Genomic DNA, 45,566 nt, shown 5'->3' on the forward strand with positions numbered 1-45,566 from the left:
ACGCTACGTGAATAAATTAAGGTGGTATGGCTGCGGTGAAACACTTTATGCTCGGCCATGCCCTTTAGTTTTGTCTCATCGAGCAACACTGTGCCGTCCGAGCGGCTACCTTTTTGCAATAAGGGCATTAACCCAATCGGTAAGTCGCCCGCAATGCTATATAAACGCGCATTAAAAGGCCATGTGTTGGTCTCGCTCAGTAAATATTCCACACTGTTTTTCAATAAGCGATCAAACCCTTTATCATGCATATGTTTTGCGATGGCACTGCCTTTGTGTGGTGTGCCAAGGGTAATGACTTTTTCAACATGTTGGCTTTGTGCTGAAGCGTGGGTGAGATAATCTCTGGCGACCAACCCCCCCATAGAATGACACACAAACGCAGTTGGCTTATCCGCGATAAATGCATCTATTTGTCTGAAGATAGATTGTCTGTCGGGGGCCAAGGTGTTGTAGCTTAAATTGAGAATTTCACATCCGGTTTTTTCTAACCGAGTACAAAGCGGCTGCATCACAAACCCTGACATATATAGTCCGTGAAGGACGACAATCCGCTTTATATTCATATGCTTCCTTATTTAAGCTGGGTTGGCACAATTTGCACGCTGTGCTGTGAGTCACTGAGCCATATTTCGCCATCTTGGATAGTCGCTGTCAAATCCATTGAACGTGCGAATAGTTCCACCATTTGTGAAGTGGCTGAATAAGGTAGGCTGTAAACACGCAAATTATCATATTGATTGGTAGCGGACTGATTCTTCTTCCACCAAATCTCTTGGGTGTTTTCACCATACGTGTACAAGACCACTTGCTGCGAACGCACAGCTGCTTTTTTCAGGCGCTTTTCATCTGGCAAACCAACATCAACCCACAGCTCAATGTCATCGGTCAGATTTTTTTGCCACGCGGCAGGCTCATCATCCACACATAGCCCTTTAGTAAAGCTCAGCTCTTCAGTGTATTGCAAGATATAAGCAAGTAGACGCACCATCAATCGCTGTTCGTTCTCAGAAGGGTGCTGCGCCAAAGTGAGTGACTTATCGGTATAGACATGCCTATCCATATCACTGATATTTAGGTGTGCTTTTAGAATTGTAGATTTTAGGGCCATGTTATTATGCTGAGAGTTTTTAAAGGCCCAGTATATCAAGATTTATCTATCTGGTGCGTTTTACGTTAAAATAGTCACAGATTTTAGTTTTGGAGAGATTTTTATGGCCATCCAATGGTTTCCTGGACATATGAATAAGGCGCGCAATGAGATCAAAGAGATCATGCCGCAGATGGATGTCATTATTGAAGTACTTGATGCGCGTATTCCGTATAGCAGTGAAAACCCAATGGTCGCGCAATTACGCGGTGACAAGCCGGTCATCAAAATCTTAAACAAAGCGGATTTAGCAGATCCCGAGATGACCAAAGCTTGGATGGCGTATTTTGAGCAAGAGGATGGGGTAAAAACCTTATCATTTGGTCATGACAAGGCGGCTGAAGTACATCGCATTAATGCGCTGTGTAAAAAGTTAGCGCCGCACAAGGTTGGTCAAGACAAGCAGTTAAAAGCCATGATCATGGGGATTCCTAATGTTGGTAAATCAACGCTTATCAATATACTCGCTGGTCGCATTGTCGCTAAGACAGGCAATGAGCCTGCGGTAACCAAGGCGCAGCAACGCATTCGCTTAGAAGACGGTATCATGCTGTATGACACGCCGGGTATGTTGTGGCCAAAGGTTGAAAATGAAAACTCGGGCTATCGTCTAGCCGCAACGGGTGCTATCCGTGATACAGCCATTAACTATGAAGAAGTGGCAAGTTATACCGCTGAATATTTGTTGAAGGCTTACCCTGAGCTACTGAAAAGCCGTTATAAAATTGATGAGTTGCCAGATTGCGATTGGACATTTATTGAAATGGCCGGGCGAAAACGAGGCTGTATCCGTGGTGGTAATCAGGTTGATACCCATAAAATGTCAGAGATCCTCATCAACGAGCTACGCGATGCGGTGCTTGGCCATGTAACCATGGAAACACCGCAAATGCGTGAAGAGGAAGAGCAAATGGTTGCCGAGATCCGTGCAGCTGCAGAAGCGAAAAAGGCAGCCCGCGAGGAAGAAAAGCGTCAACGTCGCGCTCGCGCACGAAAGAATCGTCGTTAATTCATTAGGCTGCTTTTGCAAGCACTGAACGATTGCGTCCAGTGCTTTTGGCGCTGTATAAAGCAGCGTCTGCGCGCTTCAATAATCCATCCTCAGATTCATCAATATGATATTGTGCAAGGCCAATACTGGCCGTGACTTTGACTTCACACTCACTGGCATTAAGCGCTTGGTGGATCTGCTCTGCCAGTTCATGGCCTTGATTGAGCTCTGTTTTGGGGAGCAAAATAACAAATTCTTCGCCACCCCAGCGACATACTGAACCGTGATTTTTGACGACTGATTTACAAATATGTGCAACATGCTTAAGGACTTTATCACCGACCAGATGTCCGTGTTTGTCATTCACTTGCTTGAAGTGGTCAATGTCTAACATCATCATCACCAGTGGCTTGAATTGGTTGCGTGCTTTTTGTAGCTCAGATTGCAGCCTAGGTTCAAATGCTTGTCGATTGTAGGTGTTTGTTAGCTTATCAAATGTCGCCATCTTTTCGAGTCGCTTTTGGTAGTGGTTAAAGGTGAGCTGAGCGCTAAATAAGATGACGCCAGTGATCACAACACCCATCAACAAATTGATGTAGAGGCTTTCCGATAAGGAGTTATTTTGGTCAAGTGATTGCTCAACAATGAGATACCAACCAAAGTGGGCCAAATAGCGAGAGTTAATAAACAAAGTTTTATCGTCTTGCTCTAAGCGCAATTTATAGGTTTGGTTGTCTAATAATTTCGTACCATGTTGACCAAACTTGTCGCTTAACGAGTAGTCTGCGAAGGTAGCGTCGTTATAAAACAATAAGCGGCCTTTATGATCAATAAAATAGACTTTGCGGTCGTAAGTATGTTGATACTTATCGATGAGACGTTTTAGATGATCTAGCTTGATACCAACCCCAGTGACGCCCTTTACTTGATTGTTAACCATGATTTTGTGATTGACAAAGATGGTTGCTTGGTGGTCATCTCTTGGGTCTAAGTCAACATTGAGCGTATATAAAGCATCGTTGTCTAGGGTATCTTGGTACCAGGTATCCTGCTTGATTAACATCGTGGTACTACCATCATAGCGATAATAGGTTTTGTCATGACTGGTGGCGAGAAAACTGGTGACCGCATCAAAATCACTGCGTGTCTGTCTGAGATATTCAAATAAGAATGCGGTGTCTTTTTCAGACTGGGCCAACCAGGCATGCAAAAAGGTGTTGTTGGCCATTTGCGATGAGATAATAATGGGTGCTTGCAGCTGCTTTTGCAGATCGGTATGAATTAAGTGGCTGGTGAGGGGAAGTGCGTCATTTTCGATACCGCGAAATAACGATTGCTTAGCAATGATCAAACTAAACCAGCTGGTAAAAATGAAGCCTGCTAGGAGCAGCACCGTTAAGATGAAGTTATAGCGGTAGCGTGTTTGGGTCATTGCACTGTTGTTCGAAATAAAAAGGAGTCAGAGTTTATCAAGTAGGTACATAGGTAAACCATTACACTTGATTACAACTGCTTTGCTAGTCGCAATAAAAAAGGCCCTGTAAGGGCCTTTTAGGTTCATATCTACCGTCACCGATATGAGCAATGTAGCAAGTAAAATAGTAAGTTGGTTGTTAGTGAATCGCGTTAAGGGGCGTTAATGTTCATCACTGACAACCAGAAGCTGTTTGCGTGCGCCACACGTGTTTCGGGGTCGAGAAACAAAATCTGAGTACGTCAACAAAGTGTGTTTATCCGTCTTTGTTGAGATTGATTATCAATTAGATCTGGGTGGGTGTCAACACTTATTTGAAAATAATTCTCATTTAGTTTTGTTGGTGGGTTTTGCAGTGATTAACGTGCATTGATGTCGTTGATATAGCGAGTGTATGGCATTCGTTTGTACAGATATATTTTGTGGGAATGCAGCTCCAAAATGAGTGGTGATACATCGGGGCAATAAAAAAGCCCGCTATTGCGGGCCTTTTCTGATCATATCTACCGTCACCGATATGAGCAATGTAGCAAGTAAAATAGTAAGTGGGTTGAGTGTGCTTTATTTAAGGGGCGTTAAGATAAAGCACATGCAACCTTGCATTTTTACGTGTGCAGCACGTGTTTCAGGGTCTTGAAACAATTTAGCGTACTTAACAAGTTGAGCCGTCTACTCGACTTGTTGAGATTGATTATCAATTGTATTTTGATCTATGTCAATACTTTTGTAGAAACAATTCTCATTTACACTTTTTGTGAGTTGTAAACATTAATTTGTTCAGGCTTTTTCGAAGACCATCATCTTAATTGGTGAGGTAAGTGAGTATTTAGCAGGTAGTAAAAATAGAAAAGCCCGCGGGTCAAGCGGGCTTTTGTGTTCATATCTACCGTCACTGATATGAGCAATGTAGCAAGTAAAATAGTCGGTTTTTACAAGTTGTTTTAGGGGCGTAAAACAACGCGTTATTACCTAGCGTGTAACGTTCGCTCAACGTGTTTCAGGGTCGAGAAACAAAATTAGAGTACTTCAACAAAATAAACCGTCACTTACTTTGTTGAGATTGATTATCAATAACATCTGGCTCAGTGTCAATACTTATTTGAAAATAATTCTCATTTAATTTTGCTGTATTCATCGCTGTCGTTGACCAAGGCCTGCTTACCTCCCACTTTTGAGTGTGCTAAGACACTTTATTTCCTGATCTTTTCGGCGTATAACAGTTACATAAAAATAACAAAAGAGGTGGGTTAATGGTCAGTACAGTGGGGTTGATCGGTGCATTGGCAGCATTGATTTGGCTGACTTTAAGAGGGATGAATCTGTTTATTGCTGCGCCGTTATGTGCGCTATTGGTCGCACTTAGTAGTGATATCGCAATATTTAATGGCATCAATGACGGTAACTTTGTTTCAATTTATATGTCCGGATTCAGCGGATTTATTCAAGCTTGGTTTTTTATGTTTTTGCTGGGTTCGTTGTTTGGCAAATTTATGGAAGATACGGGCGCTGCAGATGCCATAGCGCGCTATATTACCGATAAAATAGGAATGAAGCATGCTGTATTCGCCATTGTATTTGCGTGTGCTTTACTTACTTATGGCGGGGTGAGTGTTTTTATTGTGGCGTTTTCTGTTTATCCGATGGCGCTGAGTTTATTTAAGGATGCGGATCTTCCCCGGCGTTTTATCCCTGCTGTTCTGGCTTTTGGCTCTGTGACATTTACCATGACCTCGGCGGGCTCCCCTGAAATACAAAACTGGATCCCGATAAAATATTTAGGGACTAGTCCCTATGCTGCATGGCAAGAAAGCTTGATTGTCGCCATATTTATGGCAGCCTTGGGCTATTTTTTACTCGTTAAAATGATTAAAAAGGCTGTCGATAATGGCGAGTCTTTTGAAGCGAGAGCGGATGACCCCATCGAGGATAAGCGCCATTTACCCCACCCAATCACAGGCCTCTTACCCCTACTTGTGGTACTGAGTTTGTCATTTCTGTTACACCAACAGCTTCAACAAAGTGCTTTAATTGTCGCCTTGCTAGGTGGTGTCGTGTCTATTTTTGTCATTAATTTTAAGTACTTTAAAAGTTTATCTCAGGCAATTAATCTCGGTACAACAGGGGCATTAGTGGCAATCGGTAATACAGCGGCAGTGGTCGGTTTTGGTGCCGTTGCTAAAGGCACGCCTGCGTTTCAAGAGGCTGTGGCCTTAATGACCTCCATTCCGGGCAATGAATTGCTTGGCGCGGCAATCGCGGTGAGCGTCATCGCTGCATTGACGGGATCAGCTTCTGGTGGGCAAGCAATTGCGCTACCTTTGGTCGCACCTCATTATTTAGATTTAGGGGTCGATGAAAATCAGTTACATCGTGTTGTCGCGATTAGCTCGGGTGCACTGGACACCTTGCCACACAATGGTTATGTCGTGACAACGGTTCGGGCGATTTGTGGCGAGAAACACCAAGATGCTTATTGGCCATTGGCAGTATTGACGGTATGCGTACCTTTATTAGGGGTTGCTTTGATCTTGGGGTTATTTATTTGGTTTTAACTGAAGATGTCAATGGATAAGCAGTTGTCATGCAAAATTCATTGCATTGTACTAACTTTGACAGACAAAAAGGCTGTGAAGACACAGTAATTTGGGCACATAAAAGGAGAATAAAATATGCATTGTCATGAAATTGATTACGAAATCATTGGCGAATCTATGCAGATGGTTGAAGTGGAGTTGGACCCCAATGAAACGGTTATTGCTGAAGCCGGCGCGATGAACTACATGCAAGATGGCATTAGTTTTGAGGCAAAAATGGGTGACGGCTCTGATGTAGATCAAGGCTTTATGGGCAAATTATTCAGTGCAGGTAAGCGTTTAATTAGTGGTGAGTCGTTGTTTATGACGCACTTCACCAATGAAGGTATGGGTAAAAAGCGCGTGGCATTTGCAGCGCCTTTTCCGGGTTCTATTTTGGCGTTAGATATGGCGACGTTAGGCCAATCTGTTTACTTACAAAAAGATTCATTTTTATGTGCAGCACTGGGCACCAAAGTGGATATTGCATTTCAGCGCAAACTTGGCGCGGGCTTTTTTGGTGGAGAGGGGTTCATATTAGAGCACTTACAGGGCGATGGAATGGCATTTGCCCATGCAGGCGGCACTGTGGTTGAAAAGCAACTGAATGGTGAAACACTGCGCGTTGATACCGGCTGTGTAGTTGGGTTCAGCGAAGGCATCGAATTTGATATTGAGCGGGTGAAAGGCTTGAAAAGTATGTTTTTTGGCGGTGAAGGACTCTTTTTAGCGACGCTAAAAGGCCACGGTACGGTGTGGATCCAAAGTTTACCATTCTCTAGATTAGCGGATCGTGTGCTTGAGCACGCACCAAAACAGGGCGGAAGCAGACAGGGCGAAGGCTCTGTATTAGGCAGTGTTGGCGATATCATTGATGGTGATTAAGGCTAAAATGGCTTATTTAATGCAGTTCAACAATGCAATATCGCAGCGAATGCGTTTTAATTGCAAATTGGCTGCATTTTAATCGACTTCAAGGATGATGTTCGCCTAAAGAGGTGATATACTCCCGCCGAATAATTTTTCTACTTTAAATAGAGTAAAACAATGGCAGATTTATCGAAATACAGAAACATTGGTATTTTCGCGCACGTTGATGCGGGTAAAACTACGACCACTGAGCGTATTCTTAAGCTTACTGGTAAGATTCACAAAACTGGTGAAGTACACGATGGTGAGTCAACTACTGACTTCATGGAACAGGAAGCAGAGCGTGGTATTACTATCCAGTCAGCAGCTGTTACTTGTGAGTGGAAAGGCCACCGTTTAAACGTTATCGATACTCCTGGACACGTTGACTTCACAGTTGAAGTATACCGTTCACTTAAAGTTCTTGACGGCGGTATCGGTGTATTCTGTGGTTCTGGTGGTGTTGAGCCTCAGTCAGAAACTAACTGGCGTTATGCGAACGAATCAGAAGTTGCACGTTGTATCTTCGTAAACAAACTAGACCGTATGGGTGCTGACTTCTACCGCGTAGTAGGTCAAGTAGAGAAAGTACTTGGCGCAAACCCACTAGTTATGACTCTTCCTATCGGTATCGAAGATCAGTTCACAGGTGTTGTTGACGTTCTAACGAAAAAAGCATACATCTGGGACGAGACTGGCCTTCCAGAAAACTACGAAATCACTGACGTTCCAGCTGACATGGTTGAGAAAGTTGAAGAGTACCATGAGATGCTAGTTGAGTCTGCTGTTGAGCAAGACGACGACCTAATGGAAGCATACATGGAAGGTGAAACTCCTTCACTAGAGCAAATCAAAGCTTGTATCCGTAAAGGTACACGTGACCTTGCTTTCTTCCCAACTTTCTGTGGTTCTGCATTCAAAAACAAAGGTATGCAGCTAGTACTAGACGCAGTTGTTGATTACCTACCGTCTCCAACAGAAGTTGATCCTCAGCCTCTAACTGATCCTGAAACTGGTGAGCCTACTGGTGACGTTGCGACAGTTGACGCAGAAGAGCCACTTAAAGCGCTTGCGTTCAAAATCATGGACGACCGTTTCGGTGCACTTACGTTCATCCGTATCTACGCTGGTCGCATGAAGAAAGGTGACACGATCCTTAACTCTGCAACTGGTAAAACTGAGCGTATCGGCCGTATGGTTGAGATGCAAGCAGACGAGCGTAACGAACTTACTGAAGCACAAGCTGGTGACATCATCGCAGTTGTAGGTATGAAGAACGTTCAAACTGGTCACACGCTATGTGATCCTAAGCACGAATGTACTCTAGAAGCGATGATCTTCCCTGATCCGGTAATCTCTATCGCTGTTGCACCTAAAGATAAAGGTGGTAACGAGAAGATGGGTATCGCTATCGGTAAGATGGTTGCAGAAGATCCGTCATTCCAGGTTGAGACTGACGAAGATTCAGGTGAAACTATCCTTAAAGGCATGGGTGAACTTCACCTAGACATCAAGGTAGACATCCTTAAGCGTACTTACGGCGTTGAGCTAGTTGTTGGTCAGCCTCAGGTTGCTTACCGTGAAACTATCACGCAAGAAGTTGAAGACAGCTACACGCACAAGAAGCAGTCTGGTGGTTCTGGTCAGTTCGGTAAGATCGACTACCGTATCAAGCCAGGTGAAGTTGGTTCTGGTTTCACGTTCTCATCTTCAGTTGTTGGTGGTAACGTACCTAAAGAATTCTGGCCTGCAGTTGAGAAAGGCTTCAAGTCAATGATGGAAGAAGGTGTTCTAGCTGGCTTCCCTGTACTAGACGTTGAAGTTGAGCTATTCGACGGTGGTTTCCACGCAGTTGACTCATCAGCAATCGCTTTCGAAATCGCTGCTAAAGGCGCTTTCCGTCAGTCTATCCCTAAAGCGGGTGCACAACTTCTTGAGCCAATCATGAAAGTTGACGTGTTCACGCCAGATGACAACGTAGGTGACGTAATCGGTGACCTTAACCGTCGTCGTGGTATGATCAAAGACCAAGAAGCTGGCGCAATGGGCGTTCGTATCAAGGGTGAAGTACCTCTATCTGAAATGTTCGGATACATTGGTCACCTACGTACTATCACGTCTGGTCGTGGTCAGTTCTCAATGGAATTCTCTCACTATGCACCATGTCCGCAAAACGTTGCTGACGCGGTAATCGCTGCTGAGAAAGAAAAGAAAGCTGCTAAGTAATTAGCTAACTCCTTTCTTTTAAAAAAACCGCCTTAGGGCGGTTTTTTTATGTGCTCCAATAAATGTGCTCAAATACGGCTACTACAAGAAGTGAAAAGTGCATTTTATGAATCTTTTTATCTTTAAAATGTAAATAATTGTATAAGGCCATTTCCCATCCTTTCGGGTTGTTATTTATCCAGTTGTTACCGCTTTTTTATCTAATTCATTAATATAACACCCTTTTTATTCAGCAAAATTATCTAATGTAATTATGGTTTGAGGTATTCGCCATGCGTATGAAATCTTGATTGTTGAAAAAACCAGAGAGTGAACTTGATTTAGGAACACTGCGAATTTATCATATCTAATTCGTAATCCTAAAGTAGGTAATTTGAGTAAAATTTGGAGGTACTCATGAAGACAATCAACTTACAAATTAACTGGTATTTATATTCAATACAGCTTGTTTTGCTTGTTTTACTCTATGTGGTGTTATTGAACTTAGGGTTTGTGACAGTTGCTAAGGTACTCGTTGTTCTTGGGGCTGCATTCACTATGCTTTCTCTCATTGCGGGCATTTTCGGTAAAAAATACGTGCATATAGATAAAGCGGGTTTTAGCCATCACAATGGGTTGAACACACACTACTTGCATGGTGATGAAATAGCGGCCTTAAAAGCGACTAAAGTACTGAATGTGTATGTTGTCACTGTAGAGTTAAAAACAAATAAGCAGGTATCATTCCCTTACTGGTTAGTAAGCTTTGAAGAAATACAAAAAGCAGCTAAATTATTCACCTGCCCTGTGATTGGCCTGACACACTCTCAAGTAAAAGCATAAAAGCATAAAAGCGCCATATGGCGCTTTTGAGTCAAAAAGGGCATTATTTGCTTTATATTATAGCTATTTCTCATTGAGCCATAATGCGACCTGCTTAGCAAAGTAGGTCAAAATACCATCCGCCCCTGCACGTTTAAATGCCAATAGTGATTCCATGACAATAGGTTTTTCTGCCAGCCAACCGTTGTCGATTGCGGCTTTATGCATGGCATATTCACCACTGACTTGATAAGCAAAAGTTGGAACGCCAAACTCATCTTTTACGCGTCTAACTACATCTAGATACGGCATGCCTGGCTTTACCATGACCATATCCGCCCCTTCTTGCAAATCTAAAGCGACTTCTCGTATTGCTTCGTCTGAATTGGCAGGATCCATTTGGTAAGTCTTTTTATCTGCGCCTTTGAGGTTACCCGCTGAACCAACGGCATCTCTAAAAGGCCCATAATAACTTGACGCATATTTTGCAGAATATGCCATGATGCGAGTATGAATATGCCCAGCAGCTTCTAAGGCTTCGCGAATAGCGCCAATACGTCCATCCATCATATCTGAAGGTGCAACCACATCGGCACCTGCATCGGCATGTGATAACGCTTGCTTTATGAGGATTTCTGTTGTGATCTCATTCATCACATAACCACTTTCATCAATGATCCCATCCTGCCCATGAACAGTGAAAGGGTCTAGCGCAACATCTGTTATTACACCTAAATCTGGACAGGCTGCCTTAAGCGCTCTTACAGTACGTTGTGCAAGCCCTTCAGGGTTATAAGCTTCTTCAGCCATCAATGACTTTTGATCTGCTGGTGTGACAGGGAAGATGGCGATAGCAGGAACCCCTAAAGCAGCAAGTTGCTTTGCTTCTTCTACCAATAAGTCAATTGAAAGCCTTTCAATCCCCGGCATTGAGGGGATGGGTTCACGACAGTTTGTGCCCTCTAAAACAAACACAGGATAAATTAGATCAGCGACAGTCAATGTGTTTTCACACATAAGACGACGGGAAAAGTCGTCACGACGCATACGACGCATGCGTGTATAAGGAAAAAGATCTAGTCCTGATTGAGCCACATTAAGTCTCCTAGGTATGTTGATAAATACAAACTTGATTTCGCCCACTTTGCTTTGCTTCATACAGTGCTTTATCGGCGAAGTCGGTAAATAACGTTGGGTTGTGCGTATCTTTGGCTATAGCGCTATATAGACCAGCACTGGTCGTGAATTGAATATTCTGATCTGCGATATTGACTGTACATGATGCTGTTGCGAGACGAATTTTTTCTGCAAGCTCTAGAGCACCATGAGCATCTGTATTGGGCAGTAAAATAACAAACTCCTCGCCGCCATAACGAAATACTTCATCATGGGGACGTTTTAAATGCTGGCTAATTGTATTAGCAAAGGCACATATGGTTTGGTCACCTGCTAAATGGCCGAAGACATCATTAACGCGCTTGAAATGGTCTATATCTAGCATGATCACGCTGAGTGTGGTTTGCTCCCTACGAGAGCGTCTGACTTCCATCATGAGACGTTTATCAAAATAGCGACGGTTTTTCACTTTGGTAAGTGGGTCTTCCATGTTTAATCGCTCAAGCTCGCGATTTTTTTCTTCTAACTCGCGTAAGGTTACTTGTAATTCAAAGGTGCGCTCATCAATGCTGCTTTCTAAGTCCTGCTGGGCTTGTTCTTGAATGCTTAACTTTTCTTTGAGCAGCGCATCTTCAGCGCGTGTTTTTGCTAATTTTTGTTCTTGTGTCTTGATGTGACATTCACGCTCCGAGATGTACTGCTTGGCAAGCGCATAACTAATATATGCACAGACAAATAAGGAGCAAATATAAGTCACTGGGCGTTCGAGCAACGCGCCTGATAGCAAACCAAGCTCAAAACCAAACTGATAGCACAAAGATATCATTAAACATAGGTGGACCGTAAGTGTGGGGATCTTCTTACGGAGCTTTTGTGGTGATGCTTTGACAGTGATCACAAAAAAGTAAATTACCGCGAGTATGGCAAAAATGTATGCAGTTTTGAGGGCCAGCGTAATAGGTAAAAATGTACAAAGCAGGGTAATACCAAAGCCGCTTAATAGCAGGTACCTTAGGCCACTCTCAATACTTGGAGCGCTACTTATGGGTAAAATTTGACTGCGTATAATTGGGGTCATGGCTAAAGTTGATAGTAATACCAGAATACTTTGACCATACTGTTGCATCCATTGCCAGTCTGCATAGAGATACCTGTATCCAAAACCATATAAGTGAACCAATAGTAACCAGACGCTCGTCATGAGTAGGGTGCCATGGAGGAAATATTTGCGCCGCGTGAAGCTATACATAGTAAAGTTGGTCGCTATCATTGCCAGCAAAAAGCCAGCTAGAATGCCATAGATAAGGTTAAATTTACTTTTGTATTTTAAATATTCCACAGGATGCCAAAGGCTAAGAGGAATATTGAGTGCGCCATGGTGCTTCACTTTTAAATAAAGCGTGGTTTGTCGTTTGCCTGGTAACTCTAATGGGATGAGTTGAGCCTCATGTTTTATGGGGCGCTGCATGAGTGGGCGACTATCACCCAAATCGAGCGTTAATATGGCATGATCTGGTTGCATTATGTAGGCTGTAATACTATCCAGCAGGTTGTTATTCACACTGAGTAAAAGTGGGATCTCAATTAAGTTATTGTTTCGTAATACAACTTTTATCCAAACTTGTTGGTCTACTTCACCTAAATTAAGTGCGCCAGAATCATGGTAATGCCAAGTGGTATTGCTACTGAGCAAATCTTGAAGTGCATCCTGTGGAGCTACTGTATAGCTAAATGGCAGTGAAGCTTGATGTCTAAACTGCGCAGGCAGTTTAAAAACATGGGTATTTGAGTTTGCATCAACGAAGATGCTGGCAACTGCCGGAAAAGAATTTAATATCAGTGCGAACAGTAACCATAATTTCATCAGTAATAACTCGATTGATTCGCCATGAAGAGCGTATTGAAATTATCAGAGCTATGCATTGCAATGGTTTCAAAATCTGTGTTTTTCAATTCGGCTATTTGCGCGACAACCGCTGACAAATAGGCCGGTTCATTGCGTCTAGATTTAGGCTTTGGAGAAAGTGTTCTTGGCAGTAAATAAGGTGCATCCGTTTCAATAAGCAGTCTATCATTTGGAATGTATGAGATTAAGTCGCGCAGTTGCTGGCCGCGTCTTTCATCACATACCCACCCAGTAATGCCAATCATCAAACCGTAATCGAGATAGAATTTAAGTGCTTGTTTATCGCCCGTAAAGCAGTGTAAAACGCCCTTGATTTGGTGCTCAGATAACAAGGATTTCATATGTTCATGTGCGTCGCGCTCATGAATATAAGCTGGCATATCGAGCTGTTGCGCGAGCGCAAACAGCTCATTGCATACATGGGCTTGAATATCTCTTGGCGAAAAGTCACGATTAAAATCTAAGCCGCATTCACCAATAGCGACAACTCGAGGTGACTGGGCCAATTGAGTGATGTGCGCAATGAAATCATCTGGCGCATCCTTTGCATCATGAGGGTGTATACCCGCAGTGCTGACTAGCTGATGAGTATTTGCTAGAGCAAGGCTTTGTTCACTCGAAGCAAGGTCACAGCCAATCAATAACATATTGCTGATATGCTGTGCTCTGGCCCTTGTGACAATATCAGCCCTGTCTTTATCAAATTGTGAGCTGGTTAAGTTGACACCAGCATCAATCATTGTATGCATTTACTTTATTCTTTTTACGCGAATTGTTCGATTTGAGCCCAACTTGCTCATTAAAAATGAGTTAAATGAGCCGCGTTTTATGGTGACTGTATCGTCCTGCTTTGCAAAAAATGCATCACTGCCAATTTGTTTCCATACTTGTGTATTTGAGAGTTCAAAGGTACGAACGCCATGTGCTGACTTGGTCAGCTTTACTATTGTAGCTTCAATATTGTCAACACGTTGCTCGTTTTGAGTGGTTTTATTCTCGATGCCAAAGCGTGCTTGTTTTTGCTCTTTACTCAATATGCTTTTTGCACCTGGTGCGGCTGATATGGTAGCCACTGGCTGCTTAGATTGAAGTTTGGTAGTCGCTTGGTCATAGCATTGCAAGCGCTTAGTGTCGGATGCAATAGATTGACACTGAACCAACTGTTCAAGCGTTTCATTTTGGGCGTGAGCACAGAGTGAGATACCCAATGCAAGTACAGTGAACCACTTATTCATTGTTCATTTCCTGTTGTTCAGACTTTTTGCTGTAGATGCCCGCTAGGATGATGCCGACTTCGAATAATAATAACATGGGCACAGCGAGTAAGGTTTGCGATAGCACATCGGGTGGTGTTAAAAACATGGCCACCACGAACACACCTACTACGATATAAGGACGTTTATCTTTTAAGCTTTGAGTCGTTGTGACGCCACTCCAGCACAGTAGCATAATAGCGACCGGGATCTCAAAAGCGACGCCAAAAGCGAAAAATAATTTGAGGATAAAGGCTAAATAGCTGCTGATATCCGGAGATAAAGTCATCATAGCTGGGCCAACCGCGGTAAAAAACCCCAAAATAATTGGCATAACCACGAAATAGCAAAATGCGATACCGGCATAAAACAACACCACACTAGATAGGAGTATGGGCATGAGCATGCGCTTTTCATGTTGGTACAAGCCGGGTGCTAAAAAGCCCCAAAACTGATGTAATATAAAAGGGATCGCTAAAAACAAAGAGACAAAGAGGGTCAGTTTAAACGGTGCAAAAAAAGGTGCAGTGACATCTGTGGCTATCATGGTGGCATTTTCTGGCAAACTTAAAACTAACGGGTTTGCGACAAATGCATAGATATCGTTGGCAAAGTAGACCAAGGATAGAAAGATCACCAAGACGCTTAAGAGGGCTTTAATGAGGCGATCTCTGAGTTCAATTAGGTGACCTATAAAACCACTGTTGTCCGATTCTGACATGGGTGTTCCTGTTACTTCTGAGGGATTAGTCTTTTTTCGAATGTGTGTCCGTGGCATCCGTTTGATAGCTATGACGAACAGACTCGGCCGCTTTTTTCAACTCATCCACGGACTCTTGCAGCTCGGGGGCTAAGTTATTCATGTTTTGTTGCTCAGCTTTTTTAAGATTAGTGTGCAACTCATGTACTCTGAGCTCTTCATTCACTTCAGCCTTCACCGAATTAGCAACAGACTTCACGGTTCGGATCCAGCGACTAACCGTTCGTATAGCCACCGGTAAACGCTCTGGACCTAATACGATTAAGCCGACAATTAATATGACGACGAGCTCCCACATGCCCATGTAAATTAAACCTTTTCTTTATCAGTTTCAGTGCTGGTAGATTTGCTTTGGGTTTGATTTTGAATGGCGTCTTTTGGCTTGTCTGCCTCTGTTTTTTCATCGTCAGACATGGCTTTTTTAAACCCTTTAACGGCGTTACCTAGGTCTCCACCCATACCACGCAACTTTTTAGTGCCAAAAAGCAATACAATGATTGCAAGAACAATTAATAGTTGCCAAATACTGATACCACCTAATCCCATAACGACTCCGTTTGCGTCTTATTTGTAATTACTGATTTGATTATACGCCGCGCGTATAAAATATCACCCTGTTTTACGCCATGCACAAATAAATAGCAAGCTTGCAAAAAGCGCACTACCTAGGCTTGCACCATTTAATTCAGCGATAAAACATAGACCCGCAATGATCGCAAAAGTGGATGCAGCCATGCCCAACAAAACGCTTTGTATTGTTTGCTTACTTATCGCAGATTGCGGTGCCGGTACTTGATGATGCTGACGCTTCAAGCTTTGATAAACTAAGTCAGGTAATTCGGGCATTTTTTCAGCCCAAAAAGGTAGATTTTGGTATAACTTTTTGGCCACGGCGAGGGGGCCAACTTGCTCTTGCACCCAATGTTCTAAGAAGGGTTTTGCGGTTTGCCAAAGGTCGAGTTGCGGATAGAGTTGACGACCCAATCCTTCAACGTATAGCAGGGTTTTTTGTAACAGCACCAACTGAGGTTGCACTTCCATATTGAAACGCCTTGCTGTATTAAACAGATTGACCAAAACGTGTCCAAATGAAATTTCTGCCAGTGGCTTATTAAAAATCGGCTCGCACACAGTGCGAATTGCAAACTCAAACTCTTCCACACAGGTGTCTGCTGGCACCCAACCAGAGTCAACATGAAGCTGGGCCACTTGGCGATAATCACGATTGAAAAAAGCAATAAAGTTTTCAGCTAAATATCTTTTATCTTCGCGATTTAAAGTACCAACGATACCGCAGTCAATGCCGATATATTGTGGGTTTTCAGGGTGTTCATAGGAGACAAAAATATTGCCAGGGTGCATGTCAGCATGGAAAAAGCTGTCTCTGAATACTTGCGTGAAGAAGACTTCCACGCCTCGCTCTGCAAGTAGTTTCATATCAGTGCCTTGCGCTTCTAATGTCTCAGTATCAGATACCGGGATACCGTAGATGCGCTCCATCACTAACACGTTTTGTCTTGAGTAATCGCTATAGACTTCTGGAATATATAAGGCTTCAGATCCTTCAAAGTTGCGTCTTAACTGGATAGCGTTGGCGCCTTCTCGCATTAAATCGAGCTCATCAAGCAAGGTTTTGCGATATTCGCGTACGACCTCAACAGGCCTTAAACGACGGCTTTCGCTCACCAAGCCTGCAAGTACTTTGGCAAATTGCTCCATTAAGGACAGATCTGCGAGGATTTGCTTTTCTATGTCCGGACGAATCACTTTCACAACTACGTCTTTTAAGCCCTGTTCAGTTTGCAGCTGCGCTGTATGAACTTGAGCGATGGAGGCGGAAGCCAGAGGTTGTTGCTCAAAATGCTCGAATAAGTCGCTAATATGTTCAAGCTCTAGTGCGAGCTCGATAAGCCGCTGTGCTTTTTCGCCGTCAAATGACGCGACATTGTCTTGTAGCTGTGCCAGCTCTTGTGCCATATCATGAGGTAATAGGTCACGTCGAGTAGATAACATTTGGCCGAATTTAACCCACACTGGTCCTAAAGCTTGTAATGCCAGACGTAAACGCGCGCCTTCAGACTTATCTTGGTGTTTATTAGGCAGCCAAAATAAGCTCTTGCGAAGGTACTTAGCGTACCAAGGTTGCAAATGCTGAGGCAGCAGTTCATCTAGGCCATAGTTTAGAAATGTTTTACCAATATGATATAGGCGAGCGATGGACAATTCCTGCTCCTTAAAGTCAGTCTGTTAGTGCATTAATGCGTTGTTCTAGCGCAGCCAATTGCGATGAAAGGGCTCTGGTTTGTGTTTTAAACTGCTGTAGCTCCAGAGGGTGAATGGTGACGTTGAGCTCATCTTGACACAGTTGAGTCATGACTTGCTGATATGACTTTTTATGCTGTTGGGCTTTGTTGTTACACGCTTTTACGCTACTCACTAAGTGTTCAGCGCCAGCATCACCAAGGTAGCGGGATAAGTGCTCAGCCCAATCGATATCTAAATTGCCAAATGCTTTGCTGTAAAGCTGTGCAAGGTGAAGGTCGCCCTCCAAATCCAATTTGCCACTGCGGATCAATCTCGTCAATTGACTCGGGTCTTTCAATTCACCTAAGCAATCGACAGAAGTGGCGATGTGGCAATCAGCATCATCATGATAGTTGCCATATACGAAGCAGTATTCACCATTATAGTGAAGTGCGCAGGATAAGTTTAAATCAGTCAATGTGAGCGCCAGTACTTTATGTGCAGCGCCTTGCAGATCTGCAGCAAGGTTTGGCTCAAGAGTTAAGAGACGATTTACAGCTTGCTCGGCGACGGCCGTTAAAACAGATACCCACATAAACTTACCCTTTACTTGTGTTAGTACTTGAACCCTCTATGCAGCGCAACAATGCCGCCAGTGAAGTTTTGATAGCTTGTTTGCTCAAACCCTGCGTTTTCCATCATGCCCTTTAAAGTTTCTTGGTCTGGGTGCATGCGGATTGATTCTGCTAAGTAGCGGTAAGATTCACTGTCATTCGCTACAAACTTGCCGACGTTTGGCAAAATATTAAATGAGTAGAAGTCATAAAGTTTAGATAACGCTTCGTTATCCGTTTTAGAGAATTCTAACACCAACAATCGACCACCTGGTTTTAGAACTCGGTACATTGAACGCAATGCTTCGTCTTTGTCTGTGACGTTACGTAATCCAAATGCGATAGTAATAACATCTAAGCTGTTATCTGGAAATGGCAACGCTTGGGCGTTCATTTGCACGTATTCAATGTTATTAACCAAACCGAGGTCACGTAGCTTATCGCGGCCAACTTTCAGCATTGAATCATTGATATCGCCAAGGATCACTTGACCGGTATCGCCAACAAGTTGGCTGAACTTTGCTGTCAGATCACCTGTACCACCTGCCAAATCCAATACGCGATGACCTTTTCGAACCCCAGCACACGCTACGGTTTGACGTTTCCAAAGACGATGTATGCCAAAGGATAAAAAGTCATTCATGATGTCGTATTTGGCTGCGACAGAGTGAAAAACATCTGCAACCAGAGACTCTTTTTGAGTGGACTCTACGGTTTTATAACCAAAGTGGGTGGTATCGCGATTTTCTTCTTTCATGTTGGCCTTGGTGACACAGTTTAGATGGGTATAGTGTACTTGATTGCGACACTTAGGTGCAATTTATAGTGCGCGTTAATCGTAAAATTTTATCGCACAAAAGCGCTTATAGGGCGCCAGAAATATAACAGTCGCGTCCTAACGCATGTGCCTTTTGCGCGGCAAACGAAGCTTGGCTGGCTAATTCGTTAAAATCTCGTTCTGATTGTCTTTTGGCAATACCGATAGCCAGTTGGATGTCTGGAAATTGTACATTGCCTTTATTGCTAATGAATTTGAGTTTTTCAACGCCCTTACGGATTTTTTCAGCGATAACTTTGGCTGTTTCAGGTTCAATATCAGCCAGTAAAATGGTGAATTCCTGCTTGCCCGTACGACCCGGTACACCGCTTTCTAATACATATTTTTTGATCTTATGCGCAACCCGTTGCAAAACGGTCTCGCCAATCATGTCACCGAATCGTTCACTAAAATCACTGAGGTTATCTACTTGAATGGAAATTGCACACAACATCTTTTCCTGATCTAACCAAAGCTGAGTTTTTTGATTTAGGTAGTGTCTTTTGTAAAGACCTGTGTGGGGATCAATCAAACGTTGCTTTCGTATTTTATTGAGCACCATATACTGCTGACTTTGGCTGGCTCTGGCTTTTTGTAAGCTTTGCTTAAAGCGCTGTTGTTGCTCTATATAGCGCTCTGTTTGCTGAGTTAGTTCACCAAGCGCCTTTTTGCTTTTGGCAATATCTTGCGAGTCTAACTCACTGTGGCATTTACGAATACTCTGCGTGAATTTTGTGATGCTATGGTGCGAGCGTGAGGAGGACGCAGATAATTCATCGATGACATTGTCGACTTCTTTTAATACCGCTAGCTCTTCTTGATGTTCTGTGTAGATAAACTCAAAGTACAGTTGCTCAATGTAGACGGTGTCAATGGCAACATTACTACGAAGATCTCTTTCTAAACGTGTCGTTAATGCGTCGTTAGTCCGACTGATGAAAGTATAAGCGACTTGATAATTTAATGGTGTAGGGGGCAGTGCGTGCAGTTCCAGAAAATGACAAACCTTGGTCATTTTTTCTTGGGCTATTGCCATTGGATCATGGAACGTCATCTACTTCTTTACCACACATTAAAGTTAATCTTGAAGCCTTAACGTCCTTTGGCACAAGTCATGATTTCATCCTATTTGAAGCCCCGCTACATTAATCGTAATCGTGACTTTTTGAAAGTAAAATTTGCCCTTTTAATGGTAAAAAGTTACCCAATTTATTCTATTAGGCGAATTTATCGACAACTTTGTCCTTTGAATATGTGGTGTCGTATCGATGATCGCATTTGCATGATGTTTGGTCGATTATACTTGCATATAGACAAGTGCCTTCGTTAAGGTGCATACCCCAGCGAAAGTTAAGGAACCTCAGTGTTGAACGCCGTTTTTAAACCTATTAGTGCCATTGCTTTGGTACTCAGTTTGTCTGCGTGCCAGATGACCCAGAATAATCCCGATCAGGCCTTTGTGGCGTTGTCTAAAAAAGTGATGACCTTTCGTGCCGATATTAGCACCAATCATACCAAGTCACTAGACGCGCTATTTTTGTTGCCTGATATGTCTCCAGCGCACTTAGCACGCGAAAATCAGCGCCGTTTAGCACTACTGGATAAGTTTGATGCGATAGACACAACACAATTAAGCGCAGAGAATCAAATTAACTTCGCAATTTTGCGTGCTCAAGTACAGAATAAAGTCGATAAATATCATTTCAAACATCATTATGTACCACTGTTGTCGGAATCTGGATTCCATACAGACATGTCATTTAAAATCCGTGAGCATGACTTTTCTACACAGCAGGGTTATCAACAATTGATAGCTCAGATTAAGCAGCTACCACGATATTTTTCGCAGCAGATGGACTGGATGCGAAAGGGCATGGCAATTGGGTTGACCCAACCGCAAGTTGTACTGCAGGGGTTCGAATCATCGATAGAGGCGTATATCGCCATTGATGATGTTGAGCGTTCGCCATTTTATGCACCGTTTAAGACGAATCAGGCGGGCATATCAGATGATGCTTTTAGCAAGCTTCAGCAACAAGCTAAGCAAGCGATAGCCAATTATGCTCACCCAGCTTATCAAAGTTACTTAGATTTTTTCGTCAATGAATACCGACCAGCGGCAAAAAAAGACATTGCTTGGTCAAGTACACCCAATGGTGAAGCATTTTATATCAATCGTGCCAAGCATTTCACGACAACCGATATGACGCCTAAGCAAATCCATGAATTAGGTTTGCAGGAGGTGGCGCGTATTCGTAGTGAGATGAACACCATCATCGAACAGGTAGGCTTTGAAGGTACTTTTGCTGAGTTCGTCGAATTTTTGCGTACCGATCCGCAGTTTTATGCAAAGACACCTGAAGAGTTGCTCAAAGAGGCATCATTTATCGCCAAGAAGATGGACGCTAAGCTACCACAGTTCTTTTATGTGTCTACTTTACCTAGAGTCCCTTATGGCGTAGCCCCAGTGCCTGATAGTATCGCACCTAAGTACACCACTGGAAGATACTTACCGCCATCCAAAGAGACAGATCCTGGCTATTATTGGGTAAATACTTATGCGCTTGATAAAAGGCCTCTCTATGTTTTAGAGGCATTGACCTTGCACGAAGGGGTGCCGGGTCATCATTTACAAATTGCCATAAATGACGAGTTCACACATTTACCTGAGTATCGCAATGAATATATCTCAGCATTTGGCGAAGGGTGGGGGTTATATGCTGAATATTTAGGTCTGGAAGCTGGTTTTTACCAAGACCCATATAGTAATTTCGGTCGACTTACTTATGAAATGTGGCGTGCAGCGCGTTTAGTTGTGGACACAGGTATGCATATGTTTGGTTGGAGTCGCGATCAGGCGATGCAATTTATGCAAGATAATACAGCATTGTCTCTACACAACGTTAAAACAGAAACTGATCGATACATTTCTTGGCCTGGTCAAGCGCTGTCATACAAGATTGGTGAGCTGACAATCCGACGCTTGCGTGTAGAAGCTGAGCAGGCGCTGGGTGAGCAGTTTAATATTCGTGAATTTCACCACCAGATACTGAAAAATGGATCTGTTCCGCTATTTGTACTTGAAGCGCAAATCGCGCAATATATCGAACAAGCGCAAAAGCAAAAGTAAAATAACAGAGGCCGCTATAAAGCGGCCTTTTTAATTAGTGCACAAAGCTGATAATCAGCTGATAAAAGTCATCGGTTGAGTGGCAACTTTTGGCATTTAAAATCAGTTGCTCGCCAAGAAGCAACGTTTGCTTCTGTACAGCTAAGCGCTTTGCATCATCTTCAATCTCATCAATATCTGCCACATGTGCCAATCCGATGGTGCGACGGATCAGTTCAGTACCGCAATATCCCATTGTATCTTGCAGCACCGCTTGTAAAAATTGTTCGGCATAGCCGGGTGCTTGAAGCGCTAAATCGCGGGTCTGTGTGCTGGCCAGTGTTAACCACTGCTGCTCGAAAGCTTGTAGGCAGGTGGAAATCGTGTGTAATAAATAAGAATGTAAATCACGTCGTTTGGGGATTTCTGAAACACGGCCATTTTGAGCACAATAGTTGAGTAGTAAATTACCGATAAAAGAGCCTAAATCGAAGCCAATTGGACCGAAAAAGCCAAATTCAGGGTCGATAAATTTAGTCTCTGTTGGTGACACAAATAGGCTGCCAGTATGGACGTCGCCGTGCAGTAGGGTTTGTGGTGATGAAAAGAACTTACTTTTCAATTGCGCAACGTGAATTAACAAGGCGGTATTGTCTCTCAGCAGAGATACTTGCTCTTCTAATGCCGCTGGGTAGTGATTACGTTCATGTGCTCGATAAGGGTCATCGAAAAATAAGTCTTCAGTGATGGAGCACAGTTCAGGGTTGGTGAACTCTTGTACCAATGCCTTTTTTTCTGCAGCAGATAAATAAAAGTCTGAGTAGAAAAAGCTGGTTTTTGCCAAGTAAGTTGCGACGTGCGTACCCAGGTATTTGAACGTGTTCCCTTGATTCAGCTCACCTCGTAAAATCGCCATATCACCCAAGTCTTCCAATATGGTGACAGCGAGCTCACTATTATGATGTAAAACTTGCGCGGTGTGCTCAGGGCAAACATCACCATGCTTTTTCAATACGCTGGCTTCAATTCTGGCTCTGTCCAATGTCAGTGGCCAACTTTCACCGACACAGCGAGCATACGGCAGTGCTTGCTTCAAAATAACACTGCGCTTTTCTGTATCTTTAACTCGGAAGACTAAATTGAGATTACCATCCCCAAACTCATAGCAAGATAATTCTGCATTAGCTGGAAAAAATTGCCCCAGTTCTTGGACGTAACTTAAGGCCGTGTCGTTATTAAAGGCAACGTATTTGCTCACTGTTATTCACCAAAAATTAAAGTAACTTTTAGCATTCTATATTTTTAAATGTTTAGATGTCTATACATCTTTAGTTCTTTATGTAGAATGAGCAGTAATTACAACTGTACACCCTTTAATCAACATGAAAGATTTGATCGCTCAAAGTTTGAAATACCAAGATGGAAAAGTGCAGGTACTTGACCAATATTTGTTGCCGCATCAAGAAGTTTGGCATGTCTGTAACACTGTCAGTGAAATGCAGGCTCTCATTAATAACTTACAAGTGCGGGGCGCGCCTTTAATTGGCTTAGCTGCGACTTTGTTGGTTGCTTATCTCGCCGAGCAGGGCAGTTCCCGAGAAGACTTATGTCATGCGATAGACGTCTTAGAAGCCACGCGTCCAACGGCGGTAAATTTAAAACACTGTATGGACAGGCTCCGCGCGGTGCTACATAGCGAACAAAAGATTACCGAAGTGATCACAGTTGCTGAGCAACTATTCGAAGAAGACATCGCTTTGTGCGCTCGAATTGCAGAGCATGGGGTGGACCTAGTGGATGCTGGCGATAATATCCTGACCCATTGTAATACGGGGGCGCTAGCCACAGCAGGTATTGGCACGGCGCTTGGTGTGATTTACCAAGCGATGCAGCGTCATGGTGATATCCATGTCTGGGTAGATGAAACGCGTCCTTTATTGCAAGGTGGGCGTTTAACTGCGTATGAACTGGCACGATGGCAGATCCCCTACACTTTGCTATGCGATAGTATGGCCGCATCATTAATGGCTGCGGGCAAGGTCGACAAGATATTTGTTGGTGCCGATAGAGTCGCGGCAAACGGTGATTTTGCGAATAAAGTGGGCACGTATAATTTGGCTGTGTTAGCACATTTCCATAATGTGCCTTTTTATGTTGTGGCACCTAAAACCACCTTTGATCCGGCCTGTGCTAGCGGCCAAGATATTGAAATAGAACAACGCAGTGCGGGTGAGGTGACGGGAGTGAGTGGCAGTTTTGGTGAATGCCAGTGGGCACCTTCTGAGGCTGAAGTGTATAACCCTGCTTTTGATGTAACGCCAGCAAAGTTAGTTACTGGGTGGGTGTTTGATAGTGGTGTTTACACCACACCGGAATTTACTAATTTGTAATGATGGCAGCAGGCATGGGCAGTCGCCTGCTGTATAATTTGCGAATAAGGGGTTAGTCTAAAAGTGGGAATTGCTTGGCAATACTTGAGCCTGTCTCTTGGGCAACCCAGCCTTCTGTATTATTGAATAAGCGAATAGCTGTAAACTCAGGGTCGCTGCCCATATCAAACCAATGTGGTGTGTGATCTGGTACAGATATTAAATCACCTTGCTGGCAGAATACTTGATAGATCTTATCTGCGATATGCAGGCAGAATAGTCCATACCCTGCCACAAAAAAGCGCACTTCATCTTCACTGTGGGTATGTTCAAAAAGAAATTTTTCGCGCATCGCTGGCGCATTTGGATTGCCTTTTTGTAGCGCAACGACGTCGACGGTTTGGTAGCCCCCTTGTGCTTTTAAGCGCTCGATATCTTGGCTATATGCGTTAATGATATCCGCTTCAGTGGCTTCTTTTGCTAAGATTTGTGTTGCTTGCCATTGCTCAAAGCGCACCCCAACCTCAGCCAGTTTTTCAGCAATGATACTTGCCTCTTCGCTTTGGAACGTGGCTTTTTGTGGCTGCGCTTCTTGATAGATATGTAAGTAACTCATGACGGTGTCTCGTTTTAAATATGCTCAAAACTGGTGATAAAAGCATGGTGAGTGCTTTTGGGTTGATCATCGCGCCACAGTTGTAAAGTCTGTAGGCCGGCTGCTTTGGCCGCATCAAGTTCCGCGACGACATCACTTAAAAATAGGATGTCAGCTGCTTCAAAAGGCAGGCTTTGCACTATGTTGCGATAAGACTCAGATTGCTGCTTTGCACCCACTCGGGTATCAAAATAGTCGCTAAATAAGGCACGTATATCGCCAAAATCTGAATGAGCAAAAAGCAGTTGCTGGGCTTTCACTGAACCGGAAGAATACACATACAGTGCCGTGCCTGCTTGATGCTGTGCAGTTAAATAGGCATGGGCATCTGGGTAGATATGGCCTGTGAAGTCGCCTTGTTGATAGCCATTTTGCCAGATCAAACCTTGTAACTGTTTAAGTGGCGTTATTTTTTTATCTGCTTCAATCCAGCCAAGTAAGGTGTCGATTACGGTATCTAAACTTGCTTCTGGCTGAGCTATTTCTGCTCTGACGGCATCAAGTTGAACTCGCACTTGAGGGTCATCTTGTGACGCTTTAACAAAGTCAGCTAAGTGCTTTGCGGCATAGGGAAAAAGAATGTCTTTGACGAATGAAATACGGGTAATCGTGCCTTCAATATCAGTGAGAATGGCTTTTGTCACTTTACTGCTCCTTCTAATTTTATTCGCTCTAATTCACAGGCGAACAAGAACTCTAGCCCCTCGATATGACGGCGAGTTTCAAAAATGCTGTTGCCCAATGCATATAAACCATGACCACGGATCAAAACCCCATGTGTGACTGGGTATGTTTCATGGTACTTGGCAACCCGTGCCGCCAATGCGGGAATATCCTGATCGTTATCAAAGATGGCAATTGATAGCGTATCTAGGTGACTTTTAATCCCAGACAGTGATTTTTGCATCTCATAGCCTGTCACTGAAAACTGGTTACTGCGTATAAAGCGTGACAGGACAGTCGCCGCCACTGAGTGCGTGTGTAAGATGCATCCTGCTTGCGGTTGTAACTCATATAACTTGAGGTGCAAGGCAGTTTCAGCTGAGGGTTTACCGTCACCTGAGACGATTTGGCCATGCTGGTCTAATTCTAAAAACTGCTCTGGCGTGAGGTGGCCTTTATCAAAGCCGCTGGCGGTGACGACAAAGCCATCATCGGTTTTCATAGAAAAGTTCCCGCCAGTCGCGGGCACCCAGCCTTGTTGGCTAACCCAACGGCCAGCATCTATGAGCGCTTGTTTTGCTGCCTTTGTTTGCATATTCGATCATCCTAAGAGATTTGGACGGCTATACTTCTATCTTTGGCAATGATAGCATCGCTTTATCGCCTACGCCATAACCAAAAGAGTTACAAAATGGAAAGTAAATTACCAGACGTCGGTACCAGTATTTTCTCTACCATGACAGGGCTTGCTAATGAGCACGGTGCACTGAACCTCTCTCAAGGTTTTCCTGAGTTTGATACCCCAAGCCAGCTCAAACATGCGCTATCAGCACATACGTTAGCTGGATATAACCAATATGCCCCCTCTCCTGGGTTGCCAGTTTTACAGCAGGAGATTGCGGCACTTGTTGCGCGTCGATACCAGCAAGACATTGATGCTGCGGCACAAGTGACGGTCACTGCAGGTGCGACAGAGGCATTGTTTGTGGCAATTCAGGCGCTAGTACGTAAAGGTGACGAAGTGATTGTATTTGACCCGGCGTATGATTCATATCGCCCTGCGGTTGAATTGGCCGGTGGTCGCACGGTACATATTCCTTTGTGCGCACCAGGTTATGCCATTGACTGGACACAAGTCAGTGCTGCTGTGACACAAAAAACACGTGCGATTATTATAAATAGCCCCCACAATCCAAGTGCAAAAACATTGAAACAAGCTGATCTCGATGCATTGAAAGTGCTGCTCAACAAGCATGATATTTATCTGATCAGTGATGAAGTGTATGAGCATATTACCTTTGATGGCGCCCCACATTTGAGTGTGCTACGTGACTCTGAGCTTGCAGCACGGGCCTTTGTGGTATCCAGTTTTGGTAAAACATTTCACTGTACTGGTTGGAAGATGGGGTACTGTATTGCACCTGCAAATTTGACGGTTGAGTTTAGAAAAATCCATCAGTTTGTGAACTTCTCAAGCTTTACGCCTGCACAATTGGCTTTGGCTGATATGCTGCGAGATGCACCTGACCATGTGGATGAATTAGGACTGTTTTATCAACAAAAACGTGATGTACTGGTTGAGGCACTGGCGACAAGCCGTTTTAAGATCCTGCCAAGTGAAGGCACGTATTTCTTGTTACTTGATTATAGTGATATATCAGACGTAGATGATGTGACTTTTTGCCAGCAATTGGTTGAGCAAATGGGTGTCGCAGCGATCCCGTTAAGTGTATTTTATGACAAGCCTAATGGCGATAAAATTATTCGCCTGTGCTTTGCTAAAGAAACCGAGACCTTAATCGCTGCAGCGGAGAAATTATGTCAACTTTAACCGTAAATATAGTGCAATATGATATTGCTTGGTTAGCGCCTGAGCAGAATATCGCAACGATTGAAAAGCTGGTTGCGAATGTGCCTCCTGGTGATTTGCTATTGCTACCTGAGACCTTTGCCACTGGATTTGCGTTGCAACAGACAACGGATGAACAAGCAGCGCAGGCGAGGGCATTCATACAACAGCTGGCTAAACGTTTACAGTGCGTTGTCGCGGGGTCTGTATTGGTGCCTCATAAAGGTAAAAAAGCCAATCGCTTTTACTGGACTTGGCCTGATGGTACTGAGTGTAGTTATGATAAGCGCCACCTGTTTTGCTTGGGCAATGAAGGGGACCATGTAGTACAAGGTAGTGAGCGAAAAATCTTTGAAATAAAAGGCTTTAAGCTCTTGCCTCAAGTGTGTTATGACTTACGCTTTCCGGTCTTCCAGCGCAGTAAAAATGACTATGATGTGATGGTGAATGTCGCAAACTGGCCATCGGCAAGACGCCATGCTTGGGATACATTATTATGTGCTCGAGCGATTGAAAATCAGTGCTTTGTTTTAGCTGCTAATCGCATTGGTGAAGATGGCAAAGGCGTCGCTCATAACGGCGGCACGGTGGCACTAGATTATTTAGGCCAGCCTATGGCACACGTCGCTGATGATGAAGCGGGTGTTGTGACGGTGACGCTCGATAAAGCCAAATTAGCTGAGTTTAAACGCCAATTTCCAGCACACTTAGATGCGGATGCATTTGACCTCCCCTTATAAATTGGAGCAGCCTACGCTGCTCCTTATCACTAGACGTTATATTGATGCACCAACAGGGCTTGCTGAGGTGTGGCGACTTCAGTAGATTGCCCATGCTCATCGTCTGGCAGTGTAAAGTACCCCAGTAAGTTTTTCATTTCCATTGCTTGGGCAGCCATGCGTTTTGCAGCCGCCATGGTCTCTTCGGTGATGGCAGAGTTTTCTTGAATGAGATCTGTGAGTCTTTGCACTACCACATCGACCTCTGCAATGGCTTGCTTTTGCGTCAAGGTAGAGCGATTGATACTCACAATGTTTTGATTCACATCAGCAACGGCTTGCACAATATGCTCGAGTTTTTCACCTGAGCTATTGGCGAGCGTGGTGCCTTGCTGCACTTTATCGTTACTGTTGGCAATGATCTCTTTGATTTGCTTTGCCGATGACGCACTGCGCCCAGCCAGTTCGCGTACTTCATTAGCGACGACTGCAAAGCCTCGTCCATGCTCTCCTGCGCGGGCAGCTTCTACGGCAGCATTCAAAGCCAACAAGTTGGTTTGAAATGCCAACTCATCGATCACCGAGACAATTTCATTGATGTCTTTGCTGGCTGCATTGACTTCACCTATGGCGTGCACGGTGTCTTGTGATAGCGTACCACCTTCTTTGGCGATACATTCTGCATTGTGTGATTTCTCGACCGCGGTTTCTGATTGCAAAGCGACTTGAGTTAGTTCTTCCAGAATGTGCCCAGTACTCGCGTTGGCTTCTTCTAAATTCGCAGCTTGTTCTTCAGTACGTCGGCTGATCTCCGCATTGCTTGCGGCTATTTCTTCGGTGCTGTGAGCAACCAAGCTTGCTGCGCTTTGAATGCTTTCAATGACATGTGTGAGCTTGTGTGTAGTGGTATGAACGTCTTGCTGCAAGGTGGCAAATACGCCTTGATAATGCCCTTGGACTGAGGTGCATAAATCCCCTCTTGCGATAGCACTTAAGCTGTCTGTCACAGCATGAATGGCGGTAGAGATCGTATCTATGGAGCTGTTAACATCCTCTTTTAGTTGTAGTAACTGGCCTTGCAATGAGGACTCGATTTTATGGGAAAAATCGCCTTCACTCATCGCCGCCATGACACTGGCAAGCTCTTCGACAACTTGGCTTAAATTGTTGACGGTATGATTAATGTCGTTTTGCAATGTTGCAAGCTGTCCTTTCAAAGGCGTTTGTATCGTGCGGTCAAAACGGCCATGACTGATGGCCATCATGACAGATGAAATCTCACTGATGGCTTGATCTAAGCTCGCGATTGACAGGTTTACATTGGCTTTTAATTGCCCCAATTGGCCATGGGCTGATGCTTCTATTGGGTGTTTGAAGTCGCCTTCACTGACCGCGGCCATGGTATTGCCAATGTCTTTGAGGATCGCTTCAAGATTATCCATACTTAAGTTGGTGTCATGTTTCAATTGCGCGAGCTGGCCAGACAGCGGGTGTGTGATCCGTTTCGAAAAGTCTCCATTACTGATGGCGCTCATGGTTAAGCTGAGTTCATCAATGGCACCACTCAGTGCCTGTATAGAGTTGTTCACACTGTCTTTTAAGCGGGCTAAACTGCCGCGCGCTTCGACAGTGACTTGCTGCTTAAATTCCCCTTTTTCAACACAACTCATGACATTGACAATATCGTTCATGGTGTCGTCAATAGAGATCACAGAACGGTTTATATTGGTTTTTAACATATCTAAGTCGCCACTGAGCGGAGCAGTGATCTGTTGATTAAATCGCCCTTTGGCCATGGCTTGCATGACCAAGTTGATCTCTGCTAATGCGGTTTGCAAACTGGATGAGCACTCATTGGTGGCTTCTTTTAACTCTTTGAGTTCACCATTGCATGGCACGCTTATCCGATCATTGAATGTGCCTTTGGCCATTTGATTGAGGACACGGTTCGCTTCGGAAATGGAAAGCTGCAAGGCGTCGAGCAGAGAATTAAAGGCTTGTGCGCTTTGACCAATCTCATCTCGGGAGCTGACGTCAGCACGTAGCGAAAAATCCCCTCGCGTTTGCACTTCGCGCATGGTGTTGACTAAATTATGCACGGGTCGAGCAAGACTTCTGGCAAACCAAACTGCAGTTAACAAAATTACGCCGATACTTACGAGCATGACAATTGCCATGGTTTGGCGCAGCGCGCCGACAGGAGCAAATGCCTCTGCTTCGTCAATTTCTGCTAACAGGGCCCATCTCACATCAAAGACTTGCAAGTCGCTGTATGCTGAGAGTACAGGGTTACCATTGTAGTCGGTGACGACTTTTTGTCCTTGCTGCCCTTGCATCGCTAATTGATAGGACTCTGTTGCGATGGTGCCTTTATCTGGGTTTGCAAAGGAAGCCACTACAGAGTGGTTAATGGGATCTAAGTAAGAGTCAGAGCGCATTAACCCATCGGGACCAACAAGGTAGGTTTCACCACTTTCTCCCAGTCCATGGCGTTCACTCATGATGTCATTCAGTGCGTCAATAGAGAGCTGAAAAATTAAGGTGGCCTGAGAAATACCATCAAAATCCAGTGGCATAGCTACAAAGCTTGCGGGCGCATTATATGAGGGCAAGTATGGCTCATAGTCTGCAAATAGCATTTGGTCTTGTTCGATTAAGGCGCGATTAAATACGTCGGCGATACTGCTATTGGCATACGGACCTGTGCTCAAAGAAGTGGCGAAGTCGACTTCTTTAAATACTGAGTACACAATATTACCGCTGTAATTATCGACGATAAAAATATCATAAAGCTGGTAAACGTCAGTGATCTCGCGGAAAAATTCATGGTGGCGCTGGTGTGCAAGATCATAAGCATCTAAATGCCCTGTGGCGTTGAGTGCATCTTTCTCACCGATTGGGTGGGGATTATCTGCTAAATAGCGTGCTTGCAATGTCATGCCCTGACCAGAGAGTGAGTCTAGCAATGAATTGAGCGCTACCTTACTATTTGTTTGTTGTTCAAAGCGAGGCAAAAAGGCGTCTTGATAAAACTGCTGTAGGTTACTAGGGATGGATTGGGTCGCTTGCGTTTCGTCAAATCCATCGAGTAAGTCTTGTGTTGCCTGTATCAGGTAGGGGTTGATGGCTAAGGCGCGAAGCTTGTCTTCAACTGTTTTAAAATGCCTCTCTATCGCGCGTTTTTTCACTTTACCCACGGCACCCAGTTGGGCATAAACCTGTTCACTGATGGTATTGGAAGCTTGAATAAGTGAAAAAGCAATAATGACAGTAGCGGGGATGAGGGCGACAAGTAAAAAAGCGGCCATGAGCTTTTTTGCGAGATCGAGCGATTTTAAAAATTGGTGTATGCGAGACATTAAGCGGCCCTCCGATCCTTGTATTTCTGACATCAGTTTGATGCCTGTTTGCTACATTGCACTGTGAACAGATTATTGGCCAAGCAGGTATAACCCTATAAAAATTATGGCTAATAATTGTACAGGTTTAAGCTTAGTGTAGAACAGTTCTCAGTAAGATCTAGGCGCTAGGTGTTTCTTTAACTTGCACAAAAATATGAATACAAGACAGTATCGCTTGATGGTGCTGCGATTGCGCTATTGCATGAATAAGAAAGGTGAAATAAAAAAACAGTGTGAACTTTTGATGATGCTTTCAAAGATAAAAAAGAAGCAGCGTGCGCTGCTTCTTCAATCTTACGAAAAGTAGTTATCAATGTTTCCAATGATACTTATGTGCTTTTTCTTCCATATACGCTTCCGTATCTGGGTGCATAGGTGTCTTGTTACCATTCTCAAAGAAGAATGGCTGACGATTACGCTGGTAATTACCGACTTCATTCATGGTTGCAGCATCATAGATGCGTCCATTTAAAATGGTGTAAGTCACTTTTTCAGACTCACGGATGTCGTTCAGTACATCACCGTCGATGATAACCAGATCTGCAAGCTTACCTTTTTCAATAGTACCAATGTCATGGTCCATTGCTAGGTATCTTGCGCCATCAATCGTACCACTGCGCAGGGCTTCCCAAGGCGTAAATCCGCCTTGTGCCATTGACCATAACTCCCAGTGTGCACCCAAACCTTCACGTTGACCATGCGCACCTATATGTACGGTTACGCCTTTATCACGCAGTTGCTTCGCTGATTTTGCGGCATTGATATGGTTATAGTGGTGCTCAGGGGCTTTTTCACGGCGGATAGACATTGGTTTAACAACATACTCCGGCACAAAGCTCATCAGGCGCTCATTTTCCCATACATTGGTTGTGTTGTAGAAGTAGTCTTCACCTTTAATACCACCATATGCCACGTTGAAAGTCGGTGTAAAACCAGCTTCAGTTTGGCTCCACATTTGTGTGACATCTGAATAGATATTTGGAATTGGCAACGCGTGTTCAAGGCCTGTGTGACCATCGATGATCATGTTCATGTTTTGCTGGAATTTTGAGCCACCTTCAGGCACGACCATGATTTCCATTTGCTTCGCGGCTTCTAACACTTGCTGGCGAGTATCACGGCGAGGGTGGTTATAACTTTTCACCGAGATTGCACCAGCGTCTTTTAAACGCTTAACGTGGAACTGGGCATCTTCTAAGTTATTGATTGGGGTTTTGTAACCTGGTGCTTCACCTGCATATAAGATACGTCCCACAGAATAAATACGTGGTGCGACTGTCAAACCTGCACGTTGTAGCTCTGCCATCGAGAATACCTCGTTAGAGTTATTTGATGGATCATGAATGGTCGTGACACCAAAGCTAACGTTGGAGAACTGGTTCCAGTTTTGCTCAGGTTGTAAGTTATGGCTGCCGTAGCTGCCGTGTGCGTGGGCATCGACTAAACCAGGGATCACGGTTTTGCCTTTGATATCCATTACTTTCGCTGCACTTGGGATAGTCACATCGCTGCGAGCGCCGACGGCGATAATGCGGTTATCTTCAATCAGTACCACACCGTCTTCGATGATTTCCTGTTGATTTTCTGCATCACGCATTGTCACAACTTTACCACCAACCAGTGCTAACAAGCCTTTTGGCTTGTCTGAAGGCTGTTCAAAGCTCAGGTCAATGCCTTCAGCTGTTAGTTCATCAAGGTTGTCAGATGCATTGTCAACAAATGAGAAAGTATCTGTGAGTTTGCGCTGATATAGGTTTGGACCAAATGCCCAAGTTAATGCGCTACTGTCTGCTTTCCAGTTTAAGAAATCGCCTGAGTATTTAGACACTTGTTTCACTGGGAAGGCTTTACCCCCTTTATTGATTGACAGTGTTTTACCTGTGCTAGTAAATGGGGCGACAAAGGTGTTGAAGTGCTCGATAAATGCAACATAGTTGCCATCTGGCGAGACTTTATAATCAAAGATGAACTCGCCTTTGAAGTGACTGCGCTCTTCATGACCGTTTAAATCAACACTCTTAAGCTCTCTGCTGGTGCTACTGCTAGCAACTGAGAAGTAAATACGCTCAGGATTCGCACCAAAGTGTGGGTTGTCACCGCTTTTCACGATGCGTTTTGCTTCACCGCCTTTGGCGTCCACGATGTAAATTCCTGGGTGCATTGACCAGTCGCCGCTGAGTAGGTAACCCCCCGTGACTTTTTTGAACAGGACTTTTTTACCGTCTGGCGAGAAGCTAGGTGAAGTGTAGTGACCTGGGTCTTGCGTGATGACGCGACCTTTTCCGCCTTTTGCAGAAACGATACGAATACTGCCTAGTTCTTGGTCATCGTACGTGGTGTATACAATGTATTTGCCGTCACGAGAGTAGCTTGGGTAAAACTCAAAGTGATCGTTTTGTTTGGTAACTCGACGAACTTTACCTGATTCAATGTCTTTGATGTATAAATGGCCTAACGCTTGGAATAGCGCTGTTTCACCATCTGGTGAAATCTGTGACCAACGTGCCAGTTTGACTTTAAAGCTATCAGGGGCAACATCTACAGCAAATTTTAGGGCTGGTGTGATGTCTTTTTCCGCCACGACGCGTGTTGGAATAACTTGTGCCTGCTTTGTTGCAATGTCCACTTTATGGAAGACACCACCAGACCAAAATACCAAGGCTTTGCCATCAGGTGTGTAAGCAAATGCAGGCGTATTACCTTGTGCACCGTTGGCTTCTTGTAAGTCGCGATCAAGACCGGTGAAAACTTGCGTTTCAATGCCTGACTTTAAATCTTTGACATACAAAGCGCTGATCATTTTCTCGCCATTGTCTTCACGTTTTACGAACGCAATTGATTTACCGTCTGGACTTGGCGTTGGGCGAATTGCACCACCGGCACCACGGATCACCGTTTCTTCTTCACCGGTTGCTAAATCCCATGAACGGATCTCAAATACAGATGTCAGCGCATTTTTATTGTATTGCCATTGCACACCTGCTGTGGCATCGACAGAATAGTAGATCTTTTTACCGTCGGTAGAGAAAGCTGGCTCAGCAATATTTTTCTGTGACTTTGCGCCATGCAGTCTTTCACGTACTAATACGCCTTTACCACCTGAAATGTGGTACATACGAATCGAACCACCTGGAATAGTACGCCCCGTTACCTGGCCTTGTTTGACGGCAATATATTGACCATCAGGAGACCAAGCTGGATTGTGTAAAAGGTTGTGTGACTCATCAGAGACCTGACGCATGTTGTCGCCATTAATGTCCATCACCCACAGGTTTTCAGCACCAGCACGATCAGAAATAAATGCGATATGTTTGCCATCTGGTGAAAACTTCGGTTGGAAGTTCCATGCACGGTCCGCAGTGACTGCAGTTGCTTTACCGCCAGAGATAGGCATGACATAAATATCACCTAACATGTCGAAGATAACGTGCTTGCCATCTGGGCTGACATCCACATTACTCCAGGTGGTTTCATTGGTATCAATGGTGATTGTTTGCTTTTCGCCAGGAGGTGCAAGCACATCCCACTTTGCTGTAGTGTCTTGTGCACCAGCGGAGGCGAGTGCTGGTGTACTTAAGCCGATCAATGCGGCACCGATAGCAATGGCAATCGGTGATTTAAATAGTGCCATGGTGTATTCCTATTTTTTAAGCCAAGTCTCAGTCTGTCGCTGAGTGTTGGTTTCTTGTCTTGCTGTGAGCTAATTTTATTTACCCGCGTAGAATGGCGAATTTTTTGACTAAAGTCGACAAGGTGGCGATAAAAGTGCGCTCAAATGCGGCAGTTTTGCAGTATTTTTATACAACCTTTGGCTGTTTGCATTGAAAAGTATGCTTTGCAGGGGGGCATAGCAGGTGCAGCATTTATGATTGAATGCTGCACCGATAGGTGCTAATTGAGTGTTTGCTGGCGGACAAATTGCAAATAGGCTTCGAGGCTCTTTTGCCACAAGGCCATCGCTTGCGTCAAATCATCATCGCAAGATTTACCATCTAGTAAGCGACGTTCGATTTTTTTCAGTGCTAATCCGTAGCGATTAAAGCCGAGCTGCAGTGCCGTACTGGCTTGGCGGTGCAGTGATTTAATACATTGCTCTTCATCTTCACTGAGAAGCTGCTGAATATGGATTAACTTATTTCGTGCAGAGAGAACAAACTCGTTATAAATAGATGAGACTTCATCTTCGCTGAAACCGCTCTTTAGGGAGTTAACCGCAGTGTCGTCGTATAGCGTGTCACTGAGCTCAACACGCATATCTGGCTTTTGCGCTTTTTGTGAATCACTGATGGCTTGGCGAAGCTTTTCTTGCTTGATGGGCTTGCCCACCACATCTTTGATACCAAGAGAAAGATATTCTTTGATTTCTTCTGGGCTTAAACTGGCGGTGAATGCCAAAAACGGTGTGCGTTTGTTTTTGTGCTCGATAGTTTGCAAATGCCTCAGCACTTCTTGCCCTGTAAAATCAGGTAAGTTCATGTCTAATAGGACCACATCGAAGACATGTTCTTTGAGGTGCTCAATGGCACTGGAGCCATCATACGCGAGCTTGATCTTATGCTCGTCCGCAGCCATAAACTCGATGGCAATTTTACGGTTAAGATCTAAGTCTTCCACCAGTAAAACAGAAAGCCCTGTTGGGTATTCTGGGTTGTGATGGCGCTGTTCGACTAAACTCAATTCGCCGACGGGCAGGCTCACATCAAAGCTAAATGAGCTGCCTTTACCAAGCTCACTGATTATTTCAAGCTGACTGCCTAGTTTACTCAGCAAGCGCGCAGTGATGGCAAGGCCAAGGCCTGTTCCGCCTTTGGTTTTGCCCGCATTACTCTGCACATAAGGCTCGGTCAGCTTGTCGATATCTTCCTCTTCGATGCCCGGGCCTGAGTCGACGACGCTGAAGCGCACAATATGAGACATATTGGCTTCTTCGAGTAATTCTACGCGCAGCTTTACCTCGCCTTTGTCGGTGAATTTGATGGCGTTACCCACTAAATTGAGCAAAATCTGCCGCAGTTTTTGTTGGTCGCAGTAGTAGCAAACTTGGTCTGGCAAATCATAGAGCAACGTAAAAGTGAGTTTCTTTTGCTCGGCCAATGGACTCATTAGTAAGCAGAGGTTATCTAACCAACTCTTCAATTCAACATCTTCGGAAGAGAGCACTTCGTCACTTTGATCTAAACTGGCGTAATCGAGTACTTTATCTATCAATAAGTTGAGTGATTCAGCCGAATTGATGATGGCCTCGCAATAGGCTTTGCTATGTTGATCATGGCTGCGGTTAAGGACCAGTTGCGCACTGCCTAGAATGCCGTTCAATGGGGTGCGGATCTCGTGGCTGATGGTGGATAAAAATAAGCCGCGAATTTCGAGGTCTTTTTGTGCTTTTTCCGTTAATTTATTGAGGTTAAGTTCCCGTCGCTCGTTGCACAGCAGTGCCATACCGGTTGCATAAAATATGGGGGCGAGTACGCCATTGAAAAATATCGCAATTGAAAACCAAGGATCGACAAACAAAGACACTTGGTCAATGTCGCCCATAAACAGCGAGCGGCCAATAAAGGCGGTGAATATAAAGCTCAAAACAATTAAATAAACGATGCTGCCATTAGGATATTGCTTACGGGCATAACGGATAAAGTAATAGCTCAGCAATATGGCTTCGACGATATGCTGCAAGTCAGAGATTAGAATGCGCTTTCGCAAATTGTCGTCGACCATGGCGTAATAGATCAGCGCAGACAACAAAGCTAGCGTTGCAAATAAATAAGTTCGAAACTCAATACCCCGCTGGCCTAAAAACTGACTAATTGCCCAACAATGTATGATGGATGCCAAAAATAATAAGGTATTGGCAATCCCAATTGTCTGCCACTGAGACAAAAAGCTGTGCAGTGCAAACATGGAGATCGCGGCAAATAAAATGAGCGGGTAAAAAATGTATAACAGTACACCTGGCGTATTTTTGTTGGCACGCCAAGTTAAATAATTGATCAGCGTCATCATCGCCGTCATGGCTGCACTGGCTACATACAGGGTTTTATGGTCCAACATAGGGCTTTGTTAACAATTAATAGACGTACCTAGGATAGAGCGAAGACTAAGTGCAGTAAAGCAATGAGCCGAGAAAATAATGAGATGGTAAGTGAATTGATTAAATGCTAGGAAGAAAACAAAAAAGCATGCTAAATGCATGCTTTTTTACAGAATTTGCAAGTGTACTCGAGTGAGTATTAGCGTATTTCGTCTGGGATGTTTTGCTGTGCCCAAGACAATAGCTCGATACGGTTACGGCATTTGGTTTTACGAAATGCACTGTACAAGTGTGTTTTAACCGTGTGCGGGCTGATATTTAAATCTTCTGCAATTTCTTTGTTCTTAGCGCCTTTACTCATTAGAGAGATAATTGCTTTTTCTCGTTTAGTGAGTTTAACAGGCTCAATGTCACCTTCAGTCAGCTTGTGCAGGGCGTCTTTGTTGAATTGCAGCATACGATTCAACGCGTTACACATGATTTCACGACGATACCATAACTGATCTTCCATTAGTAAGCGGATCCCCTTCATCAGAACGTCAGCATTGTCTGTGGTGTAAAACACCCCGCGAATGCCGCTTAGCAGTGCACGATTAGCCAACTCTGGGTTTTCATCTAAGTTGAACAGCACGATGTCGCAACTTACTTTGAGGTTAACTAACTGCTCTTTCAGTTTGCCCCATGCATCATTGACTGCTGTTTCAATAAAAAGCAACCGAGTATCTTCAGGTACTTCGGAAATATCAGTTCCTGTGACGACGTCTAACCCTTGCGTTTTTAACAGGGGTTGTAAAACGTTTATTCCTATCGTGTTGATAGGCTCTTTATCTAGCAATAAAAATGCAGTACTGCTCATTTGAAAAACACTCTCATTCTGTCTGATTACGCAATGCTAACACGTGAATCAGACCTTTTGTATTAGAAATTTCATCAATAAAAAGAACATTACAATATAAAGTTTGGCACAATAGCCTATTTTGTAAACGCACTTATTTTGTGAAAGCTTCAACTTGTTGATTATATTGATAATTTATTTTAGTAGAGTAATAGCTTAGTTAATTACATTTTTTAACAAAGAATAATTTAAGATACTACTTTTTTCCTACTTTGGTACGGAGGCCAGCCCATTTCAAGTCCAGCTAATACATGTAGATGAATGTGGTATACAGTTTGTCCACCATCATTGTTGCAGTTCATTACAACGCGATAACCGTCTTCAGCAAATCCGTGCTCTTTCGCAAGCTTAGACGCTACCAAGTGTAAATGCCCAACTAAGTGTGCATTTTCTTCATTTACGTCGTTAATTGTTGCGATTGGCTGCTTTGGTATCACCAATACATGAAAAGGTGCTTGAGGATTAATATCCTTAAACGCAAGTGCCTTTTCGTCTTCGTACACAATATCTGCAGGTATTTCACGATTAATAATTTTTGTAAAAATCGTTTCTTGGGCCATTACTTTTATCCTTATATACGTTAGTTTAGCTGTTCAGCATAGCGTGGACTCAACAAGATACAAGGGAAATTACAACTGACGCTTGTTCATAATTGTAACTAAATTTGGCACAAATACCTTTCACTACCAAGGTAGCAATCAAATAAAGAGGAAATATGAAGAAAATTAGTATATTTGGAATATTTATAGCACTTTATAGTGGTTTTTCTGTTGCGGGGGAAGTTAATTTCCCAGACGAATTGCTGCCATTGCAAGTCAATGAACGTGAAATAGAGCACTCATTTTTTAACAAAGTCCGAACTTTAAACTTGCCAGCAGGTGTACATCGCATCAAAGTGAAGTATTCAGACTTATTTGAACTCGATTATGATGAGCATGAGGTCGTGGACTCAAAGCCATTTTGGGTGGAAGTAAGCATCACAGATGATGATTATCAGGTACGTTTCCAGCCAATCGATACAGTTGAGCAAGCGCGAGTTTTTGCCAAGTCACCAAAAATTTGGCTGCAGCCAGAAAAAGGTAGTAAAGTCGTAGCGAAGCAAGTGAAAGCACAGACTGTCGTAGCGCCCGTACCTGTCGTCCGCGAGTCAGCGCCTACCTCGGTAAAAACAGCCCCTAAAATACAAGAGAACGTGGATCAAGTCGCGCCCAGTGCTGGCAAGCCCGATGCCGTATCTATGTTGGAATTTTGGTGGCAACAAGCAACGCCTGAGCAACGTGCTGCGTTTTTAACCACCATTGATGCACAGCGCTAACGAACAAGCGTAAAAAAGCATGCGGAGATAAAGCATTGCCTTATCTCCGCCGTAACTTATTCAAATATAGCGTCAACAGTACCTTGCGCTAATGGGTGGTATCCCGGACGTGCTTTTTGATAAACACGATAGGCCCAATCACGTTTGTCAGTACTTGCCAGTGCTTTGTATAAAGGAACGATAAGTTTGCGTCGGCCAATGCCACTCAGGTGCGCATCCAGTGCAGGGTAAATAGCCTGATAGCCGTTGCCAACTGCCAACATGTACCATGCGAATGCTAATTCAGCATTCGTTGAATTGGTCAGATTAAATGCGCCGTCTAGTGCTGCCATCTTGTCCAAAGCCAGATCTCTTGGCAGGTTATTTAAAAAGTGTAGCCACTCATGCACTGTCCAGTTGCTGGTAGGTACTGTATTTAGAGACTTGCTACCACTGAGCCAAGCTTGCATATGGTTATCAACCTGATTGAAAGCATCAGAGGTTGGATTAGGCGCATCGGCTGGTAAGCCTGGTTGGTATATCCATTCTTTGGCTTTTTCTAATGAAACGATACCCGGATGCTTTTGCAATAAGTGCTTATCAAGGTATTTAACAAACTCTGCAGTGGTCAGCGACTTAAATGCATAGGCATCGAAATACCCTTTGACGAATACATCAAATTTTTCACGACCAAATTTCTCTTCTAAATAAATAAGGAATAATTGGCCCTTGATATAAGGTACTTTACTGAAGGCATCATCTGGATCGCGACCATTGAGCTTTAAGTTTAACCGTGTATCCGGGGCAGGAATGTTTTTGAGCTGGGCACGCAGGCCTGCAGCATCTAGCGCTTGCTCCATCACTGCGCGGTCACGACCAAACACCTCTTCCATGATGCGGTTTTCAACATAGGACGTAAAACCTTCATTGAGCCATAGATCTTCCCAAGTCGCGTTTGTCACTAGGTTCCCGGACCAAGAGTGCGCCAGTTCATGAGCAATCAAGTTAACAAGGCTTTTATCACCAGCAACGACGGTCGGCGTAATAAATGACAAGCGTGGGTTTTCCATACCACCAAAAGGAAAGCTCGGTGGCAACATTAGCAAATCGTAGCGGCCCCATGCATATTCACCGTACATGGCATTGGTTTTGTCTATCATGGCTTGTGTGTCATTAAACTCCGCCACAGAAGCATCGAGAATTTGCGGCTCTGCAAAAATAGCAGTTTGATGAGACATTTCTTTATATTCAAGGTTACCAGCACCGATGGCGATTAAATATGGTGGGATAGCCTGTGGCATATCGAACCAGTAGTCACCATCTTTGACAAACGCTTCGGAGTTGTCTGCGCTCATGACTGCGCGGACATCTTTGGGTGTTTGAATACGCGCTGTATAGGTGGTGCGCATCGCTGGGGTATCCTGTACTGGGATCCAGCTTCTGGCATGGATGGCTTGAGATTGACTGTACATGAAAGGGTGAGTTTTACTTGCAGTTTGCACTGGCGTTAACCACTGCAAGCCAGACGCTTGTGGCAAGCTGTTATAGTAAATTCTTGCTTTGCTTGCTTGGTGCTTGAATTGGATGGTGAGCTTGGCGCCTTTTACTCCACTGCGCGGTGCGAGCGTGAATTGTGCGGGTAGCCATTTTCCCTGTGGTGATTGATAGAGGATTTTATCTATTTCAAGATCGCGGGTATCCAGTACCAGTGTGCGAGCATGGCTGTTTTGCCATGCTAGAGTGTGCTCAACAAACCCTTCGAGTTGCTTGTCTTCAAAGTCGATATCAAGGTCTAGGTGTAAGTGTGTACTTACTACATCTTTTAAGTTTGCAAAAGTATGCTCATCGACGGCATCTGCCGCCAAAACAGTATGAGAGAGGCCTGCCAATGTGAGGCCGAATGTTAAGGCTGAGAGTTTCATTTTTATCCTTGCTCATGATTGAGTGTCCGCCTTGTTATACCACTTCACAGCGTAAATGGCACTTGGATGCGTTAGCGGCATCAATCAGGTAAACTAGGAAGAATAGTTGGTAGTTTATAGGTGCTTTCTGTGCACGCTTTGCAGTCCTTACATACGTTTGCTTTGCCTTCTCATTGCCAAAACTTGGTGGTGGTTGAGGCGCCAGAGCAGTTAAAAGAAATAGATTTTGAACCTCCTTTCTTTATTTTGGGAGAGGGGAGTAACTGCGTCTTCTTAGAAGATTTTCAAGGCAGCGTACTACAGATAGCAAATCGTGGTATCGAGATCACAGAAACCGAGCTGCATTATCATGTGCGTGTTGCCGCAGGTGAAAACTGGCATCAATTGGTGATCAAATTACTGAATATGGGCATAGGCGGGCTTGAAAATCTGGCATTAATACCCGGCACCGTCGGGGCTGCACCGGTGCAAAACATCGGCGCTTATGGTGTGGAGTTGGCTGATGTCTTTGACTCACTAATAGGCTTTGATATTGCGAAAGAGGATTTTGTGCAGCTTAATAAAGTTCAGTGCCAGTTTGGTTATCGTGACTCGGTCTTTAAAGGGCCATTGCAAGGCCAATTTGTGATCACAGAAGTCACGCTTAAACTCCCCAAGCAGTGGCAACCGATATTGGCATATGGACCACTGAAAGAATTGCAGGGGCAGTCTGTTAGCCCACAATTAGTGGCTGATCGAGTGATGCAAATAAGACGCAGTAAATTGCCTGATCCAACAGTGTGCGCCAATGCGGGTAGCTTTTTTAAAAACCCAGTTGTTGAAGCGCAATGGGTCGATACATTGCAAGAGCAGTATCCTGATATACCAATGTATCCGGTTTCAAAGAGTAAAGTGAAACTGGCCGCTGGGTGGTTGATTGAGCAAGCCGGTCTAAAAGGCCATCGTATTGGTGGTATCCGCGTGTATGACAAGCAAGCACTGGTACTGGTTAATGACCAACAGGGTGATGGCACTGATTTACTCGCCATGATTGAGCATATTCAGCAGTCGGTATGGGATAAGTTTACTGTTGCGTTAATGCCTGAAGTGCGTCTGATCGCAGCGCAAGGAGAATACTCTGCTGGGGGCATGCATGGTTAAAGCTCCTGTTGGAAATAAATTAGCAATATTAAGTGCGCTAAGCCGCGACCATTTTATTTCTGGTCAGGCATTGGGAGAGGAGTTGGGGATAAGCCGTGCTGCTGTTTCAAAGCATATAAAATCATTGCAAGATATGGGCATTGATATCTTTAAAGTCACTGGCAAAGGGTATCGCTTAAATCACAGCTTACCATTATTAGATCAACATAAAATCTTACCGGTTTGGCAGGCGCTGACCGATAAACCTTGTCATATAGAAGTGCAGCCTATCATTGACTCGACTAACAGTGAGCTGATGCGTCGCATTCAGTCTAAAGACGCGGCGTTAACATCAGGACAGGTGCTGGTGGCAGAAATGCAACAAGCTGGTCGAGGTCGACGCGGCAGGCAATGGCAATCTCCGTTTGGTGCCAATTTATATTACAGTTATTACTGGCATTTTGAGGACGGTATGCAGGCGGCTATGGGGGTGTCTGTGGCAGTCGGATTAGCTGTACATGATGCACTGAGTGCATTGTATGATTTGGATGTACAGCTTAAATGGCCGAATGATATTTATATTAATGAGCATAAGTTGGCTGGTGTGCTAGTCGAGCTAGATGGGCAAATGGAAGGGCCATGTCATCTGGTGATTGGTATTGGTTTAAACGTGGCCATGCCAACCAGCGCTGCTCAGCATATTGACCAAGCTTGGACTGATTTAAGTCAGCATGTATCCGAGATAGATAAAAATCAGCTGGCAGTAGTATTGACCCTATGTTTGCAAAAGCGCCTGCATATGTATCAAAAAAGTGGTTTAAGTGACATGGTCGCACAGTGGAATGCGTTGAATGCGTTTCGTGACCAAGTAGTCAGTTTGAGCACAGGGCAAAGGCAGTGGCGGGGGATCTGTGAGGGGATTGATCATCAAGGTGGGTTAATCTTGCGCCAAGATGGTGAACGTAAAACTTATTATGGTGGTGAAATTTCACTGCGTAAGGAGCCGTGATGCGTTTGCTCATCGATGTTGGTAATACCGCCGTGAAAGTCGCCACTGAGTTGCAAGGTGAGATTGTGCTCATTAATGAAGCGCAAGTGCCTTGGCACAAAATCGAAGAAGCCTTGATAGCGCAAGTCGGCAGTAACGAGGACTTAACGCCGATATTGCAACAAGCTCAGTCTCATCAAGTGCCTTATCTATTTGCTTCAGTCTCACCGACTTTAGGCGCACTAAAATGTGCGTATGCAGAGTTTCAAAACTTAGGCATAGACCGCTGGCTTACCGTGGTTGCCAGCTTTCATTTATTTCCCAACCAAGCTTGTGTGATTGTTGATTCAGGAACAGCGACTAAAGTCGATGTGCTGGATGCGTCGGGTCAGCACCAAGGGGGATGGATTTTGCCTGGATTAGATATGATGATCGACAGCTTGGTGGCCAATACACAAAAAGTATTCAGTGACACGCATACATTGTTCGATACAAAGCTGGGGACCAATACACCTAATGCGGTAAAAAATGCAGCGCTGAGTGCGACTGTTGCACTGGCCGAGCGTGCAGTGACGCAAATGGGTGAAAAAGTACAGCTCATTTATGCGGGTGGATATGGCGAACTTATTCAGCAACACCTTGATCCTAAAGGTATCTATTTTGACGATTTGGTCATGCAAGGACTGATTTATTGGCGTAAATATCAACAAAACGATTAAATAGTAGAGTTTTTGTTGTAAATATGAGCATTTAAACAAGAAATTGCGATTTTTTTTGATTTAACTGTTGCATAGTGTCAGCGGTTGCTCTAATATCTCGCCCCGTACTAAAGCAGTGCCGACTTAGCTCAGTTGGTAGAGCAACTGACTTGTAATCAGTAGGTCATCCGTTCGACTCGGATAGTCGGCACCATCTTTAAAAGATTTAGAACACGCTTTAGAAAAGAATTTTTATGTGGAGGGGTTCCCGAGCGGCCAAAGGGATCAGACTGTAAATCTGACGGCTCAGCCTTCGCTGGTTCGAATCCAGCTCCCTCCACCACTTTATTCTTGACGGTTCTGAGGTAGTTAAGAACAGGTTCCTAAAGCGGGCATCGTATAATGGCTATTACCTCAGCCTTCCAAGCTGATGATGCGGGTTCGATTCCCGCTGCCCGCTCCAGATTTCTGGTGTGCTGATATAGCTCAGTTGGTAGAGCGCACCCTTGGTAAGGGTGAGGTCGGCAGTTCAAATCTGCCTATCAGCACCAGTCTCCGGATCTTCCCAAATACTTCCTTTGATTTGTCACAAAAACATTTATAATTGTAAAGACTAAACATAGTCCCCGCGCGCGCGCGTGAATTATTTTTATATGTAATCTAGATACACAAAAACTTATAGGTTCCGTCATGGCAAAAGAAAAGTTTGAACGCGTAAAACCGCACGTAAACGTTGGTACAATTGGCCACGTTGACCACGGTAAAACAACTCTAACAGCAGCTATCACTAACGTACTTGCAAAAGTATACGGTGGTGAAGCACGTGACTTCGCTCAAATCGATAATGCTCCAGAAGAGCGTGAGCGTGGTATCACAATCGCAACTTCGCACGTAGAGTACGATACTCCAACTCGTCACTACGCACACGTTGACTGTCCTGGACACGCTGACTACGTTAAAAACATGATCACTGGTGCTGCTCAGATGGACGGCGCGATCCTAGTAGTTGCTGCAACTGAC

General features: G+C 44.2%; 38 protein-coding genes and 4 tRNA genes (1 of these 42 only partly in view). 18 read left to right on the forward strand and 24 right to left on the reverse strand.

Annotation, left to right across the window (positions count from 1 at the left end; all coding sequences use genetic code 11):
• Both L1077_RS19530 and L1077_RS19535 read right to left on the reverse strand, forming a co-directional pair.
• Positions 1-566 carry the 5' portion of a lipase family alpha/beta hydrolase gene (locus L1077_RS19530; protein ID WP_237138598.1) on the reverse strand. It extends 40 nt beyond the left edge of the window, so only the first 566 of its 606 coding nucleotides appear in the window; it begins with the start codon at positions 564-566; its stop codon lies off the left edge, out of view.
• Positions 567-574: 8 nt separating this feature from the next.
• Entirely contained in the window at positions 575-1,111 is a 537-nt protein-coding gene (locus L1077_RS19535; RefSeq protein WP_237138599.1) for a YaeQ family protein, read from the reverse strand.
• Positions 1,112-1,214: 103 nt separating this feature from the next.
• Here L1077_RS19535 and ylqF point away from each other — a divergent pair, with 103 nt between their 5' ends.
• A complete protein-coding gene (gene ylqF / locus L1077_RS19540; protein ID WP_046354279.1) occupies positions 1,215-2,159 on the forward strand; it encodes a ribosome biogenesis GTPase YlqF in 945 nt (314 codons plus the stop codon).
• 4 nt (positions 2,160-2,163) lie between these two features.
• Here the strand turns inward: ylqF and L1077_RS19545 are convergent, their stop codons facing one another.
• Positions 2,164-3,573 carry a sensor domain-containing diguanylate cyclase gene (locus L1077_RS19545; protein WP_237138600.1) on the reverse strand — a complete coding sequence of 470 codons (1,410 nt, stop codon included), beginning with the start codon at positions 3,571-3,573 and terminating at the stop codon, positions 2,164-2,166.
• 1,292 nt (positions 3,574-4,865) lie between these two features.
• Between L1077_RS19545 and L1077_RS19550 the strand changes: the two genes are divergently transcribed.
• The 4 genes from L1077_RS19550 to L1077_RS19565 all read left to right on the forward strand — a co-directional run bounded on the left by L1077_RS19550 (position 4,866) and on the right by L1077_RS19565 (position 10,145).
• On the forward strand, positions 4,866-6,167 hold the full coding sequence (locus L1077_RS19550) for a GntP family permease (RefSeq protein WP_237138601.1): 1,302 nt from the start codon (positions 4,866-4,868) through the stop codon (positions 6,165-6,167).
• A 117-nt stretch (positions 6,168-6,284) separates the two neighbouring features.
• A complete protein-coding gene (locus tag L1077_RS19555) occupies positions 6,285-7,073 on the forward strand; it encodes a TIGR00266 family protein (protein WP_063366227.1) in 789 nt (262 codons plus the stop codon).
• A gap of 162 nt (positions 7,074-7,235) precedes the next feature.
• Complete coding sequence (fusA, locus tag L1077_RS19560) at positions 7,236-9,323, forward strand: elongation factor G (protein ID WP_046354275.1); 2,088 nt, start codon at positions 7,236-7,238, stop codon at positions 9,321-9,323.
• A 396-nt stretch (positions 9,324-9,719) separates the two neighbouring features.
• Positions 9,720-10,145: a hypothetical protein gene (locus L1077_RS19565; protein WP_237138602.1), complete on the forward strand. Its 426-nt coding sequence runs from the start codon at positions 9,720-9,722 to the stop codon at positions 10,143-10,145.
• Positions 10,146-10,208: 63 nt separating this feature from the next.
• On the opposite strand, the gene hemB is transcribed toward L1077_RS19565, so the two are convergent.
• The 11 genes from hemB to L1077_RS19620 form a co-directional block, all read right to left on the reverse strand.
• Positions 10,209-11,219 (reverse strand): porphobilinogen synthase, encoded by a 1,011-nt coding sequence (gene hemB, locus L1077_RS19570; RefSeq protein ID WP_237138603.1) that lies wholly within the window; start codon positions 11,217-11,219, stop codon positions 10,209-10,211.
• A gap of 10 nt (positions 11,220-11,229) precedes the next feature.
• Positions 11,230-13,104, reverse strand: coding sequence for a diguanylate cyclase (locus L1077_RS19575; RefSeq protein WP_237138604.1), 1,875 nt, complete (start codon positions 13,102-13,104; stop codon positions 11,230-11,232).
• Positions 13,104-13,895, reverse strand: a complete 792-nt coding sequence (locus tag L1077_RS19580; protein WP_237138605.1) for a TatD family hydrolase — start codon at positions 13,893-13,895, stop codon at positions 13,104-13,106. Before L1077_RS19580 ends, L1077_RS19575 begins: the two co-directional genes overlap by 1 nt.
• Positions 13,896-14,381, reverse strand: a complete 486-nt coding sequence (locus L1077_RS19585; RefSeq protein WP_237138606.1) for a type VI secretion system-associated protein TagO — start codon at positions 14,379-14,381, stop codon at positions 13,896-13,898.
• A complete protein-coding gene (tatC, locus tag L1077_RS19590; RefSeq protein WP_237138607.1) occupies positions 14,374-15,120 on the reverse strand; it encodes a twin-arginine translocase subunit TatC in 747 nt (248 codons plus the stop codon). Before tatC ends, L1077_RS19585 begins: the two co-directional genes overlap by 8 nt.
• A 25-nt stretch (positions 15,121-15,145) precedes the next feature.
• Positions 15,146-15,463 (reverse strand): Sec-independent protein translocase protein TatB, encoded by a 318-nt coding sequence (tatB, locus tag L1077_RS19595; RefSeq protein WP_237138608.1) that lies wholly within the window; start codon positions 15,461-15,463, stop codon positions 15,146-15,148.
• 5 nt (positions 15,464-15,468) lie between these two features.
• Positions 15,469-15,705, reverse strand: coding sequence for a Sec-independent protein translocase subunit TatA (gene tatA / locus L1077_RS19600; RefSeq protein WP_237138609.1), 237 nt, complete (start codon positions 15,703-15,705; stop codon positions 15,469-15,471).
• Positions 15,706-15,768: 63 nt separating this feature from the next.
• Positions 15,769-17,382, reverse strand: a complete 1,614-nt coding sequence (gene ubiB, locus L1077_RS19605; protein ID WP_237138610.1) for a ubiquinone biosynthesis regulatory protein kinase UbiB — start codon at positions 17,380-17,382, stop codon at positions 15,769-15,771.
• A 16-nt stretch (positions 17,383-17,398) separates the two neighbouring features.
• Complete coding sequence (locus L1077_RS19610) at positions 17,399-17,998, reverse strand: ubiquinone biosynthesis accessory factor UbiJ (RefSeq protein WP_237138611.1); 600 nt, start codon at positions 17,996-17,998, stop codon at positions 17,399-17,401.
• Between the two features lie 20 nt (positions 17,999-18,018).
• Complete coding sequence (ubiE, locus tag L1077_RS19615; protein WP_237138612.1) at positions 18,019-18,774, reverse strand: bifunctional demethylmenaquinone methyltransferase/2-methoxy-6-polyprenyl-1,4-benzoquinol methylase UbiE; 756 nt, start codon at positions 18,772-18,774, stop codon at positions 18,019-18,021.
• Between the two features lie 106 nt (positions 18,775-18,880).
• Complete coding sequence (locus L1077_RS19620) at positions 18,881-19,888, reverse strand: GGDEF domain-containing protein (RefSeq protein WP_237138613.1); 1,008 nt, start codon at positions 19,886-19,888, stop codon at positions 18,881-18,883.
• A 309-nt stretch (positions 19,889-20,197) separates the two neighbouring features.
• On the opposite strand from L1077_RS19620, the gene L1077_RS19625 reads away from it, so the two are divergent.
• A complete protein-coding gene (locus L1077_RS19625; protein WP_440589553.1) occupies positions 20,198-21,964 on the forward strand; it encodes a DUF885 domain-containing protein in 1,767 nt (588 codons plus the stop codon).
• A gap of 34 nt (positions 21,965-21,998) precedes the next feature.
• On the opposite strand, the gene mtnK is transcribed toward L1077_RS19625, so the two are convergent.
• A complete protein-coding gene (mtnK, locus tag L1077_RS19630) occupies positions 21,999-23,201 on the reverse strand; it encodes an S-methyl-5-thioribose kinase (protein ID WP_237138614.1) in 1,203 nt (400 codons plus the stop codon).
• 124 nt (positions 23,202-23,325) lie between these two features.
• Here mtnK and mtnA point away from each other — a divergent pair, with 124 nt between their 5' ends.
• Complete coding sequence (gene mtnA / locus L1077_RS19635) at positions 23,326-24,333, forward strand: S-methyl-5-thioribose-1-phosphate isomerase (RefSeq protein WP_237138615.1); 1,008 nt, start codon at positions 23,326-23,328, stop codon at positions 24,331-24,333.
• 52 nt (positions 24,334-24,385) lie between these two features.
• Here mtnA and L1077_RS19640 read toward each other — a convergent pair whose 3' ends face one another.
• The 3 genes from L1077_RS19640 to L1077_RS19650 are packed head-to-tail and all read right to left on the reverse strand — an operon-like array spanning position 24,386 to position 26,225.
• Positions 24,386-24,928, reverse strand: coding sequence for a 1,2-dihydroxy-3-keto-5-methylthiopentene dioxygenase (locus L1077_RS19640; protein ID WP_237138616.1), 543 nt, complete (start codon positions 24,926-24,928; stop codon positions 24,386-24,388).
• Between the two features lie 14 nt (positions 24,929-24,942).
• Positions 24,943-25,611 (reverse strand): acireductone synthase, encoded by a 669-nt coding sequence (mtnC, locus tag L1077_RS19645; protein WP_237138617.1) that lies wholly within the window; start codon positions 25,609-25,611, stop codon positions 24,943-24,945.
• Positions 25,608-26,225 (reverse strand): methylthioribulose 1-phosphate dehydratase, encoded by a 618-nt coding sequence (locus L1077_RS19650; protein WP_237138618.1) that lies wholly within the window; start codon positions 26,223-26,225, stop codon positions 25,608-25,610. Before L1077_RS19650 ends, mtnC begins: the two co-directional genes overlap by 4 nt.
• A 96-nt stretch (positions 26,226-26,321) precedes the next feature.
• Between L1077_RS19650 and L1077_RS19655 the strand changes: the two genes are divergently transcribed.
• A complete protein-coding gene (locus tag L1077_RS19655) occupies positions 26,322-27,461 on the forward strand; it encodes a methionine aminotransferase (RefSeq protein WP_237138619.1) in 1,140 nt (379 codons plus the stop codon).
• Entirely contained in the window at positions 27,449-28,219 is a 771-nt protein-coding gene (locus tag L1077_RS19660; protein ID WP_237138620.1) for a nitrilase-related carbon-nitrogen hydrolase, read from the forward strand. Before L1077_RS19655 ends, L1077_RS19660 begins: the two co-directional genes overlap by 13 nt.
• 29 nt (positions 28,220-28,248) lie before the next feature.
• On the opposite strand, the gene L1077_RS19665 is transcribed toward L1077_RS19660, so the two are convergent.
• The 5 genes from L1077_RS19665 to L1077_RS19685 all read right to left on the reverse strand — a co-directional run bounded on the left by L1077_RS19665 (position 28,249) and on the right by L1077_RS19685 (position 39,085).
• Positions 28,249-31,557, reverse strand: a complete 3,309-nt coding sequence (locus tag L1077_RS19665; protein WP_237138621.1) for a methyl-accepting chemotaxis protein — start codon at positions 31,555-31,557, stop codon at positions 28,249-28,251.
• 352 nt (positions 31,558-31,909) lie between these two features.
• Entirely contained in the window at positions 31,910-35,230 is a 3,321-nt protein-coding gene (locus tag L1077_RS19670) for an amidohydrolase family protein (protein ID WP_237138622.1), read from the reverse strand.
• 260 nt (positions 35,231-35,490) lie between these two features.
• Positions 35,491-37,650, reverse strand: coding sequence for an ATP-binding protein (locus L1077_RS19675; RefSeq protein WP_237138623.1), 2,160 nt, complete (start codon positions 37,648-37,650; stop codon positions 35,491-35,493).
• A 179-nt stretch (positions 37,651-37,829) separates the two neighbouring features.
• Positions 37,830-38,486, reverse strand: a complete 657-nt coding sequence (locus L1077_RS19680; RefSeq protein ID WP_023400213.1) for a helix-turn-helix transcriptional regulator — start codon at positions 38,484-38,486, stop codon at positions 37,830-37,832.
• Between the two features lie 227 nt (positions 38,487-38,713).
• A complete protein-coding gene (locus tag L1077_RS19685; RefSeq protein ID WP_046354251.1) occupies positions 38,714-39,085 on the reverse strand; it encodes a histidine triad nucleotide-binding protein in 372 nt (123 codons plus the stop codon).
• A 155-nt stretch (positions 39,086-39,240) separates the two neighbouring features.
• On the opposite strand from L1077_RS19685, the gene L1077_RS19690 reads away from it, so the two are divergent.
• On the forward strand, positions 39,241-39,840 hold the full coding sequence (locus L1077_RS19690) for a DUF2057 domain-containing protein (protein WP_237138624.1): 600 nt from the start codon (positions 39,241-39,243) through the stop codon (positions 39,838-39,840).
• Between the two features lie 56 nt (positions 39,841-39,896).
• Here the strand turns inward: L1077_RS19690 and L1077_RS19695 are convergent, their stop codons facing one another.
• Positions 39,897-41,741, reverse strand: coding sequence for a M1 family metallopeptidase (locus tag L1077_RS19695; RefSeq protein ID WP_237138625.1), 1,845 nt, complete (start codon positions 41,739-41,741; stop codon positions 39,897-39,899).
• Positions 41,742-41,870: 129 nt separating this feature from the next.
• Between L1077_RS19695 and murB the strand changes: the two genes are divergently transcribed.
• From murB to L1077_RS19735, 8 genes are all read left to right on the forward strand, one after another.
• Positions 41,871-42,881, forward strand: coding sequence for a UDP-N-acetylmuramate dehydrogenase (gene murB / locus L1077_RS19700; RefSeq protein WP_237138626.1), 1,011 nt, complete (start codon positions 41,871-41,873; stop codon positions 42,879-42,881).
• Complete coding sequence (birA, locus tag L1077_RS19705) at positions 42,874-43,869, forward strand: bifunctional biotin--[acetyl-CoA-carboxylase] ligase/biotin operon repressor BirA (RefSeq protein WP_237138627.1); 996 nt, start codon at positions 42,874-42,876, stop codon at positions 43,867-43,869. The genes murB and birA overlap by 8 nt, the downstream gene beginning before the upstream one ends.
• A complete protein-coding gene (locus L1077_RS19710) occupies positions 43,869-44,567 on the forward strand; it encodes a type III pantothenate kinase (RefSeq protein ID WP_237138628.1) in 699 nt (232 codons plus the stop codon). Before birA ends, L1077_RS19710 begins: the two co-directional genes overlap by 1 nt.
• Positions 44,568-44,684: 117 nt before the next feature.
• Positions 44,685-44,760 (forward strand) — tRNA-Thr (locus tag L1077_RS19715).
• Positions 44,761-44,804: 44 nt separating this feature from the next.
• Positions 44,805-44,889 (forward strand) — tRNA-Tyr (locus tag L1077_RS19720).
• A 45-nt stretch (positions 44,890-44,934) separates the two neighbouring features.
• A tRNA-Gly gene (locus L1077_RS19725) sits at positions 44,935-45,009 on the forward strand.
• Positions 45,010-45,021: 12 nt separating this feature from the next.
• Positions 45,022-45,097, forward strand: a tRNA-Thr gene (locus L1077_RS19730).
• Between the two features lie 139 nt (positions 45,098-45,236).
• A partial coding sequence (locus tag L1077_RS19735; RefSeq protein WP_237138629.1) for a GTP-binding protein occupies positions 45,237-45,566 on the forward strand: 330 nt, incomplete at its 3' end.

This window comes from Pseudoalteromonas luteoviolacea (assembly GCF_021654285.1).
In the GTDB taxonomy this organism is placed as follows: Bacteria; Pseudomonadota; Gammaproteobacteria; order Enterobacterales; family Alteromonadaceae; genus Pseudoalteromonas; species Pseudoalteromonas luteoviolacea_J.

Coding starts and splice junctions, on each gene's coding strand:
- L1077_RS19545 (WP_237138600.1), bottom strand. CDS start 3,573: ATGACCCAAACACGCTACCGCTATAACTTCATCTTAACGGTGCTGCTC.
- L1077_RS19685 (WP_046354251.1), bottom strand. CDS start 39,085: ATGGCCCAAGAAACGATTTTTACAAAAATTATTAATCGTGAAATACCT.
- fusA (WP_046354275.1), top strand. CDS start 7,236: ATGGCAGATTTATCGAAATACAGAAACATTGGTATTTTCGCGCACGTT.
- L1077_RS19575 (WP_237138604.1), bottom strand. CDS start 13,104: ATGAAATTATGGTTACTGTTCGCACTGATATTAAATTCTTTTCCGGCA.
- L1077_RS19620 (WP_237138613.1), bottom strand. CDS start 19,888: ATGACGTTCCATGATCCAATGGCAATAGCCCAAGAAAAAATGACCAAG.
- L1077_RS19555 (WP_063366227.1), top strand. CDS start 6,285: ATGCATTGTCATGAAATTGATTACGAAATCATTGGCGAATCTATGCAG.
- L1077_RS19675 (WP_237138623.1), bottom strand. CDS start 37,650: ATGTTGGACCATAAAACCCTGTATGTAGCCAGTGCAGCCATGACGGCG.
- L1077_RS19565 (WP_237138602.1), top strand. CDS start 9,720: ATGAAGACAATCAACTTACAAATTAACTGGTATTTATATTCAATACAG.
- L1077_RS19640 (WP_237138616.1), bottom strand. CDS start 24,928: ATGAGTTACTTACATATCTATCAAGAAGCGCAGCCACAAAAAGCCACG.
- L1077_RS19660 (WP_237138620.1), top strand. CDS start 27,449: ATGTCAACTTTAACCGTAAATATAGTGCAATATGATATTGCTTGGTTA.
- L1077_RS19650 (WP_237138618.1), bottom strand. CDS start 26,225: ATGCAAACAAAGGCAGCAAAACAAGCGCTCATAGATGCTGGCCGTTGG.
- L1077_RS19710 (WP_237138628.1), top strand. CDS start 43,869: ATGCGTTTGCTCATCGATGTTGGTAATACCGCCGTGAAAGTCGCCACT.
- L1077_RS19585 (WP_237138606.1), bottom strand. CDS start 14,381: ATGAATAAGTGGTTCACTGTACTTGCATTGGGTATCTCACTCTGTGCT.
- L1077_RS19665 (WP_237138621.1), bottom strand. CDS start 31,557: ATGTCTCGCATACACCAATTTTTAAAATCGCTCGATCTCGCAAAAAAG.
- L1077_RS19680 (WP_023400213.1), bottom strand. CDS start 38,486: ATGAGCAGTACTGCATTTTTATTGCTAGATAAAGAGCCTATCAACACG.
- tatA (WP_237138609.1), bottom strand. CDS start 15,705: ATGGGATTAGGTGGTATCAGTATTTGGCAACTATTAATTGTTCTTGCA.
- L1077_RS19535 (WP_237138599.1), bottom strand. CDS start 1,111: ATGGCCCTAAAATCTACAATTCTAAAAGCACACCTAAATATCAGTGAT.
- L1077_RS19670 (WP_237138622.1), bottom strand. CDS start 35,230: ATGGCACTATTTAAATCACCGATTGCCATTGCTATCGGTGCCGCATTG.
- L1077_RS19550 (WP_237138601.1), top strand. CDS start 4,866: ATGGTCAGTACAGTGGGGTTGATCGGTGCATTGGCAGCATTGATTTGG.
- ylqF (WP_046354279.1), top strand. CDS start 1,215: ATGGCCATCCAATGGTTTCCTGGACATATGAATAAGGCGCGCAATGAG.
- L1077_RS19580 (WP_237138605.1), bottom strand. CDS start 13,895: ATGCATACAATGATTGATGCTGGTGTCAACTTAACCAGCTCACAATTT.
- ubiE (WP_237138612.1), bottom strand. CDS start 18,774: ATGAAAGAAGAAAATCGCGATACCACCCACTTTGGTTATAAAACCGTA.
- L1077_RS19655 (WP_237138619.1), top strand. CDS start 26,322: ATGGAAAGTAAATTACCAGACGTCGGTACCAGTATTTTCTCTACCATG.
- L1077_RS19695 (WP_237138625.1), bottom strand. CDS start 41,741: ATGAAACTCTCAGCCTTAACATTCGGCCTCACATTGGCAGGCCTCTCT.
- L1077_RS19690 (WP_237138624.1), top strand. CDS start 39,241: ATGAAGAAAATTAGTATATTTGGAATATTTATAGCACTTTATAGTGGT.
- L1077_RS19610 (WP_237138611.1), bottom strand. CDS start 17,998: ATGTGGGTATCTGTTTTAACGGCCGTCGCCGAGCAAGCTGTAAATCGT.
- tatC (WP_237138607.1), bottom strand. CDS start 15,120: ATGTCAGAATCGGACAACAGTGGTTTTATAGGTCACCTAATTGAACTC.
- mtnA (WP_237138615.1), top strand. CDS start 23,326: ATGAAAGATTTGATCGCTCAAAGTTTGAAATACCAAGATGGAAAAGTG.
- tatB (WP_237138608.1), bottom strand. CDS start 15,463: ATGGGCATGTGGGAGCTCGTCGTCATATTAATTGTCGGCTTAATCGTA.
- birA (WP_237138627.1), top strand. CDS start 42,874: ATGGTTAAAGCTCCTGTTGGAAATAAATTAGCAATATTAAGTGCGCTA.